We start from the raw sequence: 57,671 nt of genomic DNA on the forward strand, positions 1-57,671 counted from the left end.
GCCATCATGCTCGATGAAGGCATTGCTTACGATATCATTGACGCAGTCTTCGCAGGCCCGGTCGACGACATCGAAGCTCTCTTCCTGAAGGCAAGAGCCATGGCAGAAAGCCAGCTGAAGGATGAAACCGATCTCCGTCAGGCTGTCACAAGACTGGCAAACATCACCAAGGACAAGGAAGGCGGAGCAGTCGATCCATCCCTCTTTGAAGTAGAATACGAAAAGAACCTGCAGGCAGCACTTGATGAAGTGAAGGCTGAAGTTCTTCCGCTTTACAAGGAATACCAGTACGGAAAAGCTCTCGCTTCCCTGAAGAAACTGACAGCTCCGATCAATGATTACCTGGACAATGTCATGGTCATGGTCGATGACGAAAAACTCAAGGCCAACCGCGTTTCCCAGCTGATCTCTGCACTGGATCTCTTCCGCGCATGGGGCGATTTCAGCAAGCTCGTCTGATAGGACATAAATAAGAAAAGGAGTCTCTTCTAGCCGGAGAGGCTCTTTTTTCATGGCGGAAAGAGGATGAATCAAAAGAATCCCTCTTTATGTTTACAAAATTCGATCTAAATGATAATGAATGGTCACAAAAACGCAACACATTATGAAATTTCTATATCGAAAAACGTTTGACTATTTCGAAAATTTACGATACAATACATTCAGAGTTAGTTATTAACTAAATACTTTTAGATAAGTTTACATATGAGAGGAGAGTCCATTATGGCTTTTGAATTACCCGCTTTACCTTATGCTTATGACGCTCTTGAACCTGTGATTGATGCAGACACCATGCGTTTCCATCATGATAAGCATCATGCAACTTACGTAGCAAACCTGAACAAGGCACTGGAAGCTCATCCGGAACTGTTTGAAAGATCCGTTGAATTCCTGATCGCTCATCTGAATCATCTGCCGGAAGACATCAGGGGCGCTGTCCGCAACAATGGCGGCGGCACATACAATCACACCCTGTTCTGGGAAATGATGGCTCCGGAAGGACAGACTGCATTTGCAGGCCCTGTTGCTGACAAGATCAAGGAAACCTTCGGATCCTATGAAGAATTCAAGAAGCAGTTTGCAGCTGCTGCCGCAGGCCGTTTCGGAAGCGGCTGGGCATGGCTCGTAGCTGATGGAGACAAGCTTGAAATTCTCTCCACTGCCAACCAGGACAACCCGCTGACAGAAGGAAAGCGACCGATTCTCTGCCTGGACGTCTGGGAACACGCTTACTACCTGAAGTATCAGAACCGCCGCGTTGATTACATCAATGAATGGTTCCGCATCATCAACTGGGACTTTGTCAATGAACAGTACAAGAAGTCTCAGGAAGCAAGACACTGCGGCAAATAATCACGAAAATTAAGGATACCCTTAATGATAATCACCTCACAAAGACCCGCCCTTCTGGGCGGGTTTTTAAATGCCCGAAGAGCAGTAAATTAATTGTCAACTGTTAATAAAATCTAGTTGACATAAATAAACCAAGTGACTATAATAATTCAAGTAAATCACTACACGGAGGGGTTCTTATGGGAAATAATCATTCTGTACGCATGCAGGTCATGTGTGCTCTCTTTACAGCAGTCTGCGCCGTATTCTCGCAGCTGACAATACCGATCCAGCCGGTGCCGATCACTCTGGGATCCTTTGCCGCTCTCATGGCAGGCGGATTCCTTGGCAAGCGCTACGGTTTCCTGAGTCTTGTCATCTACCTGCTTCTTGGCATGGCAGGTGTTCCTGTATTCTCCATGATGCGCGCAGGCGTTTCCGTCATTGCGGGACCATCTGGCGGATTCATCGTCGGCTTTGCAGTCATGGCATTCATTGTCGGCCTTGTCGGTGAAAAGCTCGGCTTCACGTTCAAGAACATGCTCCTTGGTACTGTACTTGGCACGGCAGCCTGCTATACGATGGGCCTGGCATGGTTCATGTTCCTGACCGGAAACGGACTCTGGGCTTCCATGCTTCTCTGCATGTTCCCGTTCCTGCCGGGGGATATCACAAAGATCGTTCTGGCCTCTTACCTGATCAGCAGATACCGCAAGAGACTGATCGGAACCAACTGATTCATAAGACCGTTCCCCAGGGAACGGTTTTTTCATAGGAGGAAATATGAAAGATGCAGTAAAGGCCATCTGCCGCATATGGCGCCCAGAGTGGCAGGGGATGCTGATGGGCAGGCTGACATATAAAAAAGGAAATGGAGAAAATAAAGCGTATGAGGAAATCATCCGCGATGGGAAACTTCTCCGCGTGGCCGTCCGCGGCAGGGAAAGCGGGGAATTTCTTGAACTCATCCTTTCAAAACCTTCCGCTTCCAAAGAAGGAGAGAAGCGGCCCGATGAAGCCGCCTTCTGGAAATCATTTTCCGCAGATGAAGTCAGAGCTTACAGCAGAGAGCTTGGCGACCATAATGAAATCCATTACACAGAGAAACCCGTCGTCAGCGGATTTCAGATTTTTGAATCCGTGATGGAAAAGTACCCTTCAGAGAGCATGAAAATTTCATTCCATCATCCCGTCTTCAGTGGAGAAGAAGTATACTTGATGGAGAAAGACCAGAAAATTGAAGGATACACGGATCAGTTGTGCTTTGTGGCGGTGAGATTATGATAAACAGGAAGGTATATATATTAGGAGGACTCCGGTCGCATATCGGAATCCGGTATGGGATTTTCAAGTCAGTAAGGCCCGAAGTGCTGGGCGGTCGTGTGGCCGCCGAACTTTGCAGAAGGTACAGCGTCGTGCCGGACCTTTGCATTTGCGGAAATGCAGTGGGACCCGGAGGAAATATCGGAAGACTGCTCCTTTTGGAGGGAGGTTTCCCTGAAAGGGTGACTGCTTTTACGCTTGATCTACAGTGCGCGTCCGGCCTTGCCGCCATCGATATGGCCGCAGGCAGGATTGCTGCAGGGCAGTGCGATGTCGTCCTGGCGGGCGGCGCAGAAAGCGCATCCCTCCAGCCGAAAAGAATATATGCCGATCATGATGAAAGGGCGAAGCTTAGGAATCCGGAATTTACAGCAGCGCAGTTTATGCCGGGAGAATTCGGGGATGATGTCATGCTTCTTGGGGCAGAACGTGCTGCCAAAGCGGCAGGCATTACGAGGGAAGAAGCGGATGAAGCGGCGCTTAGAAGCCAGATGCTTGCCAAAGAAGCATCTGAAAATGGAATATTCCGGGATGTCATCCTGCCTCTCTTTGGAAGTACAAGGGATGAAGCCATCCGGCCCAGGATGAGCCAGAAGCTTCTGGCTAGGGCGCCGCGCGTGACGGATTTCCCGGCTGGGATTCTGACGGCCGCCAATTCCTGCACAATGAATGACGGAGCCGCTTTCCTTCTTCTTGTTTCTGAAGCATGGGCGGATGAACATGAAGTCACGCCTGCTTTTGAAATCGCAGATACGAGGCTCATCGGCAGTGATCCCAAGGTGCCGCCCCTTGCGGCGGATGCGGCAGTATCGGAAATGCTTGCGGACAATCAGCTCACTTACGAGGATATCGATGCTTTCGAGTATAATGAAGCGTTTGCCGTCATCAGCGCGCATTTCATGAAAAAGCATCCTGAGGTGGCCGGACGTCTCAATCAGGCAGGAGGCGCTCTTGCCTACGGGCATCCTTATGGCGCATCCGGCGCTGAGATCATGATCCATCTGATGGAAATCCTCCGGGAGAAGGAAGGGCGTCTTGGCGCGGCTGCCATTCCCGCTGCCGGCGGTGTCGGTGAAACCATCCTTGTAAAGCGTACGGAGGCGGAAGAATGAAATTATCCGATTATGTGATCCGCTGGGGAAAGGAAAGGCCGGACCATGCTTTTCTTTCTTTTGATGGGAAAACGATCACTTATGGAGAAGCAGATGCTTTTACAAAAGAAAAAGGGAGATCTTTGCCTGAAGAAGTGCACGGGAAGGTCGTAGCTCTCTACCTGACGGATGCGGCAAGCCAGGTGCTCTGGTTCCTTGCCGCAGAAAGAGCAGGGGCCGTTCCGCTTCTTGTCCATGAATACATCAAAGGGGAAAGGCTCAAAGAGCTCTTCGATGCGCGCCCGATTGATTTCCTTCTGACCGACAGCGAAACGGGAGGCATCTCCGTTTCAAGAAGGGAAGACGGGCTTTTCTGTGGAAGAGTCAAGGATACAGGAATCACAAGGAAAGAAGGCGTTGCCGTCCTGACTTCTGGAAGCAGCGGCCTTTCCAAAATCCTTTTCCGCCGCGTGGAAAGCTGGGCAGATTTCTTTCCCGTGCAGAACAAGGCTTTTGGTGTGGACGGGGATTCCATCCTGTATACGCAGGGATCCATGGCTTTTACGGGAAATCTCAACATGCTCTTTTCCTTCATGGCAGAAGGCGCGGTGATTGCAGGGACGATGAAAGTCCTTCCGCGCACATGGATGAAGGAAATCATATCGCTCCATGCAACGCATATTTACATGATACCTTCCAAGCTGTATCCTCTTTCAAGAATGAATGGGACATCGGACTCTGTGAAGTATATCCTGACCGGGTCCCAGCTCATGACCGAGCGGATCCTGACCGGCCTTAAAAAGCGCTTCCCAAAATCTGATACCGTCATGTACTATGGCGCATCGGAGCTGAATTATGTTTCCTGCATACGGGGAAGCAAGATCCTTGAAATGCCTGACAGCGTGGGGAAACCTTTCCCGGGCGTTAATGTCACGATCAGGGACGGAGAAATCTTTGTGGAAAGTCCGTACATGGTCGAGGATATTCCTCTTCCCTTCACCTGCCATGACCTGGGCTATTTTGACAAGGACGGATGGCTCCATTTCACAGGAAGAAAAGAAGATGTGTACAATATCAAGGGAAATCACATCAGCCGCCAGCGCGTCATTTCCCATATCCTCATGACTGAGGGGATCGATGAAGCGGAGCTTCTTGCCGTTCCATCAGAAAACGGGCTGCGCCTTATTGCCTTTGTCGCAGGGGATAATGTGCCGGATACCAGGACGATGATACGGAAACTTCATGAGAAGCTGGAAATCTGGGAGATTCCCCACCGTTTCATCCGCGTCAAATCCATTCCCAAAAGATCGACGGGAAAGACAGATAAAGATGCACTTTTGAAAATTCTTGAAGAATCAAAAGAATAAAAATAAAAAGAAGCTCTGGCAAAGTGACTGCACATTTCGCCAGAGCTTCTTTTTTATTGAAAGAAAATAGAACAACTATTCCCATATAAAAATCCTTGTGCTATAATATGGAATAGAAAAAATGTTCTAGGAGGAAGAGATGGACATAGAAGACAGACTGGATATACTGGCAGACGCAGCGAAGTATGATGTGTCCTGCTCTTCAAGCGGCTCATCGCGGCCCAATCGGCCGGGCGGCCTGGGGAATGCCCATTACAGCGGCATCTGCCACAGCTGGACGGCGGACGGACGCTGCATTTCGCTGCTGAAGATCCTGATGACGAATTCCTGCATTTATGATTGTGAATACTGCGTGAACCGGAGGAGCAACGATACGCCGCGAGCCATGCTGACGCCCGAGGAAATCGTGCTTTTGACGATCGAGTTTTACCGCAGGAACTATATAGAAGGACTTTTTCTTTCATCCGGTATCGTGAAGTCGCCGGATTATACGACGGAGCTTTTGATTCGCACGGCGAAGCTTCTCCGCGAAAGGGAGCATTTCAATGGGTACATCCACATGAAAGGAATTCCCGGAACGGATCCGAAGCTTTTGAACGAACTTGGCCGCTATGTGGACAGGGTGAGCGTCAATATAGAGCTTCCTTCGGAAAAATCGCTCCATCTTCTGGCACCGCAGAAGACGAAGCAGGCCATCATGGCGCCGATGAAGTTTTTCCGTGACTCGATCAGGGAAAACAAGGAAGAAAGGAAGAAATTCAAGAGAGCGCCCTCCTTTGTGCCTGCCGGACAGACAACGCAGCTCATCGTGGGAGCCAGCGGGGAAAGCGACCGGCAGATTCTCCTTCTGACGCAGGGGCTGTACCGCAAGGCATCCTTGAAGAGAGTCTACTATTCAGCGTACGTTCCCATCATGAAAGGGAAGAACCTGCCTGCTGTCAAAGCGCCGCCTCTCATGAGGGAGAACAGGCTCTATCAGGCGGACTGGCTGCTCCGCTTCTATCATTTTGACGCGGAAGAAATCCTGTCTCCAGAGGAGCCTGATTTCGATGAGGAGCTTGATCCCAAGTGCTGCTGGGCGCTCCGCCACAGGGAGCTTTTCCCGGTCGAAGTGAACCGCGCGCCTTATGAAATGATACTGCGCGTGCCCGGAATCGGCGTCAGGAGTGCGCTTCGTATTATGCGCCTTCGCCGCTACGGGACGCTCAATTTTGAAGACTTGAAGAATATAGGAGTCGTGATGAAACGCGCCCGCTACTTCGTGACGATCAATGGGAAGTATTCCGCGCCGGGAAGTCTTGATGGCATCGATCTAAGGAATGCGCTCATATCGGGCAAAGCAGCCGCAGAAGTCCGCCAGATGAGTCTTTTCGGCGGGCAGTCATAGCTCCTTGGGGAGGATGCATGTATTACTACTATGATGGCACATACCCGGGATTTTTGACGGCCGTCTATGAGATCTACCATTACGGGACGAGCAAACTTGAAGGAATCGGCCCGGAAGGAGGAGAGGTCCGTCTTTTCGGGGCGGATTTCATTGTGAGGACAAATTTCCTTTATGCGGAAAAAGTGGCGGCAAGTTTTGAAAAGAAGTGCGGCAAAAAAGGCATCCGCCAGGTGTACCGTGCTTTTCTTTCCGCAAGGCCGGAGAAGGAAATGAAAATTTTTGAGTACATGCGCCGCGGCTTCAAGACGGGAAAGGACCTGTATTCTTACTGGAAGGAGCCATGGGCGAGGGAAATCCTGGAAATGGGACGGGAAGTAGGAAATGAAGCGGAGAAGTTCCGCGGCATCCTCCGTTTCAGCGAGCTGGAGGAGGGGATGCTCTTTGCTTCCATCAACCCGACGCACAATGTGGCGCCTATCCTGGCAGAGCATTTCAAAAGCCGGCTTTCGGCTGAATCCTGGGCGATCTATGATGTGAACCGGCAGATTGCGGCCGTGTACGAGGAAGGCAAGGTATCGATTGTTGAGGTCGAAGATCCGAATCTGGAGCTGAAGGTCAGTAAGTCAGAGGAAGACCTCCGGCAGATCTGGCGGAATTATTACCGGCATCTTGGCATCGAGGACAGGAGAAATCCAAGAGAAAGGATGCTCTACCTTCCGAAAAAGTACTGGCCGTACCTGACGGAAATGCAGGATCCCTATAATGTACAGGATGTCAGCATGAAGGGGCTTCCTGAAAAGAAGAGGCCGAGGAATGTCAATCTGAACATATCCGGGCGCGAGTTTGAAAGCGCGCTCCGTTCTGTGCAAAGAAAAGCCGGCATCCTTGAAAAAGGACTGCCGGAAGGAAACAAGAAAAAGAAAGACGAGGAATCCTAGCTGAGAGAACGCGGTGATTTCCCGTAATAATGACGGAAGGATTTGTAGAAATTGCTGCTGTTGCTATAACCAAGGACGGCAGCAATTTTTTCTATGGTCAGATCCGTGTGGTCAAGGAGAATCTTCGCTTTCTTCATTCGTATGTCCAGGAGGAGCGAGGAGAAGTTTTTTCCGAACAGTTTGGGAAGAAGGCGGGAAATATAAACGGGATGATAGCCGAAATGCGCGGCAAGGTCTGAAAGTGTGACGGTATCCGAATGAGACTCCATATAAGAGAAAAGACGGATGGAAAGAGGATCCGTATCCATGATTTCATGAGACTTCCTGTATTCTCTTGCAATGTACATGATCATCGAAAGGATCAGCGGCTTCAGCACCTTCTGCGTATCTTCCTTCTTATTTGCATATTCAATGATCATAAGATCCAGAAGATGATGGATCGGAGAATCCTTTGGCAGGGAAAAATGAATGAATTCATCGGAGTATGCATTGGTCGTCGGATCCAGGAAAAACCGGACGAGAGAAGCATCTGATGAAATCGGGCCCAGGTAATCGCGAAGGAACGTCTCCCTCTGGATGAGGACGCCTGCAATCACAATATCTTCCGCGCTGTCACACCTGAGCGCATATCCGCTGTAGGGCTGTCCGACATAGCAGTCGCCTTCCTTCATGGGAACCGTGTGGTCATACTTGGCAGAAACGGCTTCGTAATCACCGTAGTAGGCAAAATTGATAAAGAAGAAGTTCTGCCGGTGAAACCGTTCCTGGATGTGATTCCCCTTGAACGCGCAGACCATGACTTCTTCATCAGGCTCACCGAGCCACTGCGAAATGATTTCCGTGTTCCCGCTGACTGGTTCGGGGCGGAAATCCCAGTGAAGATGCGGAAAATCCTCGGACAGCTTTTCTATCGCATCCGAAAGCATGCGTCCTTTCATAGTATCCCTCCTGAGGTTAATATTTAACACTAAATATGTTAACATAAAGCGCTGATGAAAATCATCAGTGATTTTATACTATAGAAGATCCCCGGGAAGATTGACTTAATATTGGTTTAGTTGTAAGTGACTAATCAGCAGGAGGAATCAAATATGTACAACTTCAATTTCTATATGCCGGCAAGAGTTCTCTTCGGTGAAGGCAAGCTCTCTGAACTTCATGAACAGAAGCTTCCGGGAAAGAAAGCACTGATCGTGACATCAGACGGCACATCCGTCAAGAAGTACGGATACCTGGATGATGTAAAGCATGAACTCGATCTGGCTGGCGTTTCCTATGAAGTCTTTGATGAAGTCCGCCCGAACCCGACAAGCAAAAATGTCATGGACGGCGCTGAAAAGGCGAAGAAGACCGGATGCGACTTCGTGATTGCCCTGGGCGGCGGTTCTGTCATGGACTGCACGAAGTGCATTGCGCTCATGATGACGAATCCGGGCACCATCTGGGACTACAGCCTCTCCCTTCACGGCGGAAAGAAGGAAGCTCCTTATGCAGCTTCTCCCATCGTTGCCATCACAACATCAGCGGGCACAGGCTCTGAAGTCGATATGGCCTCTGTCATCACAGATGAAGCAACACAGGAAAAGACAGGGATTTTCTTTGAATCCATGTTCCCGTGCCTCTCTGTTGTCGACAGCCGCCTCATGATGAGCGTTCCGCAGAAGTTCACTGCTTATCAGGGAATGGATGCCTTCTTCCATGCCGCTGAATCCATGATCAACAAGAATGAACATACGATGGGAAGAATGTTTGCCTTGCAGGCAATCGAACTCATTGCAAAGAATCTGCCAAAGGCTTATCATGATGGAAGTGGTATGATTCAACAAGAAAGACAGAATAATATCATAAATATATTAGGAGGTCATTCTTATGCCATGTAAAACCAAAGCGTCCCCGGAGGAAATGTTAGACCAGATTGCTTCATATCTCTATCAGGGTGTTACGATTACCCAGGCAGCTGAAAATCTTCATATGAGCCGCATAACATTCAGGAAATGGGTCCTCCGGTATAAAGAGGAGGGCTTTAAGGGATTGCGGCCCAGGCAGCATTTGTCTTACTACTCCAATCAGATGAAGATCCAGGCCGTAAAGGAATATCTTAAAGGCGGTGTTTCCATGCTTTCCGTCTGTGCCAAATACAGAATTTCCGGCACACTCTCCCTTAAAACATGGATTGAGGCGTATAATGAGCATAAGTTGACAGACCTCGTTTCTGAAGGAGGAGATCTTATGGGCAAACGCCAGCAATCGGTCAAGGAAGAGCGAGTCAGAATCGTTCAGGAGTGCATCGCCAGTGGATGCGATTATAACAAGATAGCCAAGAAGTACAACATGTCCTACCAAACGCTCTACACATGGGTAAAAAAGTTCAAGGAAATGGGCGAAGTTGGTCTTGAGGATTACAGAGGAAAGCCGATCAGGCTCCAAACGCCCCGGACCGAAGAAGAACAGCTGCGTCAGGAGAATGCCAGACTTCTTGAAGAACAGAAGGATCTTATAGCAGAGATTGCCCTGCTAAAAAAAAAGATGGAGATAGAGGAAAGGTTGCGTTCCTCGAAGGATTCAGCCTTACTCACCTTCTCAGAGATTTTAAAGCCATAAAAGAAGTCCATGAAGAAACCAACATCTCCATAGAAAGTCTCTGCCGACTCTCAAAGGTCTCCCGGGCAGCTTATTACGGATGGCTGAATCATATTAAGAGCGGCCGTGAACTGCTGAGAGAAAAGGTCGCACAGGAGGTCATGAAAACCCATCAGGAATATCCGGATATGGGATACCGCCGGATTAACGATTGGATCAAGAAGGATGACAACATCAATATAAATGTAAGCGACAGTCTGGTTCTTCGTATCATGCGGATACTTAATATTAAGTCCGTGATCAAGTACAAGACCGATGGTTGCACTCGTAACGCAAAGGATCCAAAGTACATTTTTGAAAACCTGCTGAACCGTGACTTTGATGCCGGCGTGTCCAATGCAAGATGGATGACGGATGTCACTGAATTCAAGTACACAACTGCTGATGGAGTTTTGCACAAGTTATATTTAAGCGCGATTATTGACGGCCATGATCGCCGGATTGTCTCTTATGTCATCGGCGACAGGAACAATACTGCACTGGCTTTTGAGACAATGGAAAAGGCACTTAAAGAGAATCCTGGAGAACATCCAATGATTCATACCGACCGCGGATTCCAGTATACAAGCAACGGATTCCATAAGATTGTTGAAAAAGCAGGACTGGTTCACAGCATGTCCCGTGTAGGCTGCTGTGCAGACAACGGTCTGATGGAAGGGTTCTGGGGAATGCTGAAGCGCGAACGTTACTACACACGTAAATTCACCAGCCGTAAAGCAGTGGTAAGCATGATCAACGGCTACATCTACTTCTACAACAACAAACGCATTCAGCGCAAATTACATCTTTTAGCTCCAATGGAAGTATTCAACGCAGCTCCAATGGCTGCATGATTAAGATTAAAGTACGATTAGATTTTTTATGATATTTATTTGTCTGTATTAACAAATCCGCACCAGAAGCGACCGTGAAGCAAGAACGAACATGGCTCTTGCCAATACGCTGGCAGGCTACTACATGCTCTGCACATCCGAGCATACGATGGAACATGTCATGGGAAGCTTCCATGACGATCTTATCCACGGAGCCGGCCTCATCATGATTTCTCATGCATACTTTGATTTCTTTGCAGAAAGAAAGGCAGCTGAGCAGCCGATGATCGATATGGCAAAGGCCATGGGGGTCAAGGATGCAGCATCCGGAAAAGATTTCATCAAAGCACTTGACGAGCTGATTGCCAGTGTCGGCTGCAGTGATCTCAGGATGAGCGACGCAGGCATCACGAAGGAAGAATTGAAGAAGTATCCGCAGAAAGTGCATGAAGTCCTTGGCGGCGACATTACGGCAGATCCTGTTCTGCTCTCCGATGAGGATTACCTTGCCATCTACGAAGCTTCCTATAAATAAAGAAATGAGGAAAAGGATAATATGACTGAACTTGAAAAACTGGAAGCCGGGCTTCCTTATGATTTCAGAGATCCCGAAGTGGATGGAAGAAAGCTCCATGCAGTCAAAATGTGCAAAATTCTTAATGAAACAGATCCGACGGATTATCCGGCATGCGAAAAAGCCATCCGCGAGCTTTTCGGAAGCGTTGGAAAGAACCCGGTCGTTCTCCCCAGGTTCAATTGTGATAACGGAAAGAATATCCATGTGGGGGACGATTTTCTGACCAATTACAATGTAACAATCCTGGATATTGCACCCGTCACGATCGGAGATCATGTCATCATTGGACCAGGCACGCAGATCATCACAGTCAATCATCCTTTGTCCCCGTCAGGCAGAAGAAAGAGCCTTGGCATTGCAAAGCCTGTAACGATCGGGAATGATGTATGGATCGGCGGGAATGTCGTCATCGTTCCGGGCGTTACGATCGGAAACAATGTCGTCATCGCGGCCGGTGCTGTCGTGACGCATGATGTGCCGGACAACTGCCTTGTGGGCGGTGTTCCTGCCAGGAAGATCAAGGATATTCCCAATGACCTTGAAGAGGAATGATCGTCTGGCTTATCAATTCTGAATTGGAATATTTGCAGGAAAAGCCGGGAGCCTCCTTATGGATGGCAGCCCGGCTTTTATTGATGAATCCATTTTTTAAAAGGAATGTGGATTTTTAATGATAAATAGTCATTAGCAAATATACCTAAATTTTTGTCTTGGGATATGATTCCGATTTCCAGAATCTTCTGAAAGTTAGGCTCTATCGATGAACAAATTGTTCGGCATTGCATAAAATATTATGAGCCCCTTGGATAATTCATGAATAAGTGCTACCATTATATATAGAAAAGCGCTTATTTATAAATGGTCGTCTATAAATGAACATAAAGGGAATGTGTTCAGGGAGGTGATGGCTCAGGAAGAGCCGCTGCGGAAAGTTACACAGCGCTATGCTTGTACTGGATTTATCAGCAAGAATGTTTTCTGGAAAAGCCGGATAAGAGGCGGTGGATACAGAGATCAGCTGAATAAATGGGGAATACGATGATTGAGGAAGCGCTTATGGCGCGGATATGAGTTTAATGATGGAATGAAGGCGTTACTATGCATGTTTTAGATGATTTCCTTATTTATTATTTGCAGAGATTTGATAAATACTGTTTTGACGTAGTGATCCGTGACAAGGAATACAGGATTGGTAAGGGAGAGCCTGTATGCCGCGTTATTTTCCATAAGGACATCCCGAAGAAGGAACTCCTGACTTCTACGTCTCTTGCTCTCGGGGAAGCGTACATGAGAGGAGATATTGAAGTCGAAGGGGATATGTTCACGGTCCTTAAAGGACTCCTCGAGCAGATCGATCAGTTCTCGCTGGACAGGAATGCCGTTGCATCCCTTCTCTATCCGCCGGAAGACAAGTCGACACAGAGGGAAGAGGTATGCTCCCATTATGACCTTGGCAATGATTTCTACAAGCTCTGGCTCGATCCGACGCTGAGCTATTCCTGCGCTTATTTCAAGAATGACAATGATACGCTGGAAGAAGCACAGAAAAACAAGGTCCATTATATCCTGGAAAAGCTTCACCTTGAAAGGGGCATGAGTCTTCTGGATATCGGATGCGGCTGGGGCTACCTTCTGATTGAGGCTGCCAAGAAGTACGGCGTCAAGGGATATGGATGCACGCTCAGCCATGAACAGTGGGAAATGGGACAGGAAAGGATCAAGGCGCTCGGGCTCGAAGGCCAGGTACAGATCGACCTTCTCGATTACAGGGACCTTCCGAAGAAGGGCATGACATTCGACCGCGCTGTCAGTGTCGGCATGCTGGAACATGTCGGCCGCTCGCAGTATGAACGGTACATGAGTGTTGTCGAGCAGGTTCTGAAGGACAAGGGTCTTTTCCTTTTGCACTTCATCAATGGCAGGGACAAGGTCAACAGCAATCCGTGGATGAGAAAGTATATCTTCCCGGGCGGAACGCTTCCTACCATGTATGAAATGCTCGAAATTGCGTATAAGGGCCAGTTCCAGCTTCTGGACGTGGAAAGTCTTCGCCGCCATTATTACAAGACGCTTTCTTGCTGGTATCATAACTTCCAGAAGGTACGCGGACAGGTGGAAGCCAAGATGGGCAGCGAATTCGTCCGCATGTGGGATCTTTATCTCTGCGGCTGCGCTGCTGCCTTCTATATCGGATACATCGATGTGGACCAGATGCTCTTTACCAAGGGAACCAATAACGATCTCCCGATGACAAGATGGTATTAAGTCCCTTGAGGAAATGTCACAATATATCAAAAATTTTTAATCTATTTTGATATACATTTCCATCTTTTTGTGGGATAATATTTATAGATATGAATGAAGCACAGGGTTTCATTCATATTTTCTACAGTTTTTGGTTATCTCTGAAGGGGGTAAGGAACATGGCAGTAGAATTTTACAAATGTAACGTATGTGGAAATGTTCTTGCGGTGATCACGAACGGCGGCGGCACAAGCCTCACCTGCTGCGGCAAACCGATGGAACACCTGATTCCGGGATCGACAGATGCAGCTGCTGAAAAGCATGTACCGGTTGTAGAAAAAGGTGAAAAGATGCTCCATGTACAGGTCGGATCCACTCCGCACCCGATGCTGGAAAATCACTACATCGAATGGATCGCTATGGAATGTGAAGGCAGACTCCACTTCAAATATCTGAAACCGGGCGACAAGCCGGAAACAGATTTCCATCTTGTTGAACATGGCACGGTTTATGCATACTGCAACCTCCATGGTCTCTGGAAAACTGAATTCTAATCCATCATGAAAACGGGTCTCCGCAAGGGGATCCGTTTTTTCGGCCTAAGCAATAAAAAAAGAAACAAAATCTGATTTTCTGTCAGCATCTTGTTTCTTTTTTGTTTATACTCTTGAAATATTTCGGGATGGGTACATAATAATGAAAGGGGGAATCAGAGATCTTTCCTCTCTTTCCTCGGAACCGCATGGAGATGTACATAGGCATCGCGGAGATGGACAGGGAGTTCAGTTTCATCCATTCCTGCCGGAACCTTTGTCGTTCCTGCGCGCTTGGCGGTTTCATAGTACCAGATTTTATATTCGACCATGCCCATCATGTCCTCAAGCTCTTCCATTTTCTTTCTGAGGAGTTTCTTCTGGTGGGAGAGGATTTTCAACCGGGTATCGATTGTCTTCTGGCCGTCATTGGGAAGACGGATGAAGTCGCGGATTTCCTTCAGGGGAAGGCCTGCTTTTTTCAAGCACTGGATGAGCCGGAGGCTCGCAAAATCTGAATCACGGAACATGCGCATGCCTCCGCTGGAACGTTCCAGTTCGGGAAGGAGTCCTTCCTTATCGTAATAGCGGAGTGTAGAAGCTGGAATTCCTAAAATTTTGGCTGCCTCGCCGGCGGTATAGAGCATGATGGCCCTCCTGAAAGATTTTTGAATCAAGGTCTTGACTTAAAGTCGATTTTAACATTTAGAATAGACTTGAACTTAATTGAATTATAAATCAATTATGTCCATTAAGTCAATCAGGGACCCTGTGTCCTGTTATAGAAAGATAAGGAGGAATTATTGTGGAAAGAAATAAGTTATTTCAGGTATTTGTTCCAACTTGCTGGCTTTTTGGCGAAGGGCAGCTGAATCATCTTCATGAACAGGCTCTTCCGGGCAAGAAAGCACTGATCATTATTTCCAACGGCAAATCAACAAGAGCCAATGGTTACCTGGAAAGAACGGAAAAGGAACTGCATCAGGCAGGTGTGGAAACATCCGTATTTGACAAGATTCAGGCAAACCCGATCCATACGACTGTCATGGAAGGCGCAAAGGCAGCCCGTGATTTCGGCGCTGATTTCCTTGTTGCTTTGGGCGGCGGTTCCGTCATGGATGCCACAAAGGCCATTGCCATCATGTCGACAAATGACGGCACGCTCTGGGACTATGTAGCAAGCGGCACAGGCAAAGGCAAGCCGATTGCCAACAAGCCTCTTCCGATGGTAGACATCACGACGACAGCAGGCACAGGCTCTGAAGTAGACTGCGGCGGCGTCATCACAAATACTGAAACACACGAAAAGACCGGTATTGTCGATCTTGGCATCTTCCCGGTCCTCTCTATTGTCGATCCGGAACTGATGGCATCTGTCCCGCCGAAATTCACTGCATACCAGGGATTTGACGCACTCTTCCACAGCACGGAATGCTACATTTCCAAGCCGGCCAATCTGATGAGCAATATGGTTGCATCGACTGCCATCAGGAATATCGGCAAGTACCTTCCAAGAGCCGTAGCAGACGGAAGCGATATGGAAGCCAGAGAACATGTGGCATTTGCCAATACCATGTCCGGCTACTCCATGATGACAGGCAGCTGCACATCCGAACATTCCCTCGAACATGCACTGAGCGCTTATCATGAATCCCTGCCGCACGGCGCAGGCCTCATCATGATTTCCCTGGCTTACTACCGCACTTTTATTAAGTATCATTGCTGCGATGACCGCTTCATCGATATGGCACGTTTCCTTGGCATGGAAAATGCAGACAAGCCGGAAGATTTCCTGACGGCTCTTGAAAATCTGCAGAAGGCATGCGGCGTAGCTGATCTGAAGATGAGCGACTATGGTATCAAGGAAGAAGAATTCGAAGGCTTCGTCAAGAATGCAAGAACTGTCATGGGAGCACTCTTCCCGGCAGATCCGTACGTTCTTTCTGATGAAAACTGCGTCAACATTTACAAGGAATCCTATAAGTAATAGATAATAAAATAAAGGAATCGTGGGAGGAAAAGGATATGGATAAGGATCATGTTTCCGCTTTTGCATCGGGAGAGCCCAATACAGCGTATGCCCAGTATTTCACCGGCCAGAGCTACCTGAAGATGCTGACAAAGGGAAAAATTCCCGTGGCCAATGTCACATTTGAACCGGGTTGCCGCAATCACTGGCATATCCATCATAAGGGCGGCCAGATTCTGCTCTGCGTGGGCGGAGTCGGATATTATCAGGAATGGGGACAGCCTGCGCGCCGTCTTGTTCCCGGAGATGTCGTTGAGATTGCGCCTGAGGTCAAGCACTGGCACGGCGCTGCGCCGGATTCCTGGTTCTCGCACATTGCCATTGAAGTGCCGGCAGAAGGCTCTTCGAATGAATGGTGCGAAGAAGTGAGTGATGAAGAATACAAGAAGGCTGTGAAATGAAAACGCTGATTCTTTATTACTCCAAAAGCGGCCATACAAGGGATCTGGCAGCCGCTATCCACAAGGTGATCGGCGGGGACATGAGTGAGCTTAAATCGCAGAGGAAGTATTCCTCTTCCTATGGCATGACGATTCTGCAGGCAGGCCTGGATAAGTTCCGCGGCCGTATTCCTGAAACGGAACCTGTATCTTTTAACCTGAACGATTATGACGTGATCTTCCTGGGATGCCCGACATGGTATTTCACGATGGCTCCTGCCATGCAGCAGTTCCTCTCACATGCTGATCTTAAAGGGAAGCACGTATTCACATTCTCCACCAGCGGAGGAAGCCCGAAAAAGACACTGGAAGATTTGCGCATGGCTGTCGAAAAGAGAGGTGGCACGATGGAAGAGCAGCTTCAGGTATCCTACAAGAAGGAAAACCGCATGACAGCCCAGCGCGAAATCGATCAGTGGATCAGGAAGGCCACTGACCGCCTGGAATTTTTGAAGTAATGGAATAAAGGAACAACTATTGAAGAAAACATTGAAAATAGCAGCCTGCGTGATGGCGCTCTGCGCAGCAGTATCGATTGCGGGATGCTCATCTTCCGGATCCTCCGGCAAGGCGGCTTCAGGAGAAGTCAAGGAAACGATGCGCCCCTATTCCGTCCGCCAGGTCGTAGCAGCCGATAATGAGCACGGCCGCACGATCATGTGGCAGATGACAAACGGGAAGGAAGACAGCCTCGAATACAGGAAAGCGGGCAGCAATGATATCCGTTCCGTCAAAGCTGTGTCCAAGGAGCTCAAGGGCGACAAAGGCGTCAGCGACAGCTTCGTCTATACCGCAAGGCTGGACAACCTGGAAAAGGGAACCGATTATGAATACCGTACCCGCCAGGGGAATGAAGTCAGCAAATGGTATCCGCTTGCTACCGATAACGGCGGCAAGTTCAAGGCTATCGTGACCTCGGATTCCCAGAGCTCGGATTATTCCGACTGGGAGAAATTATTCAAGGATGCTGCATCCAGAAATCCTGATGCCGCTTTCTTTATCGACCTTGGAGATATCGTAGATAACGGCCAGGATGAATATCAGTGGCAGGCATGGTTCAAGACAGTCGCTGATACGATTGACAAGATTCCTGTAGCTCCGGCTGTAGGCAATCATGAAGCCTATTCCCTTGACTGGAAGGAAACGATGCCGGAAAGGTACCTGACTCATTTCAGCCTTCCGAAGAACGGCGACGACAAGCTTGCCAATCACTACTATTCCTTCGACTGGGGCGACGTTCACTTTACGGTGCTTGATACATCCCTTGTAGAAGAGAAGCAGTGGGTGCCGGACCTTTTTGAAAAAGAAAAAGCATGGGCTGAAAAGGATATCACATCTTCGAAGAAGAAATGGAAGGTCGTCCTGATGCACAAGGATCCTCTCCAGTATTCCTTTGCTGATCCGAGCCGTCCGGCCCGCGAGGAAGGATTCTCCGATGAAGGAAAGGAATTCATGCCGATCTTTGACAAGACAGGCGTCGACCTTGTCCTCTCGGCACACCTTCATACGTACAGAGACAGAGGCCATATTTATGACTTCAAGCGCGCAGACCACGGACCGGTCTATGTCATCCTTGGCCTTGGCGGCAATGTACGCTATCCGGGCCTCTGGAAGCGCCATGCGCTTGATGAATATGTAGCGCCGCAGCCAGAAACCGACAATTACAACGTGTTTGAGGCTGATGATAACCAGCTTGTTCTGAGCGGATACCTGCCTGATGGCACGCTCCTGCATCAGACGATTGTCAGAAAGGATTAATTATGGACAGAGCAAAAGTCATTTTACACATGATGATATCAATCGATGGAAAAATCGAAGGATACTTCGCAGATGCCCCGCTGACCGGCGCATGCGGTGACTATTATGAAGAAGTCATCCCAAAACTGGGAGATGCGCATGGGACTGGTTCTTATACGGCATGCCTTTACATGGCGCAGGCCGATGTGGATTACGATGCCTTCAAGGATACCCCGGTTGAAGATGGTGATTTCATTGTCAAGAATGAAGAAGGAAAGTACCTCTTTGTTTTCGACCGTCATGGCAAGTGCAACTGGGATGATGCATTCTCTGGCGGAATGCAGATCGTGGAAGTCCTGACCCGCACCGTCAGAAAAGAATACCTGGCTTACCTTAGAAGCAAGAACATCTCTTACATCTTTGCCGGTGAAAATGATCTGGAGCCGGAACACAGCCTTGAAAAAATGAAAGCTTACTTCGGCATTCATACACTCGTCCTCTGCGGCGGCGCTACCATCAACGGCGTCTTCTTAAAGGCAGGCATGGTCGATGGCATTTCCGAAGTCATCGTTCCGCATGTCGAAGGAAACCATGACCAGAAGGGCATTGCAGAAACGAATGTATTCGTTCCTGATTCCTTCCCGCTTAAGAAAGTGACACAGCTTCCAAATGGCGGCGTTCATCTCGTCTTTGAAAAGAAGTAAATTGTGAATTCTAAGAGGGCCGTGACAATGACTGCACTTGTCACAGCCCTTTTTATCGTGTATGTTTTACTGCAACTTTTCCTATAAACGAAGCCTGGAAGAGTTTGTTTACTTTGCCAGAAAATGATCACTTATGAAATTTTGTCCGGCGTGCGGGCAAAAGCGGCGGAAGATTCGATATCTTCGGATGAAACCTATATTCATATTTTTATGGCGGATTAGGACATATTGTTGTATAATAAACGAAAACTTTAGTAAAGGGCAGATGGAGACAGAGTCTGCCGGCAAAATGGAGAGGATTGGTGTTTTTATGGCTGAAACGGTATGGTCGCTCCTGCCGCCTGTGATTACTATCATTCTGGCGTTGGCGACGAAAGAAGTGTACATGTCCCTTGCCATCGGTATTTTTATCGGTGCGTTCATGTTCGCAGGATTCAGTTTCCTGGGCGCGATCGACACGATGTTTGCAATCATGTCGGATAAGATCGGCTCGAATGTTTACATTCTTGTATTCCTGGTACTCTTGGGAATCATGGTCGCTGCGATCCAGAAATCTGGCGCTTCGCAGGCATATGGTGATTATGCAGCGCGTACGATCAAGGGAAAGAGAAGCGCTCTTTTCGTTACGATGATTCTCGGCATCCTGATTTTCATCGACGACTACTTCAACTGCCTGACTGTCGGTACGGTCATGAGACCGGTCACGGACCGCTTCAATATTACAAGAGCCAAACTTGCTTATATCATTGATGCTACGGCAGCTCCTGTCTGCATCATTGCACCGGTATCGAGCTGGGCAGCAGCCGTTACTTCCTCTCTTCCGGAAAACAGCGGCATTGATGGATTTGCCCTTTTCCTGCAGACCATTCCGCTCAATCTTTATGCATGGCTGACTCTTATTTTCATGATCATTATCATCTGGTCCGGCAAGGATTTCTCCCGCATGGCTGATTTTGAAAAGGAAAGCGGCGGCACACTTGTCATTCCTGCTGAATATGCAGAAGATGATTCCATGGCTCCTGTCGGCAATGGACGCATCATCGACCTCATTCTTCCTCTTGTCGTCCTGATCGGCGGCTGTATTTTCAGCATGCTTTATACCGGCGGCATCCTGGAAGGGAAGGGCGTTGCAGAAGCTTTTGCTAACTGCGAATCGGCACGCGGCCTTGTTATCGGCTCCTTTATTGCTCTAATTTTCACCTTCATTCTTTACATCCCGAGAAAAATCCTGAACATGACCACCTTCTGCAGCTGCTTTGTAGAAGGCTTCAAGCAGATGACTTCCGCGATCATGATCCTTTCTCTGGCATGGACACTCTCCGGTGTTGTTGGTGAAGATTACCTGAACATCGGCAGCTACGTAGGCAGCGTTGTCAGCGACAATGCAACGATTGCCGTCATGCTTCCGGCTGTATTCTTCCTCGTTGCTATCGGCCTTGCTTTTGCGACCGGTACATCCTGGGGCACATTCGGCATCCTGATTCCGATCGTCCTTGCCATTGTTGCCAATGATAACAACCTGATGGTTATGACTGTGGCTGCTGTCCTGGCAGGCGCTGTAGGCGGCGACCATGTCTCCCCGATTTCCGATACTACGATCCTGGCGTCGGCCGGCGCGCAGTGCCATCATATCGATCATGTCTCCACGCAGATTCCATATGTAGCAGTTGTAGCAGTAAGCTGTGTCTGCGGTTATCTCGTTTCCGGCCTGACTGGAAATGGATATATCGGTGATGTAGTAGGACTTGCTGTCATGCTCGTCATCCTCGGCTACTTCCTGAAATTCAAAGCAGCAAAATAAACACCAATTGAAAAGCACCCGAATCTGCCAGGCAGATGCGGGTGCTTTTTTATTCTTCTAGCTTATTGATGATTGAAGGAGTCTGTGATTTTCCGAAGCATTGTCACGATAGTGAGGATGACAGTGAGCGCAAGGATTGTCATGGACCAGGCGACGCCTACGGTCATGTAGCCTGTGAAGGAAAAATCCCAGTTGAAGTACATGACGGTAATGATTGCTGTGGCAATGCATCCGATGGCAATCAGTGTGGCATTGGCCCTGTATGTGACAAGGTACAGGATGCCTGCCAGATATCCGAAAAGCCCGGCAGGGGACAAGAGCTCATGATGGTAGAGCACGAGAGAGACAGCAGACGAAATTAAAGAATATTTCATGAAAACCTCCATATAAAACAAAGGGACTGGTACTCGAAATCCCCTTGGATAAAGAATCGGATTTGCTTTAGCTTGTCATGGCTTTGAAATCAGGATCGGTTCTGAGCCATGCGAAATGATCCTGCGTCCTGGCAGTTTCCTTGACGTCTGCAGGGGAGAGGTCAATAGCTTTCTTCAGGTATTGAAGGGCACGCTCCTTATCTCTTTTATCTGCATAATTGGTAGCGATGCCGTAATAGGACCATGTATTTTTAGGGTCGGCTGCAAGGACTTTCTGGAAATAGGCGATGGATTCATCGTAATGTTTTCCCAGCTTCTGCGCCATGGCCATATCATAAAAAGCCTGCACGTAATCAGGATTGATGGCAAGCGATTTCTTGATCGTCGCAATGCCTTCTTCCGGAGATACGTCAAAGGCCTCTATGATTCCCTTGAGGGAAAGAGCTTTGTAATTTTCAGGGTCCTTTTCAAGCGCTTTCCCGCATGATTCCAGGGCGGAAAGGTGATCGCCCTTTCCGTAAGCGATGGCAGCCTTGTGGTACCATTCATCAGACTCCTTTGAAATCTGGTGAAGCGGCGCTTTTGCTGCAGGGGCAGAGGAAGCCGGAGGCTCTTTGGCGGGCTGGGGCTCTTGCGATCCGCATCCTGCTGTCAAAAAAAGAAGGCCTGCAAGAAGTAAGCCTGCGTATGGTTTCACAGATGATTCCTCGTTTCCAATCTTAAAAAAATCTATGATTTCTTTTTTCTATTCATATTGTATAATATTTATTATAAACCAATCCTATTCATAATGTAAATTATATAGGTCAATGAGGGAGGAAATGAAATGAGCAAATATGCATTCATTACAGGTGCAACGAGCGGTATCGGTCTTGCCACAGCAAAAGCGCTGGCAGCAGGCGGGTATGATCTGGCGCTGGCTGCCAGGAACGAAGAGAAGCTTTCTTCTGTGAAGACTGACATTGAAAAAGAGTTTTCCGTCAAGGTCACTCCCTACGTCTTAGATGTCAGGGAACCGGAAGAAATCAGGAAAACCGTTGCCGCATGCCTTGCTGCTTTCGGCGCACCGGATGTTCTTGTTAATGATGCGGGACTTGCAAGGGGGCTTGAACCGTATGCAGAAACAAAAGAGGAAGATATCCTTCAGATGATCGATACGAATATCAAGGGACTCTTCCTGGTCACTCGCGCATTCCTTCCTTCCATGCTTGAAAGAAACAGCGGCCACATCGTCAACCTTGGCTCTACGGCAGGCCTTTATGCGTATGCAGGCGCTGCTGTCTACTGCTCGACAAAGGCAGCCGTCAAGACATTCAGCGACGGTATCCGCATCGATGTCATTGACAGCGATATCAAGGTGACCACGATCCAGCCGGGCATCGTTCACACGCCTTTCAGTGAAGTCCGCTTCCATGGCGACAAGGAAAGAGCAGAAGCCGTTTATGAAGGCGTAGATGCGCTTCATGCAGAGGATATAGCGGATATCATTGCTTTTGCTGTAAGCCGTCCAAAACGCGTGCAGATCAGCGATATTGTTATCATGGCTAATCAGCAGGCGACCGGATTCATGGTCAGCAAGAAGAAAAAGCAATAATTTCCTTTTATCTTGAATTTTCAGGGGAGGGTTTGCTTTTTTCGGAATCATCTTGTATAATATAAAAGCTTGCTGTTTGGCAAGTAACTTCCTGGCCCGCGGAAAGCGCGGGACATAGGTCCGAAAAGGAGGCGAATTTCGTGAAAAAGTATGAAGTTATGTTCATTGTGAATGCAGCTGATGATGAAGTCATTAAGGCTGCTGTCAAACTGGTGCAGGACACGATCACAAGAATCGGCGGCACGATTGACAATGTTGATGAATGGGGCAAACGTCATCTTGCGTACGAAGTAAAGCATCAGAGTGAAGGCTACTACGTAGTAGTAGATTTCCAGGCTGATCCGGCGCAGATTAAAGAACTTGACCGCGTTATCAAGATTCATGAAGAAATTATCCGTCATATCATTGTAAAACAGGATGACTAAGAGGTAGAAACGATGAATTCAGTTCAAGTTATGGGTAATCTGGCACGGGACCCCGTGATCCGTGCAACGAAAACGGGTCGTGCGGTCGCATCATTTACCGTTGCGGTAAATCGTAACTACACAACTCCTCAGGGTGAACAGAAGGAGCTGACTGACTGGATCAACGTTGTTGCCTGGGGCAATCTCGCAGAGTCTGTCGGCAACCAGCTGAAAAAAGGCATGCGTGTATTCGTTGAAGGGCGCTTAAGCACCCGCTCTTATGATACTCCGGAAGGACAGAGAAGATGGGTGACTGAAGTGGTTGCTAATTTCGTAGCACTTCCACTTGGAAATGCGCATCCTTCACAGCCTCAGGGTCCGTTCGGCGCATCCGGAAACATGGGTTCACAGGGATCTAGTTCCGGCGGCTTTGGACAATTTGGGAATTCCACGCCGGGAGATGAGGACATTCCATTCTGATAAGCAATTGATTTTGGAGGATAAAGAACCATGATTAGAAAAGATAGAACAAGAAGACCGAGAAGAAAGGTCTGCCAGTGCTGCGTTGATCACGTAGACACCATTGATTACAAGAATATCGCTGCTCTTCGCCGTTTCGTTTCCGAAAGAGGCAAGATTCTGCCGCGTCGTGTTACAGGAACATGCGCAAAGCATCAGCGTAAGATTAACCTCGCTATCAAGAGAGCTAGAGCTATCGCTCTTCTTCCTTTCAGCGCTGACTAATCAAAGCGGATCCCCGGCTTATGCCGGGGATTTTTTATTTGCATAAACAAGGGGAGAAAGGAGAACTGGAACCGTTTTTTCTCGTTTATTCTTCTAAATTCTCGCGGAATCCCCATACTCCTTTATGATTCTATATCATCGTTGATTGTGCCATTGACAATATAAGGGCGCGAAGTTTATACTTGGTTTAGCAATTTAATACAAAAAGCGACGGAGCTTCCTTTCCCTACGGTACGCGGGGAATAGGGAGCTTTTACACTTTTTGCAGACTGCATCATTTTATTTTCAGGCATGACGCGCTTCTTGGGGGAATCAGCGCCCAGCCTGCGTTTTTGAGGAGGCGGCTTATGGATAAGTCGGAGAAAAAAGAAAGCTTTGGGAAAAAGTACGGGCTGATACTGGCATTGATTGCCATGGCTATCGTGTACCTCTTCCCGACTCCGGTGGATCTCCCCACACAGGGGCACAGACTCATCGGAATTCTGGTATTTGCGGTTATTATTTGGATGACGGAAGGCGTTTCCTATCCGGTCAGTGCGTTTGTCATTGTAACGTTTATGGCATTTGCGCTCGGCATGGCGCCTGATCCGGCAAAACACGGCGCACTGCTTGGCACAAGCAAGGCTCTCCAGATGGGGTTGTCCGGGTTCTCGACTACAGCCTGGGCACTGGTAGCAGCGGCTATGTTCCTGTCAGCGGGCATGATGATCACGGGTCTTGACAAGCGTATCGCTCTTGTCGTTATGTCCCATGTCGGCGTCAAGTCCAGCCGTCTTGTCATCGGCGTCATTTTCGTTGGTTTCATTCTGAGTTTCTTCGTACCGTCTACAACGGCCAGAGTTTCCTGCATGGTTCCGATTGTCGTCGGCATCATCCGCGCATTCGGTCTTGAAAAGGGATCCACGTTTGCTGCCGTACTGATGATGGCCGTCGCTCAGGCAGACAGCCTGTGGAACATCGGCATCAAGACAGCAGCAGCACAGAACATGGTTGCTATCGGATTCATCCAGCAGGTTCTCGGCAAAGATATCAGCTGGCTGGAATGGTTCATCGCTGCTGCTCCTTATGCAGCAGTTATGTCAGTCATTCTTTATCAGCTCCTGATCCATGTCATGCCTCCGGAAATCAAGGAAATGCCTGGCGGCAAGGAAGCTCTTCAGAAAATGCTGAAGGAAATGGGACCGGTATCGGTCAATGAAAAGAAACTGCTCATCATTTCCTGCCTGCTTCTCTTCTTCTGGGTTACAGAAAAGAAACTTCATCCGTTTGATACGACAACAGTCACCATTACAGGCATCATGCTGATGATGCTTCCGCGCATCGGCTTCATGAGCTGGAAAGATGCTGTTCCGCATATCAACTGGGGTACAGTTGCTCTCTTCGGCGTAGGTATTTCCCTGGGCACAGCCCTTCTGAAATCCGGCGCAGCTATCTGGCTGGCCAACCACTTTGTTGCCCTCTTCGGTATGGAAAACATGACACCGCTCGTTGTCATTGCTGTTCTTGCCTTCTTCCTCACGGTTATCCACCTGGGCTTTGCAAGTGCGACAGGCCTGGCATCCGCTATGATCCCGATCGTCATTGCCGTTCTTCAGAGCGTCAAGACACCGGGCATCGAAGTCCTCGGCATGACCATGATTCTCCAGTACACCATCTGCTTCGGTTATATTCTCCCGGTCAATGCACCGCAGAACATGATCGCTTACAGTACCGGATACATTGCATCCAAGGACTTCCTTAAGACTGGTATTCCATTTACCATTATTTCCTACTGCATGATCCTCCTATTCTCAGCTACCTATTGGCACTGGCTGGGCTATGTAGGCTGATCGATGCGCCTGTAAAACAAAAGAAGCTGCGGGACGATTCGCTGCCCCGCAGCTTCTTTCTTTTTTATATAGGAAATTTAATATATATTGAGGGAATAACAAGAAAGTGTTATAATTATAACGTAAAGAGGAATCTTTGAGGTGGTAAAATTCGCCGCGGCCACACACCCGACCCGGGTCAGAAGAGATGCAGGAGAGGCGGCGCCTGCCGAAGGTTCTTCCTTGAAAAGAGACATCCGGCGGGGTGTCTTTTTTCATGGAAAAGTCATGCGGCAAAATAAAAAAGGACGGATTTCTTGTGGAGATGCGTTCTTTTTTTGATGGGAAGAAAAGCGGGGGATATCCTGTTTTTCTCCGAAAAAATAAGGGAAAAGTCTTGACATTCACAGAAGTGAATGATATTCTAATAACGTAAGTTAGCACTCAAAGTTAAAGAGTGCTAATAATGGTGATGAAAATGGCTGGAAAAAATAATGATAAGAGAGGCGCCAATCATGGCGCAAACGAACTGAATGAAAGAAAGAGAAAAGTACTCTGGGCCGTTGTGCAGGATTACTCGGAAACAGCCGAGCCTGTAGGATCAAGGGCCATTGCCCGCAAGTACAATCTGGGCGTCAGCAGCGCTACAATCCGTAACGAAATGCAGGACCTGGAAGATGAAGGATACCTGGAACAGCCGCATACATCGGCAGGCAGGATTCCTTCCATCAAGGGATACCGCTTCTATGTAGACTGGCTGATGCAGCCTTCTCCTGTAACGGATGATGAAAAGTCCATGATCAACCATATTCTGGAAGAGCATGTGACAAAGCAGGATGAAATCTTCCGTGACATTGCAAGAACGGTGGCATCTCTGACGCATACACTTTCCGTTGCGACTTCGGCCGGCGGAAAGAGGAAGTTCAACTACATGAGATTCCTCCCGCTTGACGGGCGGCGCGCTATTATGCTCGTCGTTACGAATCAGGGCGAGGTATCCAATGCAGTGGTGGATATCCCGGCAGATTCTTCTCTTGATGAAATGCAGCTGCTGGCAGACAGGATGAATCATTTCCTGCACGGCAGAGAAATAGACAATACGGATGAGCAGCTCATTCTCTCCTTCCAGAAGGATGTGGAGAGGGATCTGACTCCTTATATGCATGTGTTCAAAGCGCTGCAGAAAACGCTTCAGCCTCCTAAGGAAGTATATGCCGGAGGCGCATCGCACCTGATCGAGCAGCCGGAATTCAAGAATGTCGAAAAAATGCAGGATATACTGAATCTCCTGGAACAGAGGGATATGCTGGAAAGCATGCTCCTTTCCTCGTCGGATCAGCCTATCGCTGTTCACATCGGCACGGAGAATCCGGTCAAGTCCCTTTCGGACCTTTCCATTGTCCGCGCGCAGTTCTCCTCGGGCGGCCGCATTATCGGCTCAGTTGCCGTCCTGGGGCCTACGAGGATGCAGTACAGCAGGATCATAGGAATGATGCGATTCATGCAGCAGAGACTGGATACTTTATTGAAGAAGAATGATTAGGTGATTAGGAGGTTTCCGGATGAAGGAAAACGAGAAGGAAAAGACCGGGGGAGCAGCAGGCGCTGCTGCCAAGGCTGCTGAAAAGGTAGCAGAGGCTTTTGGAAGAAAGAAAAAACCAGAAGATGCTCCGGCAGAAGAAAAGGCTGAAACGATACAGGAACCGACGGCTGAGGATCTGAAGAAGCAGGTCGAATTCCTGACAAAGCAGGCTGCCGCTGCTGAAGCAAAAGCCAAGGAAGCCGCTGAAAAGCTGGAAGAACAGACGAAGAAGGATCTCAATGATTACATGAGACTTCAGGCAGACTTTGATAACTTTCGCCGCCGCACCAGAGAAAATGATGCGAAGGCTGCTGATATTTACAAGGCAGAAACACTGAAGAGTTTTCTTCCTGTCTTAGATAATTTTGAGCTGGCCCTGGCTCATATGAAAAAGGATGAATCGGGTGAAGCGTACGTTCAGGGATTTGAACTGCTGCAGAAGCAGCTGGTCAAGATCATGACTGATTATGGGATCAGCGAAATCGAAGCAGCCGGCCAGAAATTTGACCCTCATTTCCATGAAGCTGTCATGATGGTAGAATCCAACGACAAGGAAGATGAAACTGTTCTGGCAGTATTCCAGAAGGGATACATGTATAAAGATACGGTTCTGCGTCCTGCCAAAGTCCAGGTTGTCCACAACAACTGATTTTGGCACTAACATAGAAATTAAGAACTGTTAAAGAATATAAGAAAGGGGACATTTTAAATGTCAAAAGTAATCGGTATTGATTTAGGTACTACCAACTCTGTAGTCGCAGTCATGGAAGGCGGCGAACCCGTCGTTATTCCGAATGCGGAAGGTTCCCGTCTGACACCATCCGTTGTCGGCTTCTCCAAGACCGGCGAAAGACTCGTCGGCCAGCTGGCTAAGCGCCAGGCTGTATCCAACCCGTCCCGTACCATCGTTTCCATCAAACGTCATATGGGCAGCGATTACACCGTTGATATCGACGGCAAGAAATATACACCACAGGAAATATCCGCTATGATCCTTCAGAAGCTGAAGGTCGATGCAGAAGCATACCTCGGTGAAAAGGTAACTGATGCAGTTATTACCTGCCCGGCATACTTCACAGATGCTCAGCGTCAGGCAACCAAGGACGCAGGTAAGATTGCAGGCCTGAATGTCCTCCGTATCATCAACGAACCGACCGCATCCTCTCTGGCTTACGGCCTTGACAAGATCAAAGACGGCAAGGAACACCGCTTCCTCGTTTACGATCTGGGCGGCGGCACATTCGATGTATCCATCCTCGATCTGGCTGACGGCGTATTCGAAGTAAGAGCTTCCAACGGCAACGGCCATCTGGGCGGCGATGATTTCGATAACCGTGTCATGGACTGGATTGCTGATAAATTCAAGGCACAGAACGGCTTTGAACTGAAGCGTGACCCGATGACAAACCAGAGACTGAAGGAAGCCGGCGAAAAAGCAAAGATTGAACTTTCAAGCGTTATGTCCACCGACATCAACCTTCCGTTCATTACCATGGATTCCAACGGACAGCCTGTACACTTCGACGCAACACTGACCCGTGCTGAATTCGACAAGATCACTGACGACCTCGTTCAGGCTACTGTTGAACCGATCGATCTGGCTATGAGAGATGCAGGCGTTACCGTTTCCGATATTGATAAGGTTCTCCTTGTCGGCGGTTCTTCCCGTATCCCGGCCGTTCAGACACTGATCCGCAACAAGTTCGGCAAGGAACCATCCAAGGGAGTCAACCCGGATGAATCCGTTGCAGTCGGCGCAGCTATTCAGGCCGGCGTACTCAAAGGCGAAGTCAAGGACGTTCTCCTCCTCGACGTTACCCCGCTTTCCCTGGGTATTGAAACTCTGGGCGGCGTATTCACAACCATGATCAAGAGAAATACCACCATCCCGACTTCCAAGTCCCAGGTATTCTCCACAGCAGCTGACAACCAGCCTTCCGTTGACATCCATGTCCTTCAGGGTGAAAGACCGATGGCTGCAGACAACAAGACACTCGGCCGCTTCGAACTGAGCGACATTCCTCCGGCTCCGCGCGGAGTACCGCAGATCCAGGTAACATTTGATATCGATGCCAACGGCATTGTTCACGTATCTGCTAAGGATCTTGGCACAGGCAAGGAACAGAAGATCGATATTACTTCTTCCACCGGCCTTTCCGATGAAGAAATCCAGAAGATGCAGGATGATGCCAAGGCTCATGAAGCAGAAGACCAGAAACGCAAGGAAGCTATCACTGCAAAGAACAATGCAGAAGCTCTGATTTATCAGGCTGAAAAGACCGTCAAGGATCTTGGCGACAAGGCCGATCCAGCTAAGGTCAAGGAAATCAATGATGCTGTTGCAAAACTTAAGGAAACACTTAAGGGCGACGACACTGAAAAGATCAAAGCTGATGCAGATGCTCTGACAAAACCGCTGCATGAACTGACCGAAAACCTGTACAAGCAGGCACAGCAGGCTCAGCAGGCACAGCAGCAGGCTGCCGGCCAGCAGGGCGCACAGCAGCAGTCCGCTGGAAAACAGGACAAAGACAATGTAGTCGATGCAGATTATAAAGTCGTCGATGACGATGATAAGAAATAATAAGGAATAGTGTGGATTCTTTATGGCGAACAGCAAGGATTACTATGATATCCTTGGCGTAAGCAAAAGCGCCTCGGAAGACGATATAAAAAGGGCATACAGAAAACTTGCACGTAAGTATCATCCTGACCTGAATAAGGATAATCCCAAAGAGGCAGAGGAGAAGTTCAAGGAAGTCAATGAGGCTTACCATGTCCTCTCCGATGCCGACAAGAGGGCTCAGTATGACCAGATGGGACCGGATGCTTTCCAGCAGGCGTCCCAGGGCGGCGGAGCCGGATACGGCGGATTTGGCGGATTCGGACAGGGCGGTTTCAACGGGCAGGGATTTGACTTCGGCGGTTTTGACATGGGTGACATCTTTGATATGTTCACCGGCGGAAGCCGCCGCCAGCCAAACGGACCGGAACAAGGCGCTGATCTTCGTTATGACTTAAGGATTACACTCAGGGAAGCATTCACCGGCGTGAAGAAGAAATTCTCCATACCGAAGAATGAAACCTGCGATCATTGTCATGGTTCCGGAGCAGAACCCGGCTCCCAGATCGATGAATGCCCGGACTGCCACGGTACCGGTCAGCAGAGGATCGTCAGAAACGGTCCTTTCGGACAGATGGTCAATGTGGTCACCTGCCGTACCTGCGGCGGCACCGGCAAGATCATCAAGAAGAAATGCAGCCACTGCCACGGCAGCGGTACTGTCAGAAAGACCAAGACAATCGAGGTCAATATTCCGGCAGGCGCTGATACGGGCGTGCGCATGAGGGTATCCGGCGAAGGCGAACCAGGAAAGCGCGGCGGCGCTTACGGCGATCTTTATGTATATATCATCGTCGAAGGCGATCCGGACTTCGAAAGGGACGGGGATGACCTTTACAAGGCCATCAACATTTCCTTTACGACAGCCGCTTTAGGAAGTACCATCCAGGTGGAAACTCTGGACAAGAAGGTGGAACTCAAGATTCCTGCAGGAACACAGAGCGGTACCAGGTTCAGGATTTCCGGCGAAGGCATGCCGCATCTGCAGAGCAGCCGGAAAGGCAGCCTCTATGTGGAAGTGAAGGTGACAGTCCCGAAGAAACTCAACGAGGATCAGAAGGAAGCACTTTTGAACTATGCCCATGTATGCGGAGAAGATGTGAAACAGTTCAAGGGCAAGGGCTCCTGGCTGGATAAGATCATCGACAAGATTATGAATTGAATATGAAAAGGGCTGTGACAAAATGTACAATCATTTTGCCACAGCCCTTTTTTGCTGCATGAGGAAACGATTTCCTATGAATGTTTGCTATTCGTCATGGGATAATCTATATTAATAATGAGAGACTTTATTTTCTGTTTTTAATTTGTTTATGAATCAGCGGAATAAAATTTCCCTGTTCATTTTCAGAAGGTCACAGGATCGGGGTGGTGATGGTATAAAATGGGGATTGGCAGAAGAATCAAAGAAACGGATGATGTGCAGATGAAAGAAACAAAACCAGCCAGGGCAGAAATTACTTTTGTTCCGGAAGATCCCAAGTACACGCTGGATGATCTTATTCTTCCAGCGCGCGTGAGGGAGCAGATCCTTGATATCGCCGATTATGCGAATAACTGCAGGGTCGTCTATGAAAAGTGGGGACTGGAGGAGACACATAAGTATGCCAAGAGGCTCGGCATCAATTTATACGGGCCATCAGGCACGGGCAAGATCATGGCGGCTCATGCGATTGCCTCATACCTCCACAGGAGGATACTGATCGTCAATTATGCGGATATTGAATCCAAGTTTGTCGGGGAAACGCCAAAGAGTATTCGGCGCGCTTTTCAGGCCGCGGCAGAAACAGGTAGCATTCTCTTTTTTGATGAGGCGGATGCCATACTGAGCCGGAGGGTCACTTCCATGACAAGCTCGACGGATGTGCGCGTCAATCAGACGCGCTCGGTCATGCTGATGCTCCTCAATGATTATCAGGATTTTGTCATTTTTGCGACGAACTTCATTGAGAATTTCGATCCTGCGTTCATGAGGAGAATTTCCACGCATATTAAGTTTGAACTGCCGGATTATGACTGCCGACTTAAGCTGTGGAAGAAGTATATTCCAGCCAAGATGCCTCATGATATACAGGTTGAAAAACTGGCAGAAAAATATGCAGGGATTACAGGAAGCGACATTTCCAATGCCGTGCTCATGGCTGCTTTCAAAGCCGCTCGTCATCATGATGACTATGTGAAAGAGGCATATGTGGAGGAAATGATCGAAAATGTGCTGGAAAGCAAGGCGGCCAATGAGAAGAATCAGGAAGTAACGACAAGGAGAGTCGTCTCCAAAGAATATGTCGACCATGCACTGCATGGGGATAAAGAGTGATTCCAGGGAGGGAAATCATATGATTCCATTTTTAGTAGGACTCGGGCTGGTGATTGGCGGGACGCTTCTCGTCAAATACTGGAAGAATATCGTAGACTGGCTGAAGGATTTCATACCGAAGCTTAAAATGGCATGGAAAAGGGTAAGGCCGATGCTGCCGTATGCCGCCATTATCGTCGGGGACAAGCTCTGGGAGGCAGGCTCTGCGCTTGTGGCCGTCATGCACAGGCTTTATTACAAGGAAAACGGGGAATGGATCGAGCAGACGACGACGAGGAAGGTCGAAGAAAGTGAAGTGCCTGCCCACATCCGGGACCGCTTGAAGAATGAAGAAACAAATATCACTCACGAGATGGAAGAAGAACTTGAGTTAACTGTGTAAATGGGGGGAGTCAAGATGGAATCGGGTACCTTCAATCAGCTTTTCAAAGGATTCGTCAATGAAGTCATTTCACCATTCTTTCCAAAGACGCTCGAGCAGCTGGCAGAGGGATGCGAGAAGAAAATAGACCGCATCATCCTGAAGGAAGAAGTGGAAAATGATTATGATTTTGCCGGCGGGGAATTTACAATTTCCTATTACAATAAGGATTCCTTTCTTTTGAGCGCCGCGCTTTACTTCAAGGACACCAATGAGGAATGGGTGGAAGTAAAGTCGGAAAGCCAGCCAAGGGATATGAAATATCTTACGGGCGAAGCGGCCGAAGAGCTCTGCGCCAAAGGAAAAGCCATATTCAATATCGATGCGCCCAAGTTCAATGCGGACGGAAGCATTGATGTTTCAAAATGACGGGATGCTTTTCAAAAGAATGTCTGGAGCGGAGGCGGAAAAGTCATGTCAGTCGTTTTTGATATTGTCATAGCGTTCGTCGTCCTTGTCATTGCCGTCGTTGTCATCAAGTATGCTCTTATCATGGGAGCCGCCGTCCTGGCCATCCTCTGGAACGGAGTCGTCATCCTTTTGAGAAATATATGGATCATGGCTTTCTTCTTATGGGAAGCGCTGTCGCTGTTTCCGCCGACTGCGCCCTATGTCCTTGGATTTGAAGGAAACTTTGCTCCGTCCCTGAGGGGTATCCTTCCCTGGCAGATCATGATGGCTCTCTGGGGCGGCTTCTGCTTCGCCATCCTCAAGTGGAGCGTCAAAAGAAGGCCGCGGAAACTGATTATCAAGAATCTGAAGAAAACCTTCCGCGAAAAAGGGGCAATCATCGGAGACGGAAGGACAACGCGTTCATTCATTAATGACTATACCGGCTCCGGGCTGATGTTCCTTGATCATTTCTTTATGAATGCATGGGGAAATGAGAATCAGGAGTCCGAATACCTGGCAGAGGGTCTCCAGAGCGGAGAACTGAAGAAGGTCCTGTATCCGGATCCTGTTTTCGGCAAAAATGCGGAATGGTATGTTTCCATAAGGAAACTGAAGGAACTCAAAATTCAGGCCGGGGATGATGCTAAGGAGAGGATAGAGGCCCGTCTGGCATCGTTCGGCGTGCTGACTCCCGATTTTTTTGATGAAAGAAACAGAAAATCAAAGGGAAATCTTTTCTATGAGGAAGATTCCCTGGGGCCGCTGATGGACGTGCAGAGGGAGAGTTTCCTGAAGGAAAGCTGCGATGAATACATGCGCGCGCATGCGGGAAGTTTTATTGCTGAGACAATGGAGGGCTGCCAGTACTTCTTAAGCGTTCCGGCACTTGGAGCCTGCGGGAAAAGATGGCTGGTACAAGACTTCCTTTCCAGAAGCTTTCTTGGGATGGAAATGAGCGAATCTCTCTTCTTGAAGATGGTTCAGGAAATTGAAAGGATTGCGCCCTCTGTCAATCTTTCGGGGGCCTTTCTGCTTGCAAGGAATCCTCTTGAAGGGGCTTTCCTGATCCGGAAAGGAAGGGAAGGGGCCTGTGCCTGTGAGCGGTGCGGAGATATCTTCATGCATCGTGAACTGCTTGACGGCCATCAGTACTGCAGCGCCTGCGCAGCCTATATCAGGCATCATACCTGCAGCCAGTGCGGAAATTACTTTGATTTCGAACTGAACAGGCATGGAAGCCGCCTTCTCTGCGATGAATGCCTTGCCATGATTGAAGAGGCCGAAGAAAACGGGACGCCTGTTTTGAGAAAAGTGAAGGCGGAAGATGTTCCGCCTGCCATACGGGAAAAACTCGGAGGATAGAAAAGGGGCTGTGACAAAATGTGCAATCATTTTGCCACAGCCTTTTTGGTGCTGATATAGTCGATTAGATGATTAATCTAACATAGATAGCAGATGGACTATCTGAAAACCTAAAAACCTAAAAACCTAAAAACCTAAAAACCTAAAAACCTCGCTGTGCTCGAAGGAAATGATGTTTCAGGCGCATACGCGCCAGCTCCCCCTACGGGGCGAGCTCTGACACCCTTAAACCGAACTTCGTTCGAGAAAAGGGAAGACAGCGTTTCAGCGGATTTGGTCACATCCCCTTATTTTGCCGGGCACAATAAAAAAACCGTGAGTTCCGAATGGAATTCACGGTTTTTCTGACAGATGCCAGAGGCTTCTGTATTCGTCTTATTACTTGGAGTACAGTTCGACGATGTTGGTTTCGTTGACTTCGTCTTTGTACGGGAGTTCATCTCTCTGCGGGAATCTGGTCAGAGTAGCTGTCCAGTTGTCGAAGCTCTTTTCGATGTATGGAAGATCGAAGGACTTCAGTTCCTGGAAGGACTGCTTGAACATTTCGTTAGCTCTGTAAGCTTCGCGGAGGGAAATAACCTGGCCGGCACGTACCGGATAGGACGGGATATCAACTCTCTTGCCGTCAACGTTGATCAGTCCATGGGTTACCATCTGACGAGCCTGACGGATGGAACGTGCAAAGCCTGCACGGTATACAAGGTTGTCCAGTCTTGTTTCCAGCAGGAACAGCAGGTTTTCGCCTACGACGCCGGACATTCTCCTTGCTTTATCATAATAGCGGTAGAACTGCTTTTCAAGCAGGTTGTACATCGCTTTAACCTTCTGTTTTTCTGCGAGCTGAACGCCGTATTCAGACTGTTTTTTCTGACGGGTTTCAGCTACCTGCCGTTTTAACGCTTTCGGATGGCCGTAAATGTTTACGCCGAAACGTCTGCTGGTCTTAAAACGGAGATTTCTGTTAGTTGCCATTGTGTGAGTCACCTCTCTAAAAAATTAGCTGCATATTCGAAACAGCTTTTATATTATAATTTGTTTCTGTGTATCTGTCAATGAAATTTCTCTGTATAGAGCGCATTTTCCCTGATTTTTTCCGCATAGAGGGAAAATCCATGGATATTCATCACCTGTCTTTGGATAATACCCATACATAAGGCTTTCCATCCTGCTTGTGAAGACCGACGACCTCAGGCATGAAGGAGGGAAATTCCCTGCCGTATTCCTCAAGGAAGAGGAAGTAGGAAAGGATGTCCCTTGTCCATGTTTCTCCAGCCGCCAGAAGGCAGATGCCCGGAGGATAGGGAAGGACAGCTTCAAGGGCCGTTCTCCCTTCGGCCTCTGCAAGCGGGCATTTTTCGCCGTTTCCTGAAAGCCATAATTGATTGGCTTTCCTTCCCGTCATTGGCGCATCCGGGAAGTGTTCAGAGGAAAAGAGGGTATTGAGGAGAGAAAAGACATTCTTTTCATGAAGGAAATGGAAGAAGCGGGAAGAAAGGTCCCGGATGCCTTCTTCCGGAAGGGAAGAACATTCCGGAAGGATTTCAGAAACCGGCCTGTTTTCCTCGAAGGCCTTTTCCAGATCGGACAGGGCAGAAACCAATCTGTCTGCCTTTTCTTCCTTGTCACCAGGTTCGGCAAGGAAAAGTATTGTGCAGAAATCGGACTTTTCCGGCGTGATGCCTTTGGATTCAAGGTACATGGAAATAAGGGGTGCAGGGATGCCTTCCTTATATTCCTTCAGGGACCCGCTTGTCAGAAGGATCTTACAGGGATCGATCATCGAAAGTCCGTCTTCTGCGTGGGAGAAGCCGTGCCATGCGTAGTCTTTGGAAATAGAGAAGAAAGCAGGATCATTCATGATTTCCTCATCCTCTGCTTCTTCCCATTTCTTTCCGTGAACGATCGGGGGAAGAAAGGGACGGATGAAGTGAAGATTTTTGAGAAGCTTTTTCCTTAAATGGATAGAGAAACGGAAGGCTTCTTCCCATAGCTCTCTTCCGTACTTCTTGTGAATGAGCGCATTCATTTCAAGCCCTGCAAAAAGCGGATAGTAGGGGGAAGTCGAGATATTCATGAGGAAAGCGCTGTTTAAAATATCATCGGGAAGATACCGCTTCTCGCCTTTGATATGGCTGTCTTTCTTGTGGATCTGGGACGTCTGGGAAAATCCTGCAAGCTGCTTGTGGACGGACTGCGTGACAAGGATTCCGGGGTCCTCTGGCCCAAGGGGAAGCGTCAGTACGGCGCTGTCTTTTAAAAGCGGGATGAAATTTTCATATCCTGCCCATGCGCCATCGAAAAGAATGTAGTCACAGAGCGGGCCCAGCTTTTCCAATATCATTTTGGCATTAAGGAAAAGCCCGTCGTACGTGGCAAGTTGCAGGCAGGCAAGGCGGAAAGGCCGCTCCTTTTTGGCAAGGGAAGGATCGATGGCTGCTGCCTTTTTCCTGAGAAAATCAGGGTCAAGGAAGGCAGGATCAAGCGCATCTATGACGCCTTCTCCGTTTCTTTCCGATCCCAGGTACACCGCTCTTGCACCTGCCTGGATGAGGGCGCCCTGATACGTGGATTTATGGTTGTTCCTGTCAAAGAGGACGAGATCATTCTCGGAAAGAAGGGCAGAGGCGCAGATCCTGTTTGACGTGGATGTCCCGCCCAGGACGAAGCGGCAAAGGTCGCTCTGCCAGGCGCGGGCGGCCATTTCTTCAGCCATTCCGGATACGCCCTCATGGGAGGAAGGATCTCCTATGAGGGAAGAGGAATCGGAGATATCGGCGAGGAATGCATTTTCCCCAAGGCCTTTTGTAAATATATTTCCTTCTTCTGTCATTTCGTAAAAAGCGCCGCTGTGATGGCCCGGCGTATCAAAGTCGTCTCTTTCATGCAGGGCATGGGATAGAAGCGCCTCTGTGAACGGAGGGAGTTTTTTGAGCTCATTTTCCGTAAGTGTATGTTCTTTATTTTCCATGGTGCCTCCTGTCTAATGATTTATTATACAATATGAAAAGCCGTTGTGGCGCAGATGTCCGTTTTCTTGTATAATATCTTATTCTTATGTTAATATGTAATGATAAGACGAGATGAAAAATGGGAGGTCCTGGCAGGATGGCTGATTCGGTCAATACGGAATATCAAGTGAATATCCCTGTTTTTGAGGGACCGATGGATCTGCTTCTCCATCTGGTTACGAAGAATCGAATTGATATCCATGATATACCGATTCAGAGCATTACCAGCCAGTACCTGGACTACCTCAATGCAGCCAGTGAATTCGACCTGGAGCTTGGGAGCAGTTTCTTTGCCATGGCATCCACGCTGCTTCTTATCAAATCCAGAGTGCTCCTTCCAAAGAGAAGGCAGGAGGAAACGGGAGATGAGAGTGAGCAGGAAGATCCCCGCGGGGAACTGGCAAGGTCTCTGGAAACATTCCAGATGATCAAGGAAGTGAGAAGGCGTATTTCCGAACTCATGGAAGAGGAACGCCCCTACCATGGGAAGGAGCCTGAAGATGTCAGGAATGCTGCGTTTACCGGAAGCATTCCTGTCGCCCGGTTGCAGGCCGCTTTCTTTGCCCTTTATGATGCAATCCATGAAGAGGAGGAACGCTGGGTGCCTCCGGAAGAGGTTTCCCTTGAAGCGGAGATTGAAACGCTGGGAAGCACGCTGAAAAGACAGGGGAAAGTGGAATTTCGTTCTTATTTTGCAAAACAGAAGACAAGGCTGCGGCTGGCTGTGACGCTGATGGCTCTTTTGGAGCTGATGCGCCTTGGCAAAGCCAGACTCAGGGATACCGCTAAAGGCCTTGTCATTGAAGGGGGAATACAATGAGCAGTCTTGACCGTATGGCCGGCCTTTTGGAAGCATTTCTTTTTGCCAAGGGAGATCCCGTCTCCCTGAAGGAAATGGCAGAGGCGCTGGAAGAAGACTCATTGAAAATAAAGGAAGCACTTCATGTGCTTCAGGAAAAATACGACAAGCCTGATTCAGGCATTACGCTCCATCATACGGGAGCGGGCTGGTCACTCACGACGAAGAAGATGTATGACGAATGGCTCTCCTCCCTTCTGGGGAAACAGAGCCCGCTTTCCTCTTCTGCGCTTGAAACGCTGGCTGTCGTAGCATTCAAGGAACCGGTCACCCGCACGGAAATCGAGAAAATCCGCGGAGTTTCTGCAGGAAGAGTCCTGGCAGGACTCCTTGAAAAGGGACTGATCGAAGAACGCGGGCGTCTGGATGTGCCCGGAAGACCTATTTTATACGGCACGACGAAACGGTTCCTGCAGTGTACGGGTCTTAGTGATATCAGCGAACTTCGGACAAGATGGTCCGGGAAGCTGGATGAAGGAGAATTATTTTGAAAGAACGCTTACAGAAAATTTTAGCACGTGCCGGTATTTGCTCCCGCCGCAAGGCAGAAGAGCTGATTGTTTCCGGCAAGGTGCGCGTCAACGGCAAAGTCGTCAAGGAACTCGGGTCGGAAGCCGATTCGTTCTCTGACAGGATTGAGGTGCTTGGCGAGACTGTAAAGCCGGAGAAGAAGCGCTGGTTCCTCTTTTACAAGCCGGACGGCGTCATTACTTCGGTATCTGATCCGGAAGGAAGAAGGACGGTCATGGATTACTTCAGGAACATCAGGGAAAGAATATTCCCTGTAGGCCGTCTCGATTATCATTCGGAAGGTCTCCTTATCATGACAAATGACGGAGAACTCGATAATATCCTGACGCATCCGAAGCATGAAGTGAAGAAGGTGTACGAAGTCACCGTCAGGGGCAGGTACTCCCCGAAACTGGCGGAAAAAATGTCCAAAGGCGTCCGCATCGATACCGGCGTGACAGCACCCTGCGAAATCGAAGTCATCGGTTATGACAAGGAAAAGAACAAGACGCAGGTCCGCATGACGCTTCATGAAGGAAAGAACCGCGAAATCAGAAAGATGATGGCAGCTTACCATTATCCGGTATTTGAACTGAAACGTGTCAAGTATGCATTCCTGACGCTGGACGGGCTTTCCAGAGGAAGCTACCGCCGTCTGACGAATGAGGAGGTGCAGAAGTTATATGAGCTCGGGAAATAAGACAATCTGCATCATAGGAGGCGGCGTGGCCGGCCTTCTGGCGGCTGTGACCGCAGCTGACGAGGGAGCTTCTGTCAAGCTCTTTGAGAAAATGTCCAAGGTGGGCCTCAAGATGGGCATCACGGGGAAAGGACGCTGCAATCTGACAAACAGCGCACCGATTATGGACTTCATTGCAAAGACGCCCGGAAACGGGAAGTTCCTGTACAGTGCTTATGAAAAATTCAACAATGAAGACCTTCTGGACCTGCTTCACGGCTGGGGCCTCAAGACGAAAGTGGAACGCGGCGGAAGAGTATTTCCTGCAAGCGATGATGCGCAGGAAGTCCGCCATCTTTTCATGGACCTTTTGAGAAAGAAGAAGGTAGAGCTTCATCTGGATGAATCTGTCACCCGCATCCTGACAAAGGACGGGGAAGTATCCGGCATCGTGACGGACAAGGGAAGCTATGGCGCCGGCGCTGTTATCCTCTGTACGGGCGGCTCCTCTTATCCGCGCACCGGCTCGACCGGCGACGGCTACCGTATGGCAAGAGAGCTTGGACACAAGGTCACAGCAATCCGCCCTGCGCTGATTCCTCTTGTCTGCAAGGAATCCTACTGCAAGGAACTGCAGGGACTTTCCCTGAAGAATGTATCCTTTTCCATTGATGCAGGCGGAAGAAGGAAAGCCAGCGAATTCGGTGAGATGCTTTTCACGCATTTCGGCGTAAGCGGCCCGATTGTCCTGATGCTTTCCGACAAGGCATCGCTCTGGCTGTCACAGGGCCATGAGATTAAGGCCTCCATCGACCTGAAACCGGCCCTGACAGAAGACGTACTCGACAAGAGAGTCCTTCGCGATCTGGAAACGTACCATCTGAAACAGATGGCAGGCGCTCTCCAGGATCTGATGCCGCACAGGATGATCGACGTCATCCTTTCCCTTGCCGGCATCGAAAGAGACCTTCCTGTCAGCGATCTCAAGAAGGCGCAGAGAATTGCGCTTGTCAAAACGATGAAAGCCATGCCGCTCACCGTGACGGGGACGCGTCCGATTTCGGAAGCCATCGTTACAGCGGGAGGCGTTTCCGTCAAGGAAATCAATCCGTCCACGATGGAATCCAAAGTGGTTAAAAATTTATATATGGCGGGCGAAGTGCTTGATGTCCATGCATTTACAGGCGGCTACAATCTGCAGGCTGCTTTCTCCACAGGGCATCTGGCGGCGCTTTCCGCAGTAAGGAGTCTGGAAAATGCGTAAATTATCTATTGCGATCGACGGACCTGCAGGTGCAGGCAAGAGTTCTGTCTCCAAAATTCTGGCAGCAAGACTCGGGTATGCCTATCTTGATACCGGCGCCATGTACAGGGCTGTCACATACGAAGTCCTCAGCAAAGGGATTTTTGATGAAACAGAAATCGTCCTCATGACCAATAAGATTGACATGGAAGTGAAGCCTGACAAGGATGCCATGCTTGTCTTCGTCGATGGGGAAGATGTAACGCCTTTCTTAAGGACCGCTGACGTTTCTGCCCATGTTTCCTGGGTATCTGCCATGGCAGGCGTCAGAAGAGCCATGGTCAAGATCCAGAGAAAGCAGGCAGAAAAGGGCGGAATCGTCCTTGATGGAAGAGATATAGGAACGACAGTCCTTCCCAATGCCGATGTGAAGATTTTCCTGACGGCTTCTGCTCATACAAGAGCCATCCGCCGCTGCAAGGAGCTTGCTGCTGCCGGACAGGATGTGACACCCGAAGGCATTGAGGAAGATATCGAAAAGAGAGATTATCAGGACAGCCACAGAGCTGTTTCTCCTCTCCGCCAGGCCGACGATGCCGTTCTTCTTGATAACGGGGATCTGACACTCGAAGAGACCGCAGATGCCATCATCAGCATCTGCAGGGAAAAATTCCCCGGATTTGATGCGTAAGCAGGCGGTATTCAAATGGGATACAAAATTGTAAGGGCTATACTCGATTTCTTTTTCTTCATCGTATTCCGCCTCCATGTGGAAGGCAGGGAAAACGTGCCGGAAAAAGGCGCCATCATTGTAGCGCCCAATCATAAGAGCTACTGGGATCCGCCAATGATCGGGGTTGCTTTCAAGACGCGTATTGTACACTTCATGGCCAAGGAAGAACTTTTCAAGAATCCTGTTTTCGGCTGGGTCATCCGTCAGTTCGGCACTTTTCCGGTCCGCCGCGGCGTGACTGACAGGGCTGCCATCCGTCAGGCTGTCAAGGTTTTGAAGGATGGTTATCCGCTTGGCATATTTGCAGAAGGCACCCGTATCAGAAGAGAAGGTCTTGGCAAGTTCCATTCAGGCATGGCATCCCTTGCTCTGATGACAGGGACGCCCATTCTTCCGGTAGCCATTGTCGGATCCATGCATATGACAAAATGGAGTGCGCATCCGGCTGTCCTCATCGGGAAACCGATCCCGGTCAAAAAAGAAAAGGCAACAGAAGAAAAAATCGAAGCTCTGAATGAACTGGTCAAAAAAGAAATTCTTACTATGGCCGAAGAATACAAGGCAAGATTCCAGAAACATTAATTTTGGTCATTAATCATATCGAACTTTTTTATACATAACATCGATTTCAATCTATAGCGAAAGCGGGGAATGAAGAAAAAACATATGGAAATTTATAGAGCTGATGTCATGGGATTCTGCTACGGCGTCAAAAGGGCAATGAAAATTGCCGAAAAAGCCGCAAAAGACGGAGTAAAAGCCGTAACGTACGGCCCTATTATCCATAATCCGCAGGTGGTCGGAAGACTAGCTGAAGCAGGGGTTCCTGCGGTTAATGAACTGGATGAGGTCAAAGATGAGATTGTTATAATTCGCTCGCACGGAGTGGGCCCTTCGTGTTATAATACACTTAAGTGCAAAAATCTAGCCCTAATGGACGCAACCTGTCCATACGTCAAACGCAATCAGGAAATCACAAGGCAGCTTGTTGCGGACGGAAAGCAGGTTGTACTCATCGGTGAAAAGAAGCACCCGGAAATGAAAAGCGTGGCTGAATGGGCGGTGGGACATTCTTACATGGTGGAAACGATGGAGGATGTAGACGCACTCCCGCCAATGCAGGAAGCCCACATAGTCATACAGACTACGTTTTCGGTTGCTCTTGCTGACAGGCTGATCACTGCCATCAAACAGAAGGTACCCGTGGTACACGTCAACAAATCCATTTGTGACGCAACGATGCAGAGACAGCAGGCAGCGCGTGAGCTGGCGCGGAAAGTAGATGTGATGATCGTCATAGGCGGGCGCAACAGCGCAAATACCGGACGATTGGCAGAAGTCTGCCGCAGTGAAGGCGCCGTAACGCATCACATTGAAACGGCTGAAGAGCTAAAACCAGAATGGTTCCGCAGTCAGGACAAGATTGGCATCACCGCCGGTGCATCCACACCGGACTGGATCATAGAGGAGGTAGTTTGTATTATGGAAAACATGAAGGAAATGCTGGATCAGGAGGAAATGAACCTGGATGTACACAAAGGCAGCGTAGTTGAGGGTAAGGTTATCGAAGTTCTCGATGACAAGGCTTACATCTCCTTTGGCTACAAGACCGAAGCTGTGCTTCAGGCTCATGAATATTCCTACCCGGCACCGGCATCCCTCAAGGATGTGCTGAAGATCGGAGATACACTCCGTGTTCAGGTAGTAAGCGGAGTTAAGGAAGACAGCACGATTTATGTGTCTAAGATTAAAGTTGACCGTCTGGCTGACTGGGATGTTGTTGAAGAAGCATTCCAGAAGGGCGAACCTGTTGAATGCGAAGGCATTGAAGCAATTAAAGTCGGACTGCTCGTTCAGATCAAGTCTCTGCGCGGTTTCATTCCGCTGTCCCAGGGGGATCTGCGTTTCGTACATTCCCTGCAGGGTCTTGTTGGACAGAAGTTCCAGGCTAAGATTCTCGAAGTAGATCGCACAAAGAACAGACTGGTTCTTTCCCGCAAAGCTGTACTGGAAGACCAGAGAAATACAGAAATGGACGAAATCGAAGAAGCTTACCAGAACGGCACCGTTCTGCAGGGCACCGTTAAGAAGATCATGCCATACGGCGCATTCATCGGAATCAACGGCGTGGAAGGACTGCTCCACATCTCCGATATCTCCTGGAAGAAGATTGGCAAAGTAGAAGACGTTCTCAAACCAGATCAGGTCATTGATGTCAAAATCAAATCCTTCGATCGTGAAAAACAGAGAATCTCCTTCACACACAAAGACTGCCTCCCGAACCCATGGGAAACCGCTGTACATGATCACCAGATCGATGATGTAGTAGACGCTAAAGTCGTTAAGATCCTTGAATTCGGCGTAATCGTTGAGCTCGAAGACGGACTGACCGGCCTGCTCCACATCAACGAAATGACCGATGATCACAACAAGAAACCGGGCGATATCTGCCAGGTAGGCGACGATCTGAAAGTCCGCATCATCAACATTGATGAAGGACGCAGAAGAATCTCCTTCAGCCTCGTAGAAGCTCCCGTTCATGACGCTCCGGAAGAAGCTTAATTGAAACTGAAAAAGACCGCCGCCGGCGGTCTTTTTTATATGGCGGGCGAAAATGGAGAAATCAGGGGATAAACCGCGTATTCTTTATCATTTCCTGCTTTATCGCAGCTTTTCTTTGCTTTACGACTTCTCATAGACGGAAGAGGGCTCTTATGGTAAACTATAAACTTGACATCTATAAGGGCAGGGCATACAATTTTTTATAAGGATAAAAATGGGAAAGTGTTGCTATCCTGAATAGAATTTTACATAAGAAGATTACTGGACCAATGAAAGGTCCAAAGGAAAGGACAGGGAATCATGAGTAAACCTCTCGTAGCCATTGTAGGCAGACCGAATGTAGGAAAATCGACACTCATTAATGGTCTGGCGCAGCGGCGCGTTTCCATTGTAGAGGACATCCCCGGCGTAACAAGAGACAGAATTTATTGCGATGTAAAGTGGCTCGACAGAGAGTTCACATTGATCGATACGGGCGGAATTGAATTCAAGGACGAAAGAGACCAGATCTCCAGCGGCATCCGTCAGCAGGCAGAACTGGCCATGGATGAAGCCGACGTGATTCTTTTCGTTGTGGATGCAAGGACAGGAATGACGGCAGACGATGAAACAATTGCAGGACTTCTCAGGAGGACAGGAAAACCGGTTGTTCTCTGCGTCAACAAAGTAGACAGTGAAAACCAGGAAATGGATGTCTATGAATTTTATTCACTCGGACTTGGAGATCCAGTTGGAATTTCTGCCGTCAACCGTCTTGGTTTCGGCGAACTTCTCGACCGAATTACGGAAGGCTTCCCTGCAAGAACGGAAGAGTCTTCTGAAGACATTATCCGCACTGCGATCGTAGGCCGTCCGAATGTCGGAAAATCCACACTGATTAATTCACTTCTCGGATACCAGAGATCCCTTGTGGCTGACGAAATGGGGACGACGCGCGACGCAGTCGATTCCGTATGGAAGTTCAAGGGAAAGACATTCGTGCTGGTCGATACAGCCGGCATGAGAAAGAAGAGCAAGATTGACGAGCCTGTTGAAAAATACAGCGTCATCCGCTCGATCCGCGCTATCGACAACTGCGACGTAGCCATCTTCATTCTGGATGCCGAGGATATGCTGACAGAGCAGGATAAGAAGATCATAGGCTACATCCATGAAGCAGGGAAAGGCCTGATCCTCTTCGTCAACAAATGGGATACGATTGAAAAGGGAAATACAACAAATGTTGAGTTTGAAAAGGAAATCAGAAAAGGACTTCCTTTTGCATCCTATGCGCCGGTTCTTTTCGGATCGGCTCTTACCAAGCAGAGAATCCACCGTCTTGGCGATATGATCTATGCAGTGGCTGAACAGGCAAGCCTTCGTGTTCCGACCGCTGTTCTCAACGACCTTCTCGAAGATGCCAAGATGGTCAATCCGCCACCGGCTCATTCCGGCCGCGTGGCAAAGATTTACTACATGACGCAGGTAGGGGTTCGTCCGCCGACGTTTGTCATGTTTGTGAATGACGCCAACCTGATACACTTCTCCTATGTCCGCTTCATGGAAAACAGGCTGAGAGAAGCGTTCAGCTTTGAAGGGACGCCTATCCGCATTGTTATCAGAAGCAAGAAGGATGGTGGAGACGACTGATGGAATCATTCCTATGGATTGTGCTCTCCTATTTTATCGGCGCAATCCCAAGCGGGTATATCATTGGCAAAGTATTTTACCATGTCGATCTTAAAAAGACGGGAAGCGGCAATATCGGTGCAACGAATGCATACCGTGAGCTTGGCGTCGTTGCCGGACTTTCCGTATTTATCTGTGATTTTTTGAAAGGATTCATCGCCGTTCATCTGGGGATGCCTGATCCGCTCATTGTTCTGGCATGCGCTATTGCAGCCATCGTAGGGAATGACTGGTCCATTTTCCTGCACTTCAAGAGCGGGAAGGGTGTTGCCTGCGGTGTTGGTGCCTTTGCTTATATTTCAGCTCCGGCTGTTCTTTGTGCCTTTGCTGTATGGCTTCTTGTCTTCAAGGCAAAGCACATCGTGTCTTTAAGTTCTATCATAGCTGCCCCTGTCGTAGCTCTTGTCCTTCTCATTGAAGGCGCTTCTGCCGAATATGTCATATTCGCAGCTCTGGCAGCCGTGATTGTTATCGGGAAGCACAAAGATAACATCAAAAGGCTCCTGAAAGGGGAAGAAAAGCCGATTACAAGAGAAAAGAGGTAAGTCTTGTGAAAATAGCTATGATAGGTGCTGGCGGCTGGGGGACAGCTATGATGATTTCCCTTGCCGGCCGTCATAAGGATCTGGTCTTGTACTGCAGGAAACCAGAAACGGCAGAAAAGCTCAATCGCGAGAGGGAAAATAAGGAATATCTGCCCGGAGTTCACCTTCCGGAAGTTATCCGTATTACCAGTGATCTGAAGGAAGCAGTGGAAGGTGCAGGATGCGTCGTCATCTGCACGCCGTCAAAGGCTGTGGCTGATACGGCAGGCAAAATTGCAGAATGGCTTGAAAAAGATGCTGTTGTCGTTTCTGCATCCAAAGGCCTTGCCGATGATGAAGGCCACCGTCTTTCCGAGGTCATTGCCCAAAAGGTGGCAGGGATTACGGACAGGATTGTTGCTTTGTCCGGACCGAACCACGCCGAAGAAGTCGGCGCCGGCCTTCCATGTGCGACCGTTGCTGCCTCTGAAGTGCCCGAAGCAGTCCAGATCGTCCAGGATCTTTTCATGAGCCCTGTATTCAGGGTGTACAGAAGTGATGATATCCGAGGCGTCGAATATGGCGGAGCTTTGAAGAACATCATGGCTCTTGCCTGCGGCGTGCTTGACGGAATCAAATTGGGCGACAACAGCCGCGCTGCGCTGATGACACGCGGACTTGTTGAAATGACAAGGTTCGGCGTCAGATTCGGTGCCAAGATGAATACATTCTTCGGCCTTTCCGGCATGGGAGACCTTGTCGTCACCTGCACGAGCTCGCACAGCCGTAACCATACGGCCGGCGTCATGATGGGCGAGGGAAAGACAGCGAAAGAAATCGTTGAAGGAACGAATATGGTCGTTGAAGGAATGCGTACAGCGCTCCTTGTCCATGAAATTGCCAAAAGAGAACATATCGACATGCCGATCACGGAAGAGGTATGCTGCCTGATCAATGGGGAGCATACAGCAAGAAAGGCATTGGAAGTACTGATGGCAAGAGCCAAGAAAGCAGAGTCTGAAACGTATCCGACGGAATCTCTTTAATCCATACGAATTCATCAGTCTGCCTTGATGTTACCCTTACCGGATGCCGGTAGGGGTAATGCTGTTTTAAAGGATGCCTGTGTTTTCAGCATCTGGCGGAAGAAATTACGCGGGAAAATATAAATTCTTTATGCATGAATGGAATATCTTTCTGAAGAAAGCATAAAAAATTTTATTTCAATATAGTCCGTTTATGCTATAATTTAGCTAAGTGCGGATTAACGGGCTGCCCGTTTGATCCAGAACACTATAAGGAAAATTAAGAATGAGAATTGTAGGCGGCAAAGCAAAAGGTACGATTTTACTGTCCCCGGCAGGTAAGAATACAACAAGGCCCACTCTTGGAAGAGTGAGGGAGAGCATTTTCAATGTTCTTGCTAATGTGGGACTGGAAGAAGCAAAGGTTCTGGATATTTTCGCCGGAACCGGAGCCATGGGGCTTGAAGCCTTGAGCCGCGGAGCGGCAGAAGCTGTCTTCATAGACAGAACGACAAGTGGTATTATCAGGAAGAATGCAGAGCGCTGCCATATGAGCGGGCAGGTGAAGGTCATCGCAAGAGACGTCACGCCGGCCTTGAAGCTCTTAAGCGGCAAAAGCTTTGATTATATCTTCATGGATCCGCCATACCGCAAGGGGTATATCAATGAGATCCTGAAGGAGATACTATCTTGCGGGATCTGCAGTGATGATGCTATTATTGTTGCGGAACACTCCGTGTCCGAAGCACCGGACCTTTCCCTTTTCGAAGACAGGCTTAGCCTGTGGAAAGAGAAGAAATCCGGCGCTATTGTTGTTACTTATCTGCGATGCAGAACTACAGAGGGAGTTTAATCCATGAAATTAGCTATATGCCCGGGAAGTTTTGATCCGGTAACCTATGGTCATCTTGATATTATAAAAAGAAGCGCGCAGATGGTCGATAAACTGATTGTCGCCGCTTTTCTGAACCCGACAAAACATTACATGTTCACCACCGAGGAGCGTCTGGATATGCTTAGGGAAACAACCAAGGATATTCCTAACGTGGAAGTGGATGCCTTCGACGGTCTTCTTAATGAATACGCAGCAAAGAGAGACTGCCATCTTTTGATCAGAGGCCTCAGAGCGTTCAGTGATTTCGAATATGAATTCCAGCGCGCGCTGATGATCAAGCAGATTGCACCGACTCTGGAAACTGCCTTCTTCATGACGGATGGCCGCTATTCCTTCCTTTCCTCGACCGGTGTCCGCGAGCTGGCCCATTTTAACGGGGATGTGAGCAAAATGGTGCCGCCATACGTACAGGAAATGATACACAGGAAAATGAATTCTATTAAGAAATGAGAGGCTGCTTGTTATGGATACGAGAAAACTTCTGGAAGAACTTGAAAATGTAATTAACAGTGCAAATGAAGTGCCGTTCACCAATAAGAAAATGGTGGACAAGGACGAAATTGAAAGACTGATTGATGCCATCAACCAGTCCCTGCCGAACGAGCTTGAAAGCGCCCGCCGCATTGTGGCTGATAAGGAAAGAATCATGCTCGATGCTGAAAAGAAGGCAGAAGACACCGTTGCCCAGGCAAAGGACTATATCGCCCGCATTACAGAAGAAAGCGAACTGGTCAAGCAGGCACAGGAAAGAGCTAATGAAGTGATTTCCTCCGCCAATAAGTCTGCAGAAGAACTGCGCACCAGCTCTGTCACTTATGCAACCGATGTGCTTAAGTACGTTGAAACCAACATGGAAAACGTACTGGACAGCCTGAAGAAGAACCGTCAGAGCCTGATTGATTCCAACTCTGCAGCTGCACGCCAGCAGCAGGAACAGGCTGAAGACAACGGAAATAAAAAGTAAGAAATTACGAAGGAGCAGCAAAAGAGTTCCAGGCGCTCCTGGGACTCTTCTTTGGTATGGATGCAGGCAATGCCTGAAGGATTGAAACAAGGAGCAATCCCATGGAACAGGATCATGAAGAAAGCAGAAGGATGACTATACTCTGCCTATGCATAGGTCTTATTCTTTTAGGGACGGCGCTTTTTGTGTTCGATCCTTTTTCATTGCGTGAAAAGGAGAAGCCAGTCGTCGTGACTGCCGAGGCAGGGAACAATGAAAAGGATGACAAGCTTCTCGTGTATGTCGTAGGCGCTGTCAAAGAACCAGGCGTCTATGAACTCCCGAAGGGAAGCCATTACTATGATGCTGTCAAGGCAGCAGGAGATGTCCTTCCCTATGCAGAAGTGGAAGCTGTCAATATGGCAGCGCCCATAGAAAACAGCATGAAGATTTACATCCCGCTCAACCCTGACCGCAGCGATCCCGCAGCAAGAGGTCTCATCAATATCAATACGGCCGGAGCGAAGGAACTGGAAGCACTCCCCGGAGTCGGCGCAGTGACGGCTGAAAAGATTGTGAAGTACAGGCAGGAAAACGGGTACTTCACTGAGAAGCAGGATCTGAAGAAGGTTCCATCCATCAGCGATGGAAGATATGCAAAACTGGCGGATAAAATTACTCTATGAGTATGAAGTACGGCCTGTTCTGGAGTGCTCTCTGTCTTTCATTCGGCATATTTCTCTACGGCAGCCTTCCTCTTTATGAGGGAATCGCAGCTGCTGCCGTCTTTTTTGTGCTGCCTGCCTTAGCAGCCATCAAAATAACACATAAAAAAGAAGCCGTCCTTATTTTGTGCGGCGCTTTTTTTATTTCCCTTTGCGGAATGGGCCGCATGCATCTTGCTGACGAAGTATGGAAGGCGCAGCCATCCTGGGCGCTTCATGCCGAAGGGACGTATACGGCTGTCGTGACAGAGCCTCCTGTCGTCAACCGGGAAGGGGAAGGGTATGCCAGGTATACTGCTGAATTAAAGGATATCCGTTACAAAGACGGCACAGAAAAGCCGCTTAAGGGGTTCGCCTATGTTTATGAGACAAATCCTAAGGAGATTTACGGGCCGGGCGTGAAACTTTCCGTCAAAGGGGAAATGACGCCGATCAGGATTTATGACAACCCCGGGAAAATCGATCTGGAAAGCAGGTACAGAAGCCGCCGCATCCTGGGGCGCATTTATACCGAGGATGAAAAGTCAGTCAGATCCCTGGGCGATTCCGGAGAATACCGGGCCGAAAAGGCAGCTGAAATCATCAAGGGAAAGGTCATGGATACCTTTGCTCCCTACATGGATCCCGTCAGGCTCCACATCATGATGACGCTCCTTTTTGGCGGCAGCTATAATGAGATCCCGGAATCGGTCATGAGCTCCTTTTCCGCGACGGGGATCGTCCATATCCTTTCCGTTTCGGGATCGCATGTGGCGCTTCTCTTTGGCTTCCTTTACTTCCTGGGAAAATGGATGCACCTTCCAAAGAAGCTTGTTATTGGCGGAGCCATCATCCTTGTTCTTTTCTATTCAGGGCTTGCCGGATTTGTCCCTCCTGTCCTAAGAGCCGCCATCATGGGAATCCTTTCTGTGGCCGGCCTTTTCTTTGACAGGGAGAAAACAGCCATCAATATTTTAGGAGCTGCTGTTACAGGGATGCTTTTGTGGGATCCGTTTTTCCTCTTTGATGTGAGCTTCCAGCTTTCCGTCGGTGCATCTGCCGGTATCCTGATATTTTACAAGCCGCTTCTTACCTTCTTCAAAAGATTTCCCCGTCTTCCCGTGCAGGTGCGGGAGGGGACGGCGCTTTCCACGGCGGCGCAGGTATTTACTATGCCCATCGTGCTCTATGACTTTCATGTATTCCCGCTGTTTTTCATTCCTGCCAATCTCATTGTGACGCCGTTCCTAGAATGGGTCATCATTGCAGGGCTCATGGCATCCGTCATCGCATTGATCTTTACGCCCCTTGCGGCAGGGATTCTCTATGTCTCGGATTACCTCTTATGGGCAGGCATCCGGATGAACCAGTGGATGTCAGGCTGGCCGAAGGCATCGATCGGCATCGGGGGACTCAATACTGCAGAAACAGCCTGCTATTACATTACAGTTGCTTTTCTTTACTTCAGGGAGAAAATCCTTGCATCTAAAATATGGAGAAGAATTTTTATGCTGATTCTTCCCTTAAGTACTGCAATCGTCATTTTCCTCTGGATTTCTGCGCCGTCCACATATGTGCTTGTCCCCGAGCTCGGTCCGGATCAGGGGGCTGTTCTTGTAAAAGACGGCAGAAAAATACTATACTATAAGAGCGGCAGCCTTGCTTCCAGGACTTCCGTCTGGGAATGGAACTCCCTTCTCGGATATGAGGGCATTTTTGCAGCCGACATCCTTCTGCTGAATCTGGAAGACGCCAAAAATCCCATTCCGCTTTCCATGACGATCCCGATCAAGGAAATCTGGGTGACGGGAGGCGATCCGGAGAAAACCTGCCGCGAGCTTTTAGCCGGTCAGCAGGCGCACGTCCGCATGATCCGGGGCGGCAGCGCAAAAGTAGATGATATGGTTTTCAGGACAAACGGAAGCAGCTGGCTTGTTTCCTTTGATGGAGCCGGTGTCCTTTTTTCAGGAAATAAACTGCTTTCGGATACAAAGTATCCGCCGCGCCTCTTCTGGATGGCAGGAAGCAGGAAACAGGCAGATTCCCTGACGGAAGAAGAGGTATCCACGATTCATCCTGAGGCAGCTGTCTATGCAGGAAGCAGGTTGACCAAATCCTATGAGGATGCGGAAATTTTTGAATATATGGGAATCGCTTCGGCCAATGTCTATGAGGATGGAATGCAGACGGCGGTTTTCAGGGAAAAATGGGAATTAAAAGGTAAAGGTCTATGGCGCTGAATGAAGTAAAGAAGAACTGTTACTTCCTCTACGGGGACGACCCGGTTCTTCTTAATGAGAGAAAGTCAGACATATTAAATACATACTTTAAGGGAAATCCGCCGGAACCCGCTTACTTTGAGGGGAAGGGAAGCTTTGAGGAATACAGGAATGCCCTTTGCGGGCAGTCCCTTTTTTCATCAGATACGGCAGTCCTGATCCAGAATCCGTACTTCCTGAAAAAAGCCGTAAAATCTGAAAAGGAAGAAGAGCAGCAGAAGGAATTTCTGGAAACAGCAAGAGAACTCCCCGAAGAAACGCTCCTTATCATCCTTTTTGAAGGAAAGCCGGACGCAAGGACGAAGGTTGTCAAAGAGTTGAAAAAATTCTGCGTCTCGGAAGAAATGAGCTTCATCAAGCCGGATCAGGCAGCCGGCATCATGGCACAGATCCTGGGGGAACGGGGGAAGCGCTTTGAACCGGAAGCAAGGGAATATCTGGAAGAAGTCCTGTCCACATGGGAAAATGTTTCCCGTCCCCTTCTTGAAGTCGAGGTTGAAAAAATTGACCTGATGACGGGAAAACGGGTGACAGTCCCCAAGCGTGTTCTGGAGTTTTCACTTCCAGGATACGTGAATCAGGGCGTCTTTGCTTTTGCAGATGCACTCCTTTCCAAGAAGGTCAAGCAGATCCTGGAAAGTACAGACAAGGTGTTCAAGGATACTTCGACAGAAATCAGCGGGCTGGGCCTTATTTCCTCCAAGTTCAGGAATATAAAGATCCTGAAGGAAATGGAAAGGGCAAGGATGCCTGAATCGAGAATCAGGGAAGCGCTCGGCATGCGCTCTCCTTATGCATACCGCTATCTGAAACGGGATGCGGATAAAGTCACCGAGAAGGATGCAGAATGGATGCTTCTTGGAATTTTTAATTATCAGCTGAAAAAGAGAATGGGGGACAGAGACATGAGTCTCAAAGATCTTTTTCTGAAATATTGTATGGAACGAAGGTAGAATAGTGAGCCGGCTTAAAATAAAAAGAATAGCGGGGGCTGTTTGCGCTGTCATAATCCTCACAGCAGGAGCAGCGCCTTTCCTTTGGGCCGGAACGGACAGAGTCATTCCGGGCGTAAGGATCAACGGAACTCCCGCAGGGGGAATGAGCAGGGAAGAACTGGAAACTCTCATGCATGATAAAAATGAGGAACTGAAGACGGACGTGCTGGCTGTGAAAAGCACGGACGGCGTCATTGACGAAACATGGAAATTTTCTGATTTTTCTGTTCATTATAAAGATGATGAAATCGATAAGGCACTCAAAGCAGGCCGCGATGGAAATATAGCTAAAATCTGGTATGACCGCTGGCATGCCCTTGTCATGGGAGATGCTGTGCACTGGACGGCATCCTATGATAATGGGGCGCTCGAGAATAAGGTCAAAACGCTGGCTTCTGAATACGGAAAGCCTCCTGTCAATGCAGCGCCTTCTTTCCATGGAGACGGGTCTGTCACCTTCTCCGGAGGCCGTCCTTATCTCAAGTTTGACGAAATGGCGCTCCTGACAGATGCAGGAAGGATCCTGTCAAACGGAATAAGCGGGGAAGCGGATGTTTCCGTCCTTGATGAGAAGAAACCGGATTTGACGGAAAAGGAAGCCAAAGAGGTCAATGTTGTCCTTGGAAGGTACACCACGGAATTCGGAATCAACGGAAACCGTGACAAGAATATTGAAATTGCGGCAAAGAGCATTAAGGGCGTCTACGTGAAGCCCGGGGAGTCATTCTCCTATAATCAGGCGACAGGCGCAAGATCGAAGGAAAACGGCTATCAGGAAGCGCCGGTCATCATCAATGGCAAGCTTGAACCCGGCATAGGCGGAGGCGTCTGCCAGGTAAGTACAACGCTCTTCAATGCGGCGCTTCTTTCAGGCCTTGAAATTACGCAGAGAGCCAATCATTACTCGCCCATCCACTATGCGCCGATCGGCAGGGATGCGACAGTCGCTGAAGGCATCATTGATTTTGCCTTCCATAATGATCTGAAGCACGGCGTTTATCTATACTCAGACTATACGCCTGGAAGCGTCACGATTTATATCCTTGGAAACAGGGAGGACAAGCCGTCCTATGTGGATATTTCTACGGACAAGAACGACGTGATTCCGAATAAGACGAGAACGAAAATAGATCCGGCGCAGAAAGAAAAGAAAAAGACAGACGAGGGGCATGACGGACGCCATGTCGTCACACAGAATGTCAAATGGGCTGATGGAAGGACGTATCATGATACGTTCTATTCCGATTATGATCCCGTGGATACAGTCATCACGTACAAGAGCGAAGCTGACCGAAAGGCAGATGAGGATAAGGCAAAGTCTGAAGGTGATGATAAAACGGAATAAGCCCGACCGCATGAAATGCGGTATAATGATAGGCGATTTTCTATTGAAGGAGGAGCAGGGTTAATGGGCAAGTACCAGCTGAAATCAAGAAAGGAAGGTTCCGTCATCACGCTTCTTGAAGTGGATACGGAATGCAGAGCCTGGTATGTCAAAGCTGATGATAAAGATGCTGCTGTAAAAACGCTGATATCCATGGGTGAATCGATCCGCTGTCTGGAGTCCATCTACGTCAACGGGGATGACATGACCGAAGATATATTAAGCGCTTTTTCAGCTGCCAGAAAGACTTCATATCCTGAAGAATTCATGCCAGAGAGCGAGGCGGATGATTTTGCGCCGCAGGACTCATACATGCCGCCTGAAGCAATAATGCCGGATGATGTGCCGCCGCCGGACGAATACGGATATGAGGAAGCAGGCGCGGCTCCTCTTTCGCCTCTCCCTTCAGCAGAGGAAATAGAGGCAGCCGCTTCACAAAGCGGCAGGGAGGAGGCATCTATCGCAGATGAGAGGCCTTCTGAATTTGCAATGCCTGATATTCTTCCCGATCTTGCAAGCGTCCTTCCTAAGAGTGCATTTGTCTCCTCTCCAAAGAAGAATGCTTCAGGTGCTGTCAATGGCATGTACCTTGGCAAGAAACATATTACAGGAAATCCCGTTGAAATCCGCACAATCACTGATGAGGCAGACGGTGTCGTTTTTGTGGGCACTGTCATTAATTGTGAAATGAGAGAGCTTCGGAGCAAGAAGAAACTCTTTTTGATGAGCCTTGCCGATGAAACGAACGGCATTCCCTGCAAGAAATTCTTTGACCGCCCGGAAGAGGCAGGCGGGCTGGAAGAACTGAAGGCCGGGATGGCAGTCAAGGTGCGCGGCAACGTACGCTTTGACAAGTATTCAGGCGGCCTTGTCCTTGAACTGCAGCAGGTGGAAAAAGGAGAAATCATCAAGATCGACCATGAAGACAATTATCCGACGCCACGCGTAGAGCTCCATCTCCATACGAAGATGAGCCTGGACGGACTGATCGATAATGAAGAAATCATCAAGACAGCCGCCAAGTGGCATCATCCTGCCGTTGCAATTACAGACCACGGCGTCATACAGGCTTTCCCGAAGATCCAGGATCTGGCGGACAAGTACAAGCAGAAGGTCATCTACGGCATGGAAGGGTACATGATTGAAGATATTCCTGCCGATCCCGATACGGACAGGCAGCAGTACAACCATATCATCATCCTGGCCAAGAACGTCACGGGCCTTAGAAATCTCTACCGCATGGTCACGCTTTCCCATCTGAAGTTCTACAGGAAACGTCCTCTGATACCAAAGCCGATCTTAAAGGAACTCCACGAAGGGCTGATTTACGGTTCGGCCTGCGTCATGGGCGAATTCTTCCGCGCTGTCCTTGCCGGAAAGAGCGATGAAGAACTGATCGAGATGGCAAAGTTCTATGACTATCTGGAAGTACAGCCTCTTGGAAATAATGAATTTCTGATCAATGACGACAAGTTTGCCGAAGTCAATTCGGAAAAGGATCTGCAGGATCTGAACCGGAAGGTCATTGAAATCGGCGAAAAGGCAGGACGGCCTGTCTGCGCCACGTCTGATGCGCATTATATGTTTGCCGAGGATCAGAGAAACCGCGATATCCTTCTTTCCAACTGGGAAAAGCCGGGTAAGATTGAATCCCATCCGCCGGTCTACATCAGGACGACACAGGAAATGCTGGATGAATTCAGCTATCTTCCCAAAGAAAAGGCGCTTGAAATCGTCGTGGAAAACACGAGAAGGATTGCAGACGAATGCGAAGTCCTCCATCCTCTTGCCGAGGAATGGAAGTCTTACAACCCGAAAATTTCCGGTGCTGATGAAAAACTGGTGGAAATGTGCTATTCCAACGCCAAGGCTATTTACGGAGACCCGCTTCCCAAAGAAGTGCAGGAGCGCCTGACACTGGAACTGACGCCTATTATCAAGCACGGTTACGGCGTCCTCTACTACATTGCTCACAAGCTGGTAAAACATTCCAATGACAGAGGATACCTGGTAGGTTCACGAGGATCCGTCGGTTCATCCTTCGTTGCTACCATGTCCGGCATTACGGAAGTCAATCCGCTTCCGCCGCACTATGTCTGCCCGAACTGCCACTGGACGCATTTCTATACCGACGGCTCTGTCGGCGGCGGCTTCGACCTTCCTGACAAGGCATGCCCGGAATGCGGCCATCCGCTCAACAAGAACGGCCATAATATTCCGTTTGCCGTTTTCCTCGGGTTCGATGGCGATAAGGTTCCTGATATCGATCTTAACTTCTCCTCTGGGGATGATCAGGGCGTTGCCCATAAGTACACGGAAGAACTCTTCGGCCGTGACAACGTTTTCCGCGCAGGAACCATTGCAGGCATCCAGGACAAGACAGCCTACGGCTTCGTCAAGAAGTATGCAGAGAACAGAGGGCTTACCTTCAACGATATCTTCATTGAAAAGCTCTCTGCCGGCGTGGCAGGCGTCAAGAGGACGACAGGCCAGCATCCGGCAGGTATCATGGTCTGCCCGAGGGATATGGATATCCATAACTTCACTCCGCTGCAGTATGCGGCCAATAAGAAGTACCTGAAGGATGAAGAAGGAAACCGCATCCCCGGCACCATTACCACCCATTTCGATTATCATTCCATCTCGGGACGTATGCTCAAGCTGGATATCCTGGGCCACGATGATCCTAAGGTCATCCGCATGCTCCAGGATATCACGGGCATCGATCCGCTTAAGATTCCATTTGATGACAAGAAGACATTGTCTCTCTTCAGCTCCACCGAAGCACTGGGACTTACGCCGCAGCAGCTGGGAGCCGTGATCGGGAACAAGGGAATTACCGTTGGGGCCCTCGGGCTTCCTGAATACGGGACACCTTTCGTCCGCGGCATGCTGGAAGATACCAGGCCGAAGAATTTCTCCGAACTGGTACGAATTTCCGGGTTTTCCCACGGGACCGACGTATGGCTGAACAATGCGCAGGATCTGATCCGAAGCGGCACAGTCAAACTGGAAGAAGCCATTTCCACACGAGACGACGTCATGAACTACTTGATCGAACATGGCGTAAGACCCCTGACTGC

General features: G+C 48.9%; 58 protein-coding genes (2 of these 58 cut by a window edge). 52 read left to right on the forward strand and 6 right to left on the reverse strand.

Annotation, left to right across the window (positions count from 1 at the left end; translation table 11 throughout):
* The 8 genes from glyS to OIM03_04695 form a co-directional block, all read left to right on the forward strand.
* Positions 1–459: the 3' portion of a glycine--tRNA ligase subunit beta gene (gene glyS, locus OIM03_04660; protein HJI73568.1), read on the forward strand. 1,593 nt of this gene lie to the left of the window's left edge; the window shows 459 of its 2,052 coding nt (coding positions 1,594–2,052); its start codon lies beyond the left edge, outside the window; it ends in the stop codon at positions 457–459.
* 264 nt (positions 460–723) lie between these two features.
* Complete coding sequence (locus tag OIM03_04665; protein ID HJI73569.1) at positions 724–1,353, forward strand: superoxide dismutase; 630 nt, start codon at positions 724–726, stop codon at positions 1,351–1,353.
* Between the two features lie 179 nt (positions 1,354–1,532).
* A complete protein-coding gene (locus OIM03_04670) occupies positions 1,533–2,069 on the forward strand; it encodes a biotin transporter BioY (protein HJI73570.1) in 537 nt (178 codons plus the stop codon).
* A gap of 46 nt (positions 2,070–2,115) precedes the next feature.
* Complete coding sequence (locus tag OIM03_04675) at positions 2,116–2,616, forward strand: MaoC family dehydratase (protein HJI73571.1); 501 nt, start codon at positions 2,116–2,118, stop codon at positions 2,614–2,616.
* Positions 2,613–3,767 (forward strand): thiolase family protein, encoded by a 1,155-nt coding sequence (locus tag OIM03_04680; GenBank protein HJI73572.1) that lies wholly within the window; start codon positions 2,613–2,615, stop codon positions 3,765–3,767. The genes OIM03_04675 and OIM03_04680 overlap by 4 nt, the downstream gene beginning before the upstream one ends.
* Positions 3,764–5,113, forward strand: coding sequence for an AMP-binding protein (locus OIM03_04685; protein HJI73573.1), 1,350 nt, complete (start codon positions 3,764–3,766; stop codon positions 5,111–5,113). The genes OIM03_04680 and OIM03_04685 overlap by 4 nt, the downstream gene beginning before the upstream one ends.
* Before the next feature lie 139 nt (positions 5,114–5,252).
* Entirely contained in the window at positions 5,253–6,500 is a 1,248-nt protein-coding gene (locus tag OIM03_04690) for a putative DNA modification/repair radical SAM protein (GenBank protein HJI73574.1), read from the forward strand.
* 17 nt (positions 6,501–6,517) lie between these two features.
* Positions 6,518–7,438, forward strand: coding sequence for a TIGR03915 family putative DNA repair protein (locus OIM03_04695; protein ID HJI73575.1), 921 nt, complete (start codon positions 6,518–6,520; stop codon positions 7,436–7,438).
* Here the strand turns inward: OIM03_04695 and OIM03_04700 are convergent.
* Positions 7,435–8,376 carry a helix-turn-helix transcriptional regulator gene (locus OIM03_04700; GenBank protein ID HJI73576.1) on the reverse strand — a complete coding sequence of 314 codons (942 nt, stop codon included), beginning with the start codon at positions 8,374–8,376 and terminating at the stop codon, positions 7,435–7,437. The two genes, OIM03_04695 and OIM03_04700, sit on opposite strands and share 4 nt — an antisense overlap.
* 153 nt (positions 8,377–8,529) lie before the next feature.
* Here OIM03_04700 and OIM03_04705 point away from each other — a divergent pair, with 153 nt between their 5' ends.
* The 7 genes from OIM03_04705 (at position 8,530) to OIM03_04735 (ending at position 14,265) form a co-directional block, all read left to right on the forward strand.
* Positions 8,530–9,318 (forward strand): iron-containing alcohol dehydrogenase, encoded by a 789-nt coding sequence (locus OIM03_04705; protein ID HJI73577.1) that lies wholly within the window; start codon positions 8,530–8,532, stop codon positions 9,316–9,318.
* Positions 9,319–9,340: 22 nt separating this feature from the next.
* Positions 9,341–10,039 (forward strand): helix-turn-helix domain-containing protein, encoded by a 699-nt coding sequence (locus OIM03_04710; GenBank protein HJI73578.1) that lies wholly within the window; start codon positions 9,341–9,343, stop codon positions 10,037–10,039.
* A gap of 29 nt (positions 10,040–10,068) precedes the next feature.
* Entirely contained in the window at positions 10,069–10,911 is an 843-nt protein-coding gene (locus OIM03_04715; protein HJI73579.1) for an IS3 family transposase, read from the forward strand.
* 55 nt (positions 10,912–10,966) lie between these two features.
* Positions 10,967–11,425: an iron-containing alcohol dehydrogenase gene (locus OIM03_04720; GenBank protein ID HJI73580.1), complete on the forward strand. Its 459-nt coding sequence runs from the start codon at positions 10,967–10,969 to the stop codon at positions 11,423–11,425.
* A gap of 21 nt (positions 11,426–11,446) precedes the next feature.
* A complete protein-coding gene (locus OIM03_04725) occupies positions 11,447–12,019 on the forward strand; it encodes a sugar O-acetyltransferase (GenBank protein HJI73581.1) in 573 nt (190 codons plus the stop codon).
* Positions 12,020–12,565: 546 nt separating this feature from the next.
* Positions 12,566–13,732 (forward strand): cyclopropane-fatty-acyl-phospholipid synthase family protein, encoded by a 1,167-nt coding sequence (locus tag OIM03_04730; GenBank protein HJI73582.1) that lies wholly within the window; start codon positions 12,566–12,568, stop codon positions 13,730–13,732.
* 158 nt (positions 13,733–13,890) lie between these two features.
* Positions 13,891–14,265, forward strand: a complete 375-nt coding sequence (locus OIM03_04735) for a desulfoferrodoxin family protein (protein ID HJI73583.1) — start codon at positions 13,891–13,893, stop codon at positions 14,263–14,265.
* Positions 14,266–14,420: 155 nt separating this feature from the next.
* Here OIM03_04735 and OIM03_04740 read toward each other — a convergent pair whose 3' ends face one another.
* Complete coding sequence (locus OIM03_04740) at positions 14,421–14,891, reverse strand: MerR family transcriptional regulator (protein ID HJI73584.1); 471 nt, start codon at positions 14,889–14,891, stop codon at positions 14,421–14,423.
* A 158-nt stretch (positions 14,892–15,049) separates the two neighbouring features.
* Between OIM03_04740 and OIM03_04745 the strand changes: the two genes are divergently transcribed.
* From OIM03_04745 to OIM03_04770, 6 genes are all read left to right on the forward strand, one after another.
* Complete coding sequence (locus OIM03_04745; protein ID HJI73585.1) at positions 15,050–16,231, forward strand: iron-containing alcohol dehydrogenase; 1,182 nt, start codon at positions 15,050–15,052, stop codon at positions 16,229–16,231.
* Between the two features lie 38 nt (positions 16,232–16,269).
* Complete coding sequence (locus OIM03_04750) at positions 16,270–16,674, forward strand: cupin domain-containing protein (GenBank protein ID HJI73586.1); 405 nt, start codon at positions 16,270–16,272, stop codon at positions 16,672–16,674.
* On the forward strand, positions 16,671–17,171 hold the full coding sequence (locus tag OIM03_04755; protein ID HJI73587.1) for a hypothetical protein: 501 nt from the start codon (positions 16,671–16,673) through the stop codon (positions 17,169–17,171). Before OIM03_04750 ends, OIM03_04755 begins: the two co-directional genes overlap by 4 nt.
* A gap of 19 nt (positions 17,172–17,190) precedes the next feature.
* On the forward strand, positions 17,191–18,471 hold the full coding sequence (locus OIM03_04760) for a metallophosphoesterase family protein (GenBank protein HJI73588.1): 1,281 nt from the start codon (positions 17,191–17,193) through the stop codon (positions 18,469–18,471).
* A gap of 2 nt (positions 18,472–18,473) precedes the next feature.
* Positions 18,474–19,154: a dihydrofolate reductase family protein gene (locus tag OIM03_04765; GenBank protein ID HJI73589.1), complete on the forward strand. Its 681-nt coding sequence runs from the start codon at positions 18,474–18,476 to the stop codon at positions 19,152–19,154.
* Between the two features lie 310 nt (positions 19,155–19,464).
* Positions 19,465–20,955, forward strand: a complete 1,491-nt coding sequence (locus tag OIM03_04770) for a Na+/H+ antiporter NhaC family protein (protein HJI73590.1) — start codon at positions 19,465–19,467, stop codon at positions 20,953–20,955.
* Positions 20,956–21,017: 62 nt separating this feature from the next.
* On the opposite strand, the gene OIM03_04775 is transcribed toward OIM03_04770, so the two are convergent.
* Together OIM03_04775 and OIM03_04780 are read right to left on the reverse strand one after the other, a co-directional pair.
* Positions 21,018–21,329, reverse strand: coding sequence for a hypothetical protein (locus tag OIM03_04775; GenBank protein HJI73591.1), 312 nt, complete (start codon positions 21,327–21,329; stop codon positions 21,018–21,020).
* A gap of 67 nt (positions 21,330–21,396) precedes the next feature.
* Positions 21,397–22,026 (reverse strand): tetratricopeptide repeat protein, encoded by a 630-nt coding sequence (locus OIM03_04780; protein HJI73592.1) that lies wholly within the window; start codon positions 22,024–22,026, stop codon positions 21,397–21,399.
* 129 nt (positions 22,027–22,155) lie between these two features.
* Between OIM03_04780 and OIM03_04785 the strand changes: the two genes are divergently transcribed.
* From OIM03_04785 to OIM03_04845, 13 genes are all read left to right on the forward strand, one after another.
* Positions 22,156–22,923, forward strand: a complete 768-nt coding sequence (locus OIM03_04785; GenBank protein HJI73593.1) for an SDR family NAD(P)-dependent oxidoreductase — start codon at positions 22,156–22,158, stop codon at positions 22,921–22,923.
* A 140-nt stretch (positions 22,924–23,063) separates the two neighbouring features.
* A complete protein-coding gene (rpsF, locus tag OIM03_04790; protein HJI73594.1) occupies positions 23,064–23,348 on the forward strand; it encodes a 30S ribosomal protein S6 in 285 nt (94 codons plus the stop codon).
* A gap of 12 nt (positions 23,349–23,360) precedes the next feature.
* Entirely contained in the window at positions 23,361–23,807 is a 447-nt protein-coding gene (locus OIM03_04795) for a single-stranded DNA-binding protein (GenBank protein HJI73595.1), read from the forward strand.
* Between the two features lie 30 nt (positions 23,808–23,837).
* Positions 23,838–24,071 carry a 30S ribosomal protein S18 gene (gene rpsR / locus OIM03_04800; GenBank protein ID HJI73596.1) on the forward strand — a complete coding sequence of 78 codons (234 nt, stop codon included), beginning with the start codon at positions 23,838–23,840 and terminating at the stop codon, positions 24,069–24,071.
* A gap of 347 nt (positions 24,072–24,418) precedes the next feature.
* Complete coding sequence (locus OIM03_04805; protein HJI73597.1) at positions 24,419–25,900, forward strand: anion permease; 1,482 nt, start codon at positions 24,419–24,421, stop codon at positions 25,898–25,900.
* A 457-nt stretch (positions 25,901–26,357) separates the two neighbouring features.
* Positions 26,358–27,422 carry a heat-inducible transcriptional repressor HrcA gene (gene hrcA / locus OIM03_04810; GenBank protein ID HJI73598.1) on the forward strand — a complete coding sequence of 355 codons (1,065 nt, stop codon included), beginning with the start codon at positions 26,358–26,360 and terminating at the stop codon, positions 27,420–27,422.
* Positions 27,423–27,441: 19 nt separating this feature from the next.
* Positions 27,442–28,110 carry a nucleotide exchange factor GrpE gene (grpE, locus tag OIM03_04815; GenBank protein HJI73599.1) on the forward strand — a complete coding sequence of 223 codons (669 nt, stop codon included), beginning with the start codon at positions 27,442–27,444 and terminating at the stop codon, positions 28,108–28,110.
* A 60-nt stretch (positions 28,111–28,170) separates the two neighbouring features.
* On the forward strand, positions 28,171–30,045 hold the full coding sequence (gene dnaK, locus OIM03_04820; protein ID HJI73600.1) for a molecular chaperone DnaK: 1,875 nt from the start codon (positions 28,171–28,173) through the stop codon (positions 30,043–30,045).
* A 22-nt stretch (positions 30,046–30,067) separates the two neighbouring features.
* On the forward strand, positions 30,068–31,246 hold the full coding sequence (gene dnaJ / locus OIM03_04825; GenBank protein ID HJI73601.1) for a molecular chaperone DnaJ: 1,179 nt from the start codon (positions 30,068–30,070) through the stop codon (positions 31,244–31,246).
* Between the two features lie 222 nt (positions 31,247–31,468).
* Positions 31,469–32,401 carry an ATP-binding protein gene (locus OIM03_04830; protein ID HJI73602.1) on the forward strand — a complete coding sequence of 311 codons (933 nt, stop codon included), beginning with the start codon at positions 31,469–31,471 and terminating at the stop codon, positions 32,399–32,401.
* Positions 32,402–32,420: 19 nt separating this feature from the next.
* The gene (locus tag OIM03_04835) at positions 32,421–32,783 is read left to right on the forward strand and encodes a hypothetical protein (protein HJI73603.1); all 363 of its coding nucleotides are present in this window, start codon (positions 32,421–32,423) and stop codon (positions 32,781–32,783) included.
* 15 nt (positions 32,784–32,798) lie between these two features.
* Positions 32,799–33,191: a hypothetical protein gene (locus OIM03_04840; GenBank protein ID HJI73604.1), complete on the forward strand. Its 393-nt coding sequence runs from the start codon at positions 32,799–32,801 to the stop codon at positions 33,189–33,191.
* Positions 33,192–33,236: 45 nt separating this feature from the next.
* Positions 33,237–34,577, forward strand: coding sequence for a hypothetical protein (locus tag OIM03_04845; GenBank protein ID HJI73605.1), 1,341 nt, complete (start codon positions 33,237–33,239; stop codon positions 34,575–34,577).
* Between the two features lie 378 nt (positions 34,578–34,955).
* Here OIM03_04845 and rpsD read toward each other — a convergent pair whose 3' ends face one another.
* Together rpsD and OIM03_04855 are read right to left on the reverse strand one after the other, a co-directional pair.
* The gene (gene rpsD / locus OIM03_04850) at positions 34,956–35,549 is read right to left on the reverse strand and encodes a 30S ribosomal protein S4 (GenBank protein ID HJI73606.1); all 594 of its coding nucleotides are present in this window, start codon (positions 35,547–35,549) and stop codon (positions 34,956–34,958) included.
* A 151-nt stretch (positions 35,550–35,700) separates the two neighbouring features.
* The gene (locus OIM03_04855; protein HJI73607.1) at positions 35,701–37,545 is read right to left on the reverse strand and encodes an ornithine decarboxylase; all 1,845 of its coding nucleotides are present in this window, start codon (positions 37,543–37,545) and stop codon (positions 35,701–35,703) included.
* Between the two features lie 137 nt (positions 37,546–37,682).
* On the opposite strand from OIM03_04855, the gene OIM03_04860 reads away from it, so the two are divergent.
* The 18 genes from OIM03_04860 to OIM03_04945 form a co-directional block, all read left to right on the forward strand.
* Positions 37,683–38,405 (forward strand): segregation/condensation protein A, encoded by a 723-nt coding sequence (locus tag OIM03_04860; GenBank protein HJI73608.1) that lies wholly within the window; start codon positions 37,683–37,685, stop codon positions 38,403–38,405.
* Positions 38,402–38,935, forward strand: coding sequence for an SMC-Scp complex subunit ScpB (gene scpB, locus OIM03_04865; GenBank protein HJI73609.1), 534 nt, complete (start codon positions 38,402–38,404; stop codon positions 38,933–38,935). Before OIM03_04860 ends, scpB begins: the two co-directional genes overlap by 4 nt.
* Positions 38,932–39,654, forward strand: a complete 723-nt coding sequence (locus tag OIM03_04870) for an rRNA pseudouridine synthase (protein HJI73610.1) — start codon at positions 38,932–38,934, stop codon at positions 39,652–39,654. Before scpB ends, OIM03_04870 begins: the two co-directional genes overlap by 4 nt.
* Positions 39,638–40,897, forward strand: coding sequence for an NAD(P)/FAD-dependent oxidoreductase (locus tag OIM03_04875; GenBank protein ID HJI73611.1), 1,260 nt, complete (start codon positions 39,638–39,640; stop codon positions 40,895–40,897). The genes OIM03_04870 and OIM03_04875 overlap by 17 nt, the downstream gene beginning before the upstream one ends.
* Positions 40,890–41,567: a (d)CMP kinase gene (gene cmk, locus OIM03_04880; GenBank protein ID HJI73612.1), complete on the forward strand. Its 678-nt coding sequence runs from the start codon at positions 40,890–40,892 to the stop codon at positions 41,565–41,567. The genes OIM03_04875 and cmk overlap by 8 nt, the downstream gene beginning before the upstream one ends.
* A gap of 15 nt (positions 41,568–41,582) precedes the next feature.
* Complete coding sequence (locus OIM03_04885; protein ID HJI73613.1) at positions 41,583–42,191, forward strand: 1-acyl-sn-glycerol-3-phosphate acyltransferase; 609 nt, start codon at positions 41,583–41,585, stop codon at positions 42,189–42,191.
* 84 nt (positions 42,192–42,275) lie between these two features.
* Positions 42,276–44,171 carry a bifunctional 4-hydroxy-3-methylbut-2-enyl diphosphate reductase/30S ribosomal protein S1 gene (locus OIM03_04890; GenBank protein HJI73614.1) on the forward strand — a complete coding sequence of 632 codons (1,896 nt, stop codon included), beginning with the start codon at positions 42,276–42,278 and terminating at the stop codon, positions 44,169–44,171.
* A gap of 300 nt (positions 44,172–44,471) precedes the next feature.
* Positions 44,472–45,800 carry a ribosome biogenesis GTPase Der gene (gene der, locus OIM03_04895; GenBank protein HJI73615.1) on the forward strand — a complete coding sequence of 443 codons (1,329 nt, stop codon included), beginning with the start codon at positions 44,472–44,474 and terminating at the stop codon, positions 45,798–45,800.
* Positions 45,800–46,384: a glycerol-3-phosphate 1-O-acyltransferase PlsY gene (gene plsY, locus OIM03_04900; protein ID HJI73616.1), complete on the forward strand. Its 585-nt coding sequence runs from the start codon at positions 45,800–45,802 to the stop codon at positions 46,382–46,384. The genes der and plsY overlap by 1 nt, the downstream gene beginning before the upstream one ends.
* A 5-nt stretch (positions 46,385–46,389) precedes the next feature.
* Positions 46,390–47,409, forward strand: a complete 1,020-nt coding sequence (locus OIM03_04905) for an NAD(P)-dependent glycerol-3-phosphate dehydrogenase (protein HJI73617.1) — start codon at positions 46,390–46,392, stop codon at positions 47,407–47,409.
* A gap of 265 nt (positions 47,410–47,674) precedes the next feature.
* Entirely contained in the window at positions 47,675–48,241 is a 567-nt protein-coding gene (gene rsmD, locus OIM03_04910; protein ID HJI73618.1) for a 16S rRNA (guanine(966)-N(2))-methyltransferase RsmD, read from the forward strand.
* A gap of 3 nt (positions 48,242–48,244) precedes the next feature.
* Positions 48,245–48,733 (forward strand): pantetheine-phosphate adenylyltransferase, encoded by a 489-nt coding sequence (gene coaD, locus OIM03_04915; GenBank protein HJI73619.1) that lies wholly within the window; start codon positions 48,245–48,247, stop codon positions 48,731–48,733.
* A 13-nt stretch (positions 48,734–48,746) separates the two neighbouring features.
* Positions 48,747–49,247, forward strand: coding sequence for an ATPase (locus tag OIM03_04920; GenBank protein ID HJI73620.1), 501 nt, complete (start codon positions 48,747–48,749; stop codon positions 49,245–49,247).
* A 101-nt stretch (positions 49,248–49,348) separates the two neighbouring features.
* The gene (locus OIM03_04925; GenBank protein HJI73621.1) at positions 49,349–49,912 is read left to right on the forward strand and encodes a ComEA family DNA-binding protein; all 564 of its coding nucleotides are present in this window, start codon (positions 49,349–49,351) and stop codon (positions 49,910–49,912) included.
* Positions 49,909–52,170: a ComEC/Rec2 family competence protein gene (locus tag OIM03_04930; protein HJI73622.1), complete on the forward strand. Its 2,262-nt coding sequence runs from the start codon at positions 49,909–49,911 to the stop codon at positions 52,168–52,170. The genes OIM03_04925 and OIM03_04930 overlap by 4 nt, the downstream gene beginning before the upstream one ends.
* The gene (gene holA, locus OIM03_04935; protein ID HJI73623.1) at positions 52,161–53,162 is read left to right on the forward strand and encodes a DNA polymerase III subunit delta; all 1,002 of its coding nucleotides are present in this window, start codon (positions 52,161–52,163) and stop codon (positions 53,160–53,162) included. The genes OIM03_04930 and holA overlap by 10 nt, the downstream gene beginning before the upstream one ends.
* A 145-nt stretch (positions 53,163–53,307) precedes the next feature.
* Complete coding sequence (locus OIM03_04940; GenBank protein ID HJI73624.1) at positions 53,308–54,549, forward strand: VanW family protein; 1,242 nt, start codon at positions 53,308–53,310, stop codon at positions 54,547–54,549.
* A gap of 63 nt (positions 54,550–54,612) precedes the next feature.
* A protein-coding gene (locus tag OIM03_04945) for a PolC-type DNA polymerase III (GenBank protein HJI73625.1) crosses the window boundary here: on the forward strand, positions 54,613–57,671 show its 5' portion. The gene runs 661 nt beyond the window's last position; only the first 3,059 of its 3,720 coding nucleotides appear in the window; the start codon lies at positions 54,613–54,615; its stop codon lies off the right edge, out of view.

This window comes from Veillonellaceae bacterium, from assembly GCA_025992895.1.
Classification (GTDB): Bacteria; Bacillota; Negativicutes; order Veillonellales; family Dialisteraceae; genus Dialister.

Coding starts and splice junctions, on each gene's coding strand:
- OIM03_04680 (HJI73572.1), top strand. CDS start 2,613: ATGATAAACAGGAAGGTATATATATTAGGAGGACTCCGGTCGCATATC.
- OIM03_04890 (HJI73614.1), top strand. CDS start 42,276: ATGGAAATTTATAGAGCTGATGTCATGGGATTCTGCTACGGCGTCAAA.
- plsY (HJI73616.1), top strand. CDS start 45,800: ATGGAATCATTCCTATGGATTGTGCTCTCCTATTTTATCGGCGCAATC.
- OIM03_04860 (HJI73608.1), top strand. CDS start 37,683: ATGGCTGATTCGGTCAATACGGAATATCAAGTGAATATCCCTGTTTTT.
- dnaJ (HJI73601.1), top strand. CDS start 30,068: ATGGCGAACAGCAAGGATTACTATGATATCCTTGGCGTAAGCAAAAGC.
- rpsD (HJI73606.1), bottom strand. CDS start 35,549: ATGGCAACTAACAGAAATCTCCGTTTTAAGACCAGCAGACGTTTCGGC.
- OIM03_04885 (HJI73613.1), top strand. CDS start 41,583: ATGGGATACAAAATTGTAAGGGCTATACTCGATTTCTTTTTCTTCATC.
- OIM03_04700 (HJI73576.1), bottom strand. CDS start 8,376: ATGAAAGGACGCATGCTTTCGGATGCGATAGAAAAGCTGTCCGAGGAT.
- OIM03_04765 (HJI73589.1), top strand. CDS start 18,474: ATGGACAGAGCAAAAGTCATTTTACACATGATGATATCAATCGATGGA.
- rpsR (HJI73596.1), top strand. CDS start 23,838: ATGATTAGAAAAGATAGAACAAGAAGACCGAGAAGAAAGGTCTGCCAG.
- OIM03_04695 (HJI73575.1), top strand. CDS start 6,518: ATGTATTACTACTATGATGGCACATACCCGGGATTTTTGACGGCCGTC.
- OIM03_04925 (HJI73621.1), top strand. CDS start 49,349: ATGGAACAGGATCATGAAGAAAGCAGAAGGATGACTATACTCTGCCTA.
- OIM03_04740 (HJI73584.1), bottom strand. CDS start 14,891: ATGCTCTATACCGCCGGCGAGGCAGCCAAAATTTTAGGAATTCCAGCT.
- OIM03_04830 (HJI73602.1), top strand. CDS start 31,469: ATGGGGATTGGCAGAAGAATCAAAGAAACGGATGATGTGCAGATGAAA.
- OIM03_04940 (HJI73624.1), top strand. CDS start 53,308: ATGAGCAGGGAAGAACTGGAAACTCTCATGCATGATAAAAATGAGGAA.
- der (HJI73615.1), top strand. CDS start 44,472: ATGAGTAAACCTCTCGTAGCCATTGTAGGCAGACCGAATGTAGGAAAA.
- OIM03_04855 (HJI73607.1), bottom strand. CDS start 37,545: ATGGAAAATAAAGAACATACACTTACGGAAAATGAGCTCAAAAAACTC.
- OIM03_04920 (HJI73620.1), top strand. CDS start 48,747: ATGGATACGAGAAAACTTCTGGAAGAACTTGAAAATGTAATTAACAGT.
- rsmD (HJI73618.1), top strand. CDS start 47,675: ATGAGAATTGTAGGCGGCAAAGCAAAAGGTACGATTTTACTGTCCCCG.
- OIM03_04755 (HJI73587.1), top strand. CDS start 16,671: ATGAAAACGCTGATTCTTTATTACTCCAAAAGCGGCCATACAAGGGAT.
- OIM03_04795 (HJI73595.1), top strand. CDS start 23,361: ATGAATTCAGTTCAAGTTATGGGTAATCTGGCACGGGACCCCGTGATC.
- cmk (HJI73612.1), top strand. CDS start 40,890: ATGCGTAAATTATCTATTGCGATCGACGGACCTGCAGGTGCAGGCAAG.
- OIM03_04775 (HJI73591.1), bottom strand. CDS start 21,329: ATGAAATATTCTTTAATTTCGTCTGCTGTCTCTCTCGTGCTCTACCAT.
- scpB (HJI73609.1), top strand. CDS start 38,402: ATGAGCAGTCTTGACCGTATGGCCGGCCTTTTGGAAGCATTTCTTTTT.
- OIM03_04750 (HJI73586.1), top strand. CDS start 16,270: ATGGATAAGGATCATGTTTCCGCTTTTGCATCGGGAGAGCCCAATACA.
- OIM03_04670 (HJI73570.1), top strand. CDS start 1,533: ATGGGAAATAATCATTCTGTACGCATGCAGGTCATGTGTGCTCTCTTT.
- OIM03_04675 (HJI73571.1), top strand. CDS start 2,116: ATGAAAGATGCAGTAAAGGCCATCTGCCGCATATGGCGCCCAGAGTGG.
- OIM03_04735 (HJI73583.1), top strand. CDS start 13,891: ATGGCAGTAGAATTTTACAAATGTAACGTATGTGGAAATGTTCTTGCG.
- OIM03_04840 (HJI73604.1), top strand. CDS start 32,799: ATGGAATCGGGTACCTTCAATCAGCTTTTCAAAGGATTCGTCAATGAA.
- OIM03_04805 (HJI73597.1), top strand. CDS start 24,419: ATGGATAAGTCGGAGAAAAAAGAAAGCTTTGGGAAAAAGTACGGGCTG.
- OIM03_04770 (HJI73590.1), top strand. CDS start 19,465: ATGGCTGAAACGGTATGGTCGCTCCTGCCGCCTGTGATTACTATCATT.
- OIM03_04875 (HJI73611.1), top strand. CDS start 39,638: ATGAGCTCGGGAAATAAGACAATCTGCATCATAGGAGGCGGCGTGGCC.
- OIM03_04665 (HJI73569.1), top strand. CDS start 724: ATGGCTTTTGAATTACCCGCTTTACCTTATGCTTATGACGCTCTTGAA.
- hrcA (HJI73598.1), top strand. CDS start 26,358: ATGGCTGGAAAAAATAATGATAAGAGAGGCGCCAATCATGGCGCAAAC.
- OIM03_04725 (HJI73581.1), top strand. CDS start 11,447: ATGACTGAACTTGAAAAACTGGAAGCCGGGCTTCCTTATGATTTCAGA.
- OIM03_04785 (HJI73593.1), top strand. CDS start 22,156: ATGAGCAAATATGCATTCATTACAGGTGCAACGAGCGGTATCGGTCTT.
- OIM03_04705 (HJI73577.1), top strand. CDS start 8,530: ATGTACAACTTCAATTTCTATATGCCGGCAAGAGTTCTCTTCGGTGAA.
- grpE (HJI73599.1), top strand. CDS start 27,442: ATGAAGGAAAACGAGAAGGAAAAGACCGGGGGAGCAGCAGGCGCTGCT.
- coaD (HJI73619.1), top strand. CDS start 48,245: ATGAAATTAGCTATATGCCCGGGAAGTTTTGATCCGGTAACCTATGGT.
- OIM03_04730 (HJI73582.1), top strand. CDS start 12,566: ATGCATGTTTTAGATGATTTCCTTATTTATTATTTGCAGAGATTTGAT.
- OIM03_04690 (HJI73574.1), top strand. CDS start 5,253: ATGGACATAGAAGACAGACTGGATATACTGGCAGACGCAGCGAAGTAT.
- OIM03_04930 (HJI73622.1), top strand. CDS start 49,909: ATGAGTATGAAGTACGGCCTGTTCTGGAGTGCTCTCTGTCTTTCATTC.
- holA (HJI73623.1), top strand. CDS start 52,161: ATGGCGCTGAATGAAGTAAAGAAGAACTGTTACTTCCTCTACGGGGAC.
- OIM03_04685 (HJI73573.1), top strand. CDS start 3,764: ATGAAATTATCCGATTATGTGATCCGCTGGGGAAAGGAAAGGCCGGAC.
- OIM03_04845 (HJI73605.1), top strand. CDS start 33,237: ATGTCAGTCGTTTTTGATATTGTCATAGCGTTCGTCGTCCTTGTCATT.
- OIM03_04710 (HJI73578.1), top strand. CDS start 9,341: ATGTTAGACCAGATTGCTTCATATCTCTATCAGGGTGTTACGATTACC.
- dnaK (HJI73600.1), top strand. CDS start 28,171: ATGTCAAAAGTAATCGGTATTGATTTAGGTACTACCAACTCTGTAGTC.
- OIM03_04835 (HJI73603.1), top strand. CDS start 32,421: ATGATTCCATTTTTAGTAGGACTCGGGCTGGTGATTGGCGGGACGCTT.